This window comes from Hoeflea sp. YIM 152468 (assembly GCF_029210485.1).
GTDB lineage: Bacteria > Pseudomonadota > Alphaproteobacteria > Rhizobiales > Rhizobiaceae > Hoeflea.
The window spans coordinates 1-56536 of sequence record NZ_JARGET010000008.1 but is presented as its reverse complement, the minus strand read 5'-3'; the positions used below and the strand labels follow the sequence as shown (position 1 = coordinate 56536).

Here is a 56536-nt window from a genome sequence, read left to right as displayed (position 1 = left end):
GCTGCATCTGCCCGCGCCTCACGCGCCTTTGCAAGATTGCCGGCAATATCGCCAACGGTCGGATTGAGCTGGGCGACAGCAATGCGCAAAATGTCGGGCGGAGAAGCTTGGGTCTGGGTCATGAGATTGGTGTTACCCCAACTTGCAGCACTTGCAAATCATCGAAATCGGATCGGCGGATCAATCGGCCGATTGCCCCGCCTTCGTGTAGCCTGCTCCTACTCGTAGCCGCTCTCGTCAGCCCGGCCAAGGCCGGCAACCGCTTCTGCGGTCGCACCGACGGCCGTACCGGTCAGTCTGACCGCCCCAGCTGCACCGCCCACCGCAAGCGAACCGGCACCGGTGAGGGTTCTGGCCACCACATAGCTGCCGCACCCCGACAGGCTGAGAGCTAGCGCGAGCGCAAGACAGGATGGACCAGGGCGGTAGCACAAAATCATGCTGACGCTTTAGAGCAGTTGGCCTGAAGACGAGGTTAAGCCGCTTGAGTTACAGGGGCCGGATCAAACCGCCACATGCTCATCGACAGCACGCCGAATTCGGCGCTGTCATGCAGCAGTTGCGCCGTGCCTGTTTCGCCTGCCGCGCCCATGGCCACGTAGAGCGGCAGCAGATGCTCGTCGGTCGGGTGGTTTTCGACCGCAAACGGCGCCGTCGCGCGATAGGCGAGCAGGCCTGCAATATCGTTGGCCGCCAGCCGCTCGCCCATCCAGGTGGTGAACGCCTGCACCCAGCCCGGCACCGGGGCTGTCCGCTTGCCTGTGCGAAGCGCCTTGAAGGCCTCGCCGAGATTGTGGGTGAACGAGCCCGAGCCGATGACCAGCACGCCGTCGCGGCCAAGGCCTGCGAGCGCCTGGCCCAGCCGGTAATGATGCGCCGGGCCTTGCTGCGGATCGACCGAAACCGAGACCACCGGGATCTGCGCATCGGGATAGATCAGTGTCAGCGGCACCCAGACGCCATGGTCAAAGCCGCGGCTGTCAACCGCGCGGGCGGCAAAACCCGCTGTCTGAAGGCGGCCGGCGATCTGCCGTGCCAGTTCCGGCTCGCCCGGCGCAGGGTATTGAATGGCATAGAGCTCGGGCGCGAAGCCACCGAAATCATGAATGGTTTCGGGCTTCGGATCGGCGGAAACGGCGACATGACCGGTGACCTCGAAATGGGCGCTGACAACCACGATGGCGCGGGGCCGCGGCAGCTCTGCCGCCAGCCGCTTGAGCCAGCCGGCGGCCGCAGTGTCGGCAATCGCCGTATCGGGCGATCCGTGCGAGATGAACAAGGCCGGCAGCGGCGCGGCGGAAAAATCAAGGCGTGCGGTCATGGTCTGTCTCCTTGAGTGCAACCTAGCTGCGGATTGACGTTCACGGTAGATCCAAACTTGATCACTGAGCGTTCGCTTTTGATGAACAACGGTTTCGGCACGCCCGATCCGGCGTGCCAAGGCCGCCGGTCGACCACGTCGACAGGGTTGGGAAGGTCAAATCCGGAGGGCCGCACGCGGGCTTTGCCTTACGGAAAATGTAAAAAACGGTGGCGCAGCACGCGCGCGGCCCGAATCTCGCCGGATGATGTCCGCATCCGACAGGCGTCGGCCTCGCAGCGCACAGGAGCTGGCTTACTCACCTGCCCCTCTTCAGGGCCCTCCGCCCGGGTTGCCCCGGCCGCAGCCTGGACGGACCACGGGAGCTGCTTTGGGCGCAAGTTCCGGCACGGACCCTGACGCAAAACGCGCCATGTCCGCCACAGGCCCGGACTTGTGGGTTCCGCACGCCTCGCCCGCTTGCGCGAGCCAGGACGGGAACCCGGCCCGGTGGCTGGCTTTGCACGGCGCGCACGAAAGAGCGCCGCCCGCCAGCGGAACCGCGTTGGCCATCGCCTCCCCGGCAGCCGCACCCTACGTTAGGACACCTCCACCGGGGCATTCCCTCCCGCCTGCATCGAAACGTTCGCGATCCATCCGGAAGCGGGAGCACGCCGAGTCTGGCACGGCTTCGGGATGTGGGGAAAAGATTGGCGCGGAATTGCGGTAAGGGATTGGAATTGCTGGAGACGCGGGGGGGGGAATCGTCCACGTAAATAAGACGCATTTCGCGGAGTCCAATCTCCCCCCTTGCGGGGGAGATGTCGGTGAAACCGACAGAGGGGGGTGTGGGTCCATACGCACACCGATTCCACGGATCAAGCCGAAGCCTGCCCCCCTCTGTCACTGCGTGACATCTCCCCCGCAAGGGGGGAGATTGGCGCAAGCGGCTGGTTCCGAATATGCCTCACCCACAAAGGTAGAGAGCGGCCTCAGTCCGCCACCCGCAACCCCGCCGAGCCCTTGGCATATTGCGGCAAGCCGTCGGCGATCTGGTAGAAATCGCCCTTGTCGGCGCAGAAGATGTGCTTGGTGAGCGTGAGCCCGGTTGGCTGGTCGAAAGCGCCCGCCAGCACCGAAATGTGCGGGTCCGCCTGATGCTTCCAGAACAGCGCCGAGCCGCAGGTGGCGCAGAAGCCGCGTCTGGCAAATTCGGAGGCCTGGTACCAGGTGATGTTGGCCGCGCCTTCGATCTCGATCCGCTCGTCAGCCACATTGGTGGCGGCGAAATAGAGCCCCGATTGCCGCCGGCACTGCGAACAATGGCAGGCGACGACTTCGCGCAAGGGCCCCCGGGTGCGGAATGACACCGCGCCGCAGTTGCATTTGCCGGTGCGGATCTGAGCGTCTGACATGGGGGCCTCCAGAGGATGGGAATCAGGCTGCGCCATCAAACCACGGACTGGCGCTGCCATGCTACCGACATTTGCGACATCCCGCCGTCATCATCCTCCGCCTCCCAACCCAGGATGATGACGGGTGGAGGTTCGCTGCGTATTTCGAAGAAAATCATGGAGTCTGCACTCTCCGTCATGCCGGACTTGATCCGGCATCCAGCAGGCGAGCGTCCGCGAGCCGGGAGACCAGGTTACCAGGCAAGTGACAGAGTCATACACCGCGCCGACGCGCGGTGGCTGGATCCCGGATCAAGTCCGGGATGACGGGTGGAGAGATCGCGGCCAGAAACCTCACACCCAAAAACGCAAAACGCCGGGGTCTCCCCCGGCGTTTTTGTAATCGTGTCAGACAGGTGCGACCGGCCCCTTACCCGTTCACGACCGCCTTCTGTTCATCCCGTCCGCCCTTCATGCGTTCGGCGACGAGGAAGGCGAGTTCGAGGGCCTGGTCGGCATTAAGACGCGGGTCGCAATGGGTGTGGTAGCGGTCCTGCAGGTCTTCGCCGGTAAGCGCCCGGGCGCCGCCGGTGCATTCGGTGACGTTCTTGCCGGTCATCTCGATATGGATGCCGCCGGGATGGGTGCCCTCGGCGCGGTGGATCTGGAAGAACGAATCCACCTCCGACAGGATCCGCTCGAACGGCCGGGTCTTGTAGTTGTTCATGGTGATGGTGTTGCCATGCATCGGATCGCACGACCACACCACCTTGCGGCCCTCGCGCTCGACGGCGCGAATGAGCTTGGGCAGGTGATCGGCCACCTTGTCGTGACCGAAGCGGGCGATCAGCGTCATCCGGCCGGCTTCATTGGCCGGGTTGAGGATGTCGAGCAGGTTCATCAGATCGTCGGGCTCAAGCGACGGGCCGCATTTGAGACCGATCGGGTTCTTGATGCCGCGGGCAAATTCGACATGGGCGTGGTCGGCCTGCCTTGTGCGGTCGCCGATCCAGATCATGTGACCTGAGGTGGCGTAGAAATCGCCCGAGGTCGAATCGGTGCGGGTCATCGCCTGCTCATAGCCCAGAAGCAGCGCTTCATGGCTGGTGAAGAAATCGGTCTCGCGCAGATTGGAATGGTTGTCGGCGGTAATGCCGATCGCCTTCATGAAATCCATGGTCTCGGAAATCCGGTCAGCCAGCGCCCGGTAGCGCTCGGCCTGGGGGCTGTCCTTGACGAAGCCGAGCATCCACTGGTGCACATTGTCGAGATTGGCGTAGCCGCCCTGGGCAAAGGCGCGCAACAGGTTGAGCGTCGCCGCCGACTGCCGGTAGGCCATGATCTGACGTTCCGGATTGGGAATGCGGTCGGCTTCATTGAAGTCGATGCCATTGATGATGTCGCCACGGTAGCTCGGCAGCGTCGAATCGCCCCGGGTTTCCATCGGACCCGAACGCGGCTTGGCGAACTGACCGGCAATACGGCCGACCTTGACCACCGGCTGCTGGGCGCCAAAGGTCAGAACCACGGCCATCTGCAGGAAGACACGGAAGAAGTCGCGGATATTGTCGGCTTCGTGCTCGGCGAAGCTTTCGGCGCAGTCGCCCCCCTGAAGCAGAAAGCCCCTGCCATCGGCAACGTCGGCAAGCGCCGCGGTCAACCGGCGGGCCTCACCCGCAAACACCAGCGGCGGAAACTTGGCCAGCCGCGCTTCAGTCACTTTCAGCGCCTCTGCATCCGGATATTCCGGGACCTGCTGGATCGGTTTGTCGCGCCAGCTCGATGGGGTCCAGTTCTGTGCCATGTCGTTCACCATGTTGGCCGGGGCTGACCCGGCTGGTTTGCGGGCCACTTGCCCGCGGATCGTTAAATTCACCGGGCTTATAGCGATAGATGAGGCGCGTGCAAACCCGGGCAATGTGAATCAGTCGACCACAGGCTTTACCGCCGGCCCAGGGCGGCCTCAAACACCCCAATTTCCCGCGGCGACAGTTTGACCGCACGCGGATACAGCGGCGCATGCCGGTCCTCGTGGATCGGCGTGTCGAAGGCATGGGTCTCGGTCACGAAACGGTGCACGCCCTCTGGCCCGAATTCGCGGTAAAACCCCTGCATCACCGCATCGAGATAGGACCGCAGGATCGGCGAAGGACCATTGACAGGCGGCGGCTCGTGCCGCGCTTCGTAGACATGCAGCCTGATCTGGGCCGCCACCCCGGCGGCGGGCGCCGGCACGCCGGAGGCAAATGTGAGATCGGCAAGGCTGATGTCGCGGCGGTGATAGCGGAACTCGCGGGCGTCGACGGCGGCGAGATTTTCGGCAAAATCAATCACCAGCAGCCCGTCAATGCCCGCTTTCGGGGCCAAACCGGACGGCGGTTCGACCACCGGGTGCGCGCTCAGCAGCGACGGCCTCAGCCCACCTGCGAACCCAACGCCGGTGCCCTGCCCGGTGTCCGATCCGCTCTCCCGCTCCATCTCCGGTCGGGGGCGCCATGTCCGCCGCCAGCCGCCGAGCCGCGCTGGCCAGGCGGCAACGATACCGGTCCGCAGCGTGGCGCGGTTGACCAGCGAGCCATAGCCGAAATAGCCGACAAGATCATTCGACCGGGCCAGAAGCGCGATTTCGGCGATGGAAGGCACTTGCTGCATCGATGGGTCCCGGCTGAAAGCCAACGGGGCTGCAACAGCCCCCGGAAACCAGAATGGGCGGTTCGTCAGCCTAAGTCAAAGCGGCGCTGGCCGGCGCGCAATTTGCAGATCGGGATGGACAATCGCTGCAGGTGCGGCATCTTGGTGTGATGAACGGCTTGTGCACGAGGCCCCGGCTTCGCTACAGGCCAGAAGGTCGAACGGGGGGTTCCCCGAAGTACAGGCAGTTGCACATGACCCAGATCCCCGACATCATCGCCAAGCTCCGCGTCACCCATGATGCACGCAGGACCCGCCCGCTCGCCTGGCGGCGCGGGCAATTGCTGCGCCTGCGGGCCATGATCACGGAAAACGAGACCGATATCCTGGAGGCGCTTCACGCCGATCTAGGCAGGTCGGGTTTCGAGACCCAGCTTGTCGAGACCGGCACGGTGCTGAGCGAGATCCGCCATGTGCTGGCGCATCTGAAGAGCTGGATGCGGCCGCAGCGGGTGGCGACACCGCTGACCAACCAGCCCGGCCGCAGCGCGGTCATGCCCGAACCGCTTGGCGTGGTGCTGATCCTGGCGCCGTGGAACTATCCGTTCTATCTGATCGGCATGCCGCTGATCGGTGCGATATCCGCCGGCAATTGCGCTGTCCTCAAACCCTCCGAGATATCCGCCCACACCTCGAAGCTGCTGGCCCGGCTGATTCCGGCCTATCTCGACCCCGACGCGATCCGGGTTGTCGAAGGCGGTGTCGAGACATCGACCGAGCTGCTTGCGCAGCATTTTGATCATATCTTTTTCACCGGCAGCGCCAATGTCGGCAAGGTCGTCATGACCGCCGCCGCCAGCCACCTGACCCCGGTGACGCTGGAACTGGGCGGCAAGAGCCCCTGCATTGTCCATGATGACTGCGATCTCGAGATCGCCGCCCGACGAGTGGCCTGGGGCAAGTTCCTCAACGCCGGCCAGACCTGCGTCGCCCCCGATTACGTGCTGGTGCAGGAGAAAGCCGCGGCGCGCTTCGTCGAAGGTCTGAAGGCCACGGTGACGCGGTTTTTCGGAGATGATCCGCAAGCCAGCCCGGATTACGCCCGCATCATCAATGACAAGCATTTCGACCGCGTCAGCAAGCTAATCGGTGACGGCCAGATCGCATGCGGCGGCGAGACCGATGCCTCAACCCGCTACATCGCCCCCACCGTGCTCACCGGCGTCGATCCGGCTGCGCCGGTGATGAACCAGGAGATCTTCGGGCCGGTGCTGCCGGTGATCAGCTACGGTGCCATCGAAGAGGCGATCGATTTCGTCAACCGCCGCCCCAAGCCACTGGCGCTGTATCTGTTTTCCAATTCGCAACAGATCCGCGACCAGGTGCTCGGCCAGACCAGTTCAGGCGGGGCCTGCATCAACGAGGTGGTGACCCACCTTGCCGTTCCCGGATTGCCATTTGGCGGTGTCGGCGCCAGCGGCATGGGCGCCTGCCACGGCCGCGCCTCGTTTGATACATTCAGCCACGCCAAGGCGGTGCTGACCAAATCCGAGCGGTTTGACGTGCCGTTGCGTTATCCGCCGTTTTCCGCGTTGAAATCGCGGCTGATCAGGCTGGTAAGCTGATCGCCAACCCGGCAAGCCACCCGATGCGCTTGATCCGCATCAAGGCCGGTCCCGCCGCGGGCGGGCAGCTTGTCCCCGTTAACGCCTGACCCGAAAGCCAACCATGACTGATCCACTCCACATCGTCTGTCCCGCCTGCCAGGCCAAAAACCGCGTCCCGGCCACCAGGCTTGACGCCAGGCCCACCTGCGGCGCCTGCAAGGCGGCGCTGTTTCCGGGCGTCCCGTTCGAGCTTGATGAGGCGAAACTCGCCAAACATCTCGAGGGTGACGATGTGCCGCTGCTGGTGGATTTCTGGGCGCCCTGGTGCGCGCCGTGCAGGAGCATGGCGCCGATGTTTGCCCAAGCGGCGGCGCAAATGTCACCAAACGTGCGCTTTGCCAAGCTCGACACCGAGCAACACCAAAACGTCGGCGCAAGGTTCCAGATCCGCGGCATCCCGCTGATCATCCTGTTCGACAAGGGCCGCGAGGTGGCCCGCCAGGCCGGTGCCATGGATGCGGGTCAGATTGTCAATTGGGTCAGCCAGCATGTGAAGAGCTGAGGCGGCACCAAGGCAGCTGGGTGAACCCGACAAGCGCGGGTGCGGGGCAAGATCTCGCTTCAAATTCGGCAGCCTGCACCGCCTGACTCACCCTCTCAACACGCTGACTCAATTTATCCGAACAATCGGACAACAGCTTGAAAACGCGCGATTATCCACTCGCCCAAAACGGCCGACCTGGTCTCCGGCCACACCGGATCGCCCTCCGGCGGGCCGAAATCACGATCCGCGCCGGCCACGATCAGTGCGGCTTCGAAAATCTGGCAATTGCGGGCGATCTCGGCGCCGACCAGCCCGGCATCGCCATTGACGATGTCGCGGGCGGCGGCGTAATCGAGCCCGTCAGGTCGGCAGAAATCTTCCAGTTTGCAGGGCCGGAACCAGCCCTCGATCATGCCGGAAAACGCCACATGGGCTGAGATCACCGGGTCGAGGATCAGGTCATAATTCTCGGCCAGGCCGATGCTGACCCCAAACCGCGCCTTGAGCTTTTCTGCGGCAGCCAGGTAATTGCGCCGGTGGGTGAGCTGGATGTCGCCGCCGCCGACCGGATGCCGACCGGTCTCGTCAGCCAGCCAATAGGGTGTCTTGACCCATTTCAGCCGTCCCGCATCATAGGCCGCCTGCAACCGTTCGGCCGAAGTCTTCCGGTCCGGCGCAAATGCCTCCAGCACCGGCTCCATGCGTCCGCCGGTCTCGCGGTAGATCTGTCCGAGTGCCGCGGCCAGAAAGGTGACCGGATAGTCTGCGGCATACCACCGGGCCCAAACATCGAGCTTGAGCGACAGCCCGGCCCGCTGCGCCGCCGTCATGCCACCGGCAAACAGCCGCGCATCGGTGACAGTCAGATGCTCGAAGAAGGCTGTGCGGTCCATCGGCGCTCAGGCAGCGGAGATCAGACCCGCTCGCCCGCCTTCACCCGGTAACTGGGCGTGTACATCGTCACCAGCTCTTCCGATGCGGTCGGATGCACGGCCATGGTGCGGTCGAAATCATCCTTGCTGCAGCCGGCTTTCAGCGCGATGCCGAGAAGCTGCGCCATCTCGCCGGCCTCGTGACCGAGGATATGAACGCCAACCACCTTGCGGTCCTCGGCATTGACGATGATTTTCATGATGGTCTTTTCGGCCCGGCCCGACAAGGTCGCCTTCATCGGACGGAATTCGGCGCGGTAGATCTCAAGTTCATCATATTTTTTCGCCGCCGCCTCCTCCGACAGGCCGACCGTGCCGATCTCGGGTTGCGAGAACACGGCTGTGGCGATCATGTCGTGGTCGGGCGAGCTGGGGTTGTCGCGGTAAAGCGTCTCGACCAGGCACATGGCTTCGTGAATGGCCACCGGGGTCAGTTCGACCCGGCTGGTAACATCACCGACCGCATAGATGCTCTCGACATTGCTGCGCGAATATTCGTCGACAAGGATTTCGCCCCTGGAGCCGGTTTCGACACCCGCCGCCTCCAGACCGAGCCCTTCTGTGTAGGGGTCGCGGCCCAGCGCCAGCATCACCTGATCCGCAACCAGCGCCTTGCCGCCGGATGTGTGGGCAAGCAGACGGCCATCGGGGCCACGTTCGATCTTCGAGAACACTTCATGGCAAAGAATGCGAATGCCCTTCGCCTCCATCGCCGATTGCAGCCCTTGCCGCATGTCCTGGTCAAACCGGGAGAGGATCAGCTGGCCGCGGTAGATCAGCGTGGTCTCCACGCCCATGCCGTGGAAGATATTGGCAAACTCGACGGCGATGTAGCCGCCGCCGGCAATCACGATGGCCTTGGGCAAGTCATCGAGATGAAAGGCCTGGTTGGAATCGATGCACAATTCATGCCCGGGCAGCGCCACATGCGGATTGGGGCGCCCGCCAACCGCGATCAGGATGTGCCGGGCGGTGACCTCCTGCCCGGTCGCCATGATCCGGATCGAGTTGGGGCCGGTGAGTTCGGCGCGCGAGGCAATGATCTCGGCTCCGGCATTTTCCAGCCCGCGCTGGTAAAGCCCCTCCAGCCGTGCGATCTCGCGATCCTTGTTGGCGATCAGCGTCGGCCAGTCGAACGTGCTCTGGCCGACATTCCAGCCAAACCCGCGCGCATCTTCGAAATGCTCGGAGAACTGCGACGCATAGACGAAGAGTTTCTTGGGCACACACCCGCGGATAACGCAGGTGCCGCCAAACCGGTATTCCTCTGCAATCGCGACCTTCTTGCCGAGTCCCGCCGCCAATCGCGCAGTCCGCACACCACCAGACCCGCCGCCAATGACAAACAGGTCGTAATCGAATTCGGTCATGGCAAGATATCCTATTGAGCAATTGAACTTGAGCTAGTCCGGGCACCACCGCCCTCTGGGTCCTTTGGGCACCCGACAGGAGGCGCAGCGCTGTCTCCCGTTGAAACACGGCATATCGCCGACCTATGTAACCACATGAGGTCAAAATAAAAGCCCGAGACGGCTCCCGGGCTTCCAATCCTCCGTCCAATCACGGCAATGTGACGCCGATTGGCACCCTGCTGTCCGGGCTCAGAGCCGGTTAAGGCTGCTTGTCGTCTTCCACCTTCGGGCGGGCTCCGATTTTTTCCTGCAGTGCCTTGTTGACGTTCTGGGCCAGATCGCGGCTAACCCCTGCCGACCAGATTTCGGCGGATTTGATCAACTCACGGGTGACCAGAGGACCGTTGTCGATCAGCTTCTTGCCCGGACCGGAGTTGTAGAAATCCGCAATCGCGATCAGTTCTTCCTTGCTGAAGGCCTTGGCGTAGATCTGCGCGGCTTCCCGTTCCAGGTCGCCCCGGCGCGGCACGATCTTCAGCGCTTCCTCGTCGATGGTGGCGCTGATGACTTCCTGAAGGTCGGCATTGGCCCGAATCAGGTTGGTTTTCAACTGCTCGGCAGACGCGGGGATGATGCCGTCAAACTGATCGGTGGATTTAAGCGCGGTGATGGCTGCGCGGGCTGCGGTGAGGTGATCGGCGCTCAGCTCCTGTGCAACAGCCGGCTGGCCTGCAACTGCGATGCTCGAGGCCACGATCACGCCGGCGCCGAAACGCTTGAGACCGGTGAGGATAGTCATGTTCGGTTTCACTCCTGTTTAATCCTTCGCGAGCAAGGTCCGCGCGCCGCTTTGCGAAGCGATGATCACGGCATTTGCCATATTGAGAAACAATCCGTGTTCGACCACGCCGGGGATGGCGACAAGCCCGTTTGCGAGCGCTTCTGCATCGGGAATGCGGCCAAAAGATGCATCAAGGATAAAATGTCCGCCATCGGTGAGATAGGGGCCGTCCTTGTCCGGCCGCTGTACGATCTCGCCGCTCAGCCCCAGCCCGGCGGCCAGCCGCTCGACTGCAAGCCGTGTCGCAGTCAGGCCGAAGGGGGCCACCTCGATCGGCAAGGGAAACCGCCCGAGCGTGTCGACCAGCTTGGATTCATCGGCGATGACAATCATCCGCGCCGAGGCCGACGCAACGATCTTTTCGCGCAGCAGCGCGCCGCCGCCGCCCTTGATCAATCCCAAAGCGCCGTCGACCTCGTCGGCGCCGTCAATGGTCAAATCCAGTTCCGGCAGGTCATCGAGCGAAAACAGCGGCACGCCAAGTTCGACGCACAGCCTTGCTGTGCGCTCGGACGTCGGCACACCCTGAACATTGAAGCCGCCTGCAACCTTTTCCGCCAGGAGCCGGACGAATTCATCCGCGGTGGAACCGGTGCCGATCCCCAGCCGCATGCCGTCCTCGACATGTGCGAGAGCCGCCTGCGCTGCGGCGATCTTGAGTTGCCGGGCATCCATGCCAGCCTGCCATTGTTGTTGATACTGGCGAGCCTGTTAGCATGGAAGCCAGGCGAGGCAAAGCCCGAGATGACATCTCGGGCCCGGTGATTCCGCTCCGCCTACGTGCAAAGCCTGTTCCATCGCAGCAAGACCGCACAAACAGCCCGGCGCAATTGCCCGAACCCCGCTTCCCTGTTACATCAGCGCCGCCCGGCTGGCACCCGCCGGCAGACATTTCTCATCCGGAGCCCGCATGACACCCACCCTGATTGTTTTTGATCTCGACGGCACATTGATCGATACCGCGCCAGACCTCATGTCCAGCCTCAACCATGTGCTGGCTCTGAATTCTCTCGCCCCTGTCAGCTTCGGGGACATGACCTGGCTGGTTGGCCAGGGCGCCAAGGTGATGATTGAACGGGCCTGGTCGCTGCACAACCACCCCTCCTCGCCCGAACAGCTCGAAGCCGCCTTTGAGGCTTTCCTGGTTCATTATGCCGCCGAAATGCCAGGCAAATCTGCGCCCTACCCCGGATTGATCGCAGCGCTCGACCGGCTCGAAGCCGCCGGCATGACATTGGCTGTCTGCACCAACAAGTCCGAGCAACTGGCGCTGAGCCTGCTTGACTGCCTGGGCCTGACCCGGCGCTTTGCGGCAATCACCGGCGGCGACACCTTCAAGGTCAGGAAGCCGCATGGCGACCATATCCTCGGCACCATCGCCAAAGCCGGCGGCAGCCCGGACAACGCCGTCATGGTCGGAGACAGCGTCAACGACATCCTGGCGGCGCAAAACGCCAACGTCCCGGCCATTGCCGTGCCCTTCGGCTATTCCGACAAGCCGGTGGCGAGCTTCAACCCGGACATCATCATCGAGCATTTCGATGAACTCACGGCGGATCTGATAGGCCGGCTGACGGGGCAGCGCCAGACTGCGGGCTGAACCCGCGGGCGCTGTGAACCGGGCCAGGCCTTGAAAAACCGCAGCCTCCGCCGAACTGGCGCTTGACGCGAGCCCGGCGCTCCGCCTATACCGCCGCTAAATCCTTCGCACCGCCTGAGGCGGACCAGCGACGGGCGCGTAGCTCAGCGGGAGAGCACTGCCTTCACACGGCAGGGGTCACAGGTTCAATCCCTGTCGCGCCCACCATTTGTCCAAAAGTTCACGATCCGGTTTCCAGACGCCTGCCGTCCAGCCGGCCTCACCTGCCGGCAAAACCGCGCGGTTTGATCTGGCGCAGCGCAGGCGCGCCGCAACCAGTGCCATACTCACCCCGAAAGGCGCGCCAGCGGGCACGCCAAGCGGTTGCACAGCGGCGGAAATGCCTTACCTGTCAGTGGAACAATGTCCGTGGCGCAACCAACGGATTGGCGACAAAGGCTGGAGCGAACCGAATGAAAAATCCTTATGATAGCCTCGGCGTGAGCAAACAGGCCACGGATGCAGAGATCAAGCAGGCCTTCAAGCGGCTGGCCAAGAAACATCATCCGGACCTGCATCCCGACGACAAGCAGGCCGAGGCCCGTTTCAAGACTATCTCGGGCGCTTACGAGTTCCTCAAGGACAAGGACAGGCGCCGCCGCTTCGACGCCGGCGAGATCGATGCGTCGGGAGCCGAAACCCAGCAGCACTTTTATCGCGACTACGCAGGCCAGGCCGGTTCGGGGGCCCACGCCGCACAGGACGGGTTTGCCAGCAATGAAGATCTCGAGGACTTCCTCGCCCGCGCCTTTGGCGGCAGGGCCGGCGGCATGGGTGGAGGCATGGGTGGAGGCATGGGCGGCGGCAGGCAAGCGGGGATGAAGGCCCGGGGCCAGGATGTCAGCTACACGCTGCGGGTGCCCTTCAGGACAGCCGCCAAGGGTGGGGTGCAGACCCTGCAATTGCCGGACGGCAAGACCCTCAAGGTCACCATTCCCGAAGGCGCCGAGGATCGCCAGACCCTGCGGCTGAAGGGTCAGGGCATGCCCGGATTTGGCGGCGGTCCGGCCGGCGATGCCTATATCGAACTGCATATCCAGCCCGACGCGCATTTCGTCCGCAAGGCCGATGACGTCCATCTCGAAGTTCCGGTGTCGCTCAAGGAAGCGGTGCTCGGCGCCCGGATCGAGGTGCCGACACTTTCCGGCCCGGTCAGCCTGACGGTCCCGAAAGGCTCCAACACCGGCGCCCGGCTGCGGCTGAAGGATCGTGGCATCCGCAACGCCAAAACCGGTCAGAAAGGCCATCAATATGTCACGCTGAAAGTGGTGCTGCCGGTCCAGGAAGAGCCGGAGCTGGCGGAATTCCTCGACTCATGGACACCGCGCCATAGGCAAACCCCGCGCAAGGAGATTCTGTGATGAGAAAACTTGAAGAGGTCATCCTGCTGGCGCCGGAACTGACGCGGGACGATCTGGACCGATGGATCCGCGACGCGTTGATTGAGGCCGAGCCCGATCCGGTGGAGCCGATGTTCACCGAAATCCAGTATGCCCGCGTGCGGCTGATCTGCACCCTGCGCTTTGATATGGATGTCGAGGAGGAAACCCTTCCAGTGGTTCTGGGGCTGCTCGACCAGTTGCACGAAACCCGCCAGCGGCTGCACACGCTGAGCCAGGCGGTGCTGGCGCAGGACGAGGAGGTCAAGGCCGCTGTTCTTGAGGCACTGTCGCAGACCAAACCGTCGGACGGCGGCTGAGTCCGGCCAGCTTATACCGCCTGCCCGGGCGTGGCCTGCCCATCTGTTCCGCCGGCCGGGCGGGCTCGGGCGAAGACTGCGGCGCACGCGCATGGCGGCACTGGTACTGGCTTAAAACATTGACTGCGAAGACTTTAAGCAACGCTAATAAACACACGTGACGCAGCATGCATGAGGCAAGGCTATCGAAAGTCAATCTTGCGCCTTTGCTTCTGACACTTGCAGCCTTCCATGCACAACCAACATTGAGAATTGCGCCATACTTTTTTAAGGGGTATCGTCCGCCTGCCATGGCCGGAGTCGGGCATTTTAGAGCGAAATAATTTCAGGTTACCCAATGAGTGCGCAGGACATTTCGGTTTTCGAATACATTGAGCGGGTCGAAAGCCACGGCAGCATAGACGACCTGCTTGATGATTTGTTGCGCGTGGTCGGGGATTTCGGCTTTCACCACATGATCTATACCGGTCTGCCGGTCGGCAACAATCCGATTGATCCACTGGTCAAATCCAACCGTTTCCCGCAGGAATGGTGGGATCTGTATGTGGAACAGGATTACGCCAGGAACGATGCGGTCTGCCAGCAGGTCTATTCGACTGTCGCGCCGTTTGTCTGGTCGGAAGCCCAGCCGCAGTTCACCGCACGCGACGGTGCAGTCGCCATTGCCGGCAAGGCTGCCGAACATGGCCTGGTGGATGGTTATGTGGTGCCGGTGTTCTCACGCGATGAGTGGCTGTCGGCCATCTCCTTTGGCGGCCCGGAAAAACTCGATCTGAGCCCGAGGGATCGCGGCGCGCTCAACCTGTTGGCCATCTACACATCCTCGGCCATCGAACGCCGCCAGCAAAGGCAACCCGTCCGCGCCACGCTGAGCGATCGCGAGCGCGAAGTGCTGTTGTGGACATCGGCGGGAAAATCCTGCTGGGAAGTGTCGGTAATCCTGGGCGTAAGCGAACAGACGATCCGCTATCATACCGCCAGCATCCGCCATAAGCTCAATGCCAGCAACACCGTCCACGCGGTCGCCCGGGCTCTCCAGCGGGGCGAAATCAACCTCGGTCAACTGGCGGAATCGCTAGGCGACATGACCTAGCCCGCCTGCTTATCATTTCCCCTTTGTTTCAAGGGGAAATGAGATGATCGAAGCGCACATTGTCAACGCCCGGAACAAACATCTTTATCACCGGGAATTCGAAGAGTTTCTGCGCCGCCGCCATGAATATTACGCCGTGGCCAACCGCTGGGTGCCGATCAGCGACGACGGGCTGGAGCTCGATCCGTTCGACACGCCGCAGGCCACCTATATTCTGGGCATGCTCGGGGACCGGGTTGTCACCTCCGCCCGGCTGATGCCCACGACCGTACCGAACCTGGTTTCCGAAGAATTCCCACATATGTGCGAGAATATCGGACTGCCCTGCAGCCAGGATTGGGCCGACTGGACCCGAACCTACGTTCTGCCCGAATACCGCGGCGTCGGCGCCACCGGAATTCTCGGCCAGATGTTCTGCGCGGTGATGGAATACTGTCTTGACGAGGGCATTAGCCACACCGGCGGAGTGCTGCAGCAATTCCTGCTCAAACGCTGGCTGGATCTGGGCTGGAAGGTGATCCCGGCAGGATTGCCGCGCGTCCTGTCGGGCGACTGGTGCCTGGTGGCCTATGTCGAAGTCACCGAAAAGGCCCTGCAGTCGGGCCGTCTTCACGCCTCGGTCAGTCGGCCGTTGCTGGTACGCCAGGGTGCCCAATTGCCCTTCATCACCCCAGCCAAGCGTCCGGTTGCGGAGGCTGTCTCATGACAGGAAGGCGATTGAACACCGATCAGACCGTGACACTGCTGAAGATTCAGGCGCTTCTGGCGGGTGCTTATGAGCTGTCACAGAGCCTGGATGGGATGTCCCAGCGCGCAGACACCAGATTCATGTCCTATCTGATCAGAATGGCGCGCATGGAGGTTCGCTCCAGTTTCGAAAACACCGGCAAGCCTGCCAATGCCTCCGGCAAGGGTGACAATTTCGACCGCTGACAGCCCCCTGCCCTTGCGCCCCACCGGCGCGTGCGGCGCCGCTCGCCGGTGTTCGCGCGATCCGGTGCCAGCGCCGCAGCGGACAAGCATAAAAACATCCGCCAGCGCACGACCGCCCCCGTTTTCACCATTCCTTAAACCGTGCTGCTTAAGATCCGCGCACGAGGTTCCCTTTCGGGAAAGCATGATGCGCGCTCGCCCGCCTGTTGATCCCACTCGATCCGGGCATGTTCGAAAAACCGGACCCACCAGCGCAATTGCGGCAGCCGCCTATTCTGGGGGTCGCCAAATTGGCGCCGACAGCATCAAATTCAATTGTTAAATCGCGTAAGGAGTTCATTGTGGCAAGCCAGAAATCAGACACGGGTAAGCCTGAAAGCAGCACAGACGCCATGATGGGTCTGGTGTCGAAGATGCTTGCCGCCATCACCGTCATCCTCACAACATTGTTTTTTGCGGCAAGCTTCGGTGTCGGTCCCATCGGCCTGATGCAGACGCTGAAGGGGCTCGCTATTGTGCTGGTGCCGATGCTGGCGCTGTGTGCCCTGGCCGCGATCTTCCTCGCGCCGAAGGCCGGCGCCCAGGCAGAAGCGCACACCGCGAAAATCACCGCACTCAGCGAATTTCAGTCCAAGGTCGCCTCGCAGATCCTGGCGCTGCAAAATCAGCTCGACGCGCTCAGCGGCCAGGACATCAAGGCGCTCAAGGCCCGCAATGCCGAGCTGCAGGCCGAGCTTGACGCCATTCATCAGCTCGAGCGCGACAAGGTTGACGGCGAGATCGAAGCGCTGCGCAAGCGCAACGAGGAACTCGAGGAGCAGATCAAGAAATGGGCGTTTGAGGCTGTTGGCAAGAATGTCGCCGGCCAGCCGGTGCAGCCGATGAAGGCAGCCTGACCCGGCCCCCGGCCTGGAACCATGAAATCCAAGGTGTTTTCAGCGCCTTACGCCTCCGGCCCGCCAGACGGTGCCGGGGGCGTTTTATTGTCAAAGCAGCTAAAGCAGATCCACCGCAGCACCTGTTGCCAGCGACTGCGCCGCCGCGTCGGCGATCAGTTGCGCGGCCAGCCCGTCGCGGATGCCGGGTGACGGGGCCTGGCCCGATTGCAGGCAGGCGACGAAATGCGCCATCTCGGCCAGATAGGCGCCGGCATAGCGCTCGAGGAAGAAGTGCTGTGCCGGCGCCGTGCGAAAGCCGGTTTCCCCGGCAAATTCGACATTGTCCTTGCGCATATTGTCAGCCCTGAGCAGCCCGCGCGCGCCATGCACCTCGACCCGCTGGTCATAGCCATAACTGGCCCGGCGCGAATTCGAGATCTGGCAGATCTTGCCCGACGCGGTGGTCAGCACGGCGACAGCGGTGTCGACATCGCCGGCCTCGCCGATCGCCGGATCGACCAGCGCCGAACCGGTGGCATAGACACGGACAATGTCTTCGCCGAGCAGGAATCGCGCCATGTCAAAATCATGAATCATCATGTCGCGGAACAGACCGCCTGAACTCTGGATGTAGGAGACCGGCGGTGGCGACGGATCGCGCGACAGGATTGTGACCAGTTCGACATCACCAATCTCGCCGTCACAGATGCGGGCGCGAATGGCGGCAAAGCCGGCATCGAAGCGCCGGTTGAAGCCGGTGAGGAACGGCACCCCGGCCGTGTCCACGGTCGTGATGCAGTCGCGGATCCGCGCAGCCGACATGTCAACCGGCTTTTCGCAGAAAATCGCCTTGCCGGCTTTCGCACTGGCCTGGATCAGATCGAAATGCGTGTCCGTGGGCGTGCCGATGATCACCGCATCGATATCAGGGCTGGCAATCATCTGCTCGGCTGTCATCACCTTGGCGCCGGTTTTGACCGCCAGGGCATTTGCGGCGTCGGCAAAGGCATCGGCCACCGCCGCCACCCGGGCGCCCTCGACAAGCGCCACGCTGCGGGCATGAACCTGGCCGATGCGGCCGCAGCCGAGAATTCCAATATTGACCATGGCTTCAGTCTTTCCTGTGCGAAGCGCCAAGGGCGCGAATGACGGTGCGTGCGGCGGCCATCACCGGATCGTGGGTTTCCCTGAGGATGGTTACCCGGTCAAACCGCTCCGGATCGCGATCGACCGCCGCGCGCAATGCCGCGCCGAAGGCCATCCTCAGTTCGGTGCCGATGTTGAATTTGCAGATGCTGGAACCGGCGGCAAGGGCCGTGCGCTGCGCCACCGGAACGCCGGAGCCGCCATGGATGACCAGCGGCACGCTTGTCAGCGCCTCAATGGCGCGAATCCGCGGCTCGTCGAGGCCGCCCTGCTTGTCCTGTTGCAGATGCACATTGCCCACCGAGATCGCCATGGCGTCGACACCGGTCTCGCGGGCAAACCGTGCGGCTTCGTCGGGATCGGTTCCGGCCGAATTCTCGCCGCCGGAATAGCCGACAAAGCCGATCTCGCCCTCGCAGGAAATACCGGCTGCGTGCGCCATCTCGGCAATCGCAGCGGTCTCGTCGATGTTTTGGGAGAGTTCCTTGCGCGAGCCGTCAAACATCAGCGAGGTGAAGCCGCTGTCGAGTGCCTGCTTGCACTCCTCAAACGTATAGCCGTGATCGAGATGGGCAACGACGGGCACGCTGGCCGTCTCGGCCAGATAGCGAAACATCTGGCCCAGCACCGGCAACGGCGTGTGCGCCCGGCAGGAGGGCCCCGCCTGCAGGATCACCGGCGCGCCTTCGGCCTCCGCAGCCGCCACATAGGCGCGCATGTCCTCCCAGCCCAGTGTCACCAGACCTGCCACCGCATAGCCATGCCTGAGCGCCGGCTGCAGGACCTCGGCAAGGGTTGCGACACTCATTTGAACTTCGCCACCATGTCCTTGATGCCCGGAATGGTCTCGATCTGGGAGGCATGGGTGGGCTGAAAATACTGCACCAGCGAGCGCTGGCTCAGCCCGCCCAGAATGGTGAAATAATACATCTCGTAGCCCGGCAGCACGCAGCAGGGGTGATAGCCCTTGTCGAGGCAGATCGTCGAACCGTCGACGATGTGATAGGCGTCCCCGGGCTTGTTGTCCTCGCGCTGCAGCATCTGCACGCCGGAGCCGTAATTGGGCCGGAAGCGGAAATTGTAGGTCTCGTCGTGACGGGTCTCGTCCGGCAGCCGGTCGGTGTCGTGCTTGTGGCTGGGAAAGCCGGACCAGCCGCCCTGCCCGACCGTGAACAGCTCGCTGACCAGCAGCCGGCCCACCTTGCCGTGATGTTTCTGGCCCAGAATATGTTTGATCTTGCGGTGGGTCTTGGTGTCGTCGGACCCGTATTGCACCAGATCGAGCCCGTCGGCCCGGACATCGAACGGCTCCAGCACCGTGTCGTACTTGGCGCCGGCAACGAAAACCTCGGTTTCGTCCGATACGCAGACCATCGTCACCTTGGCGCCGACCGGCACATAGACGCCTTCGGGTTCGCCGTCCCAGACATCGATGCCGCGATTGCCGAGCCTGGCGTAGGCTACGCCCTCGACATCGACATCAACGGTGCCGGTGGCGGGCACGATGCAGGTCTCATAGCCCGGCACCTGGTAGGCGAAGGCCTCGCCCTTCTTCAGTTTGACGATGTTGAAGTAATTCAGCGGCACGCAGGAATCGTCGACATCGACAATCGGCTTGTTCTGGTTGTTGTAGGGCGCGATATGCATGGGTGTGATCCTTTCAGGATACCGGTGCCTCAGACCTGAGACGGACCCGGGTGGGATGTGAGGAAGGCATCAAGTTCCGCGCGGCCGGGCATCGCCGGGGCGCAACCGGGCCGCGACACGACGATTGCAGCGCAGGCCGAGCCGCGCAGCACCGCCTCGCGCATGTCCTTGCCTTCGGACAAGGCTGCCAGCAGGCCGGCCATGAAACTGTCGCCCGCCCCGGTCGGTTTGACCGCCTCGACCGGATAGATGCCGGTGCGCAACTCCGCGCCCTCGGTGAATGTGACAGCACCCTGGGGCCCCAGTTTGTAGACCACGATCGAAGCGCTGGTGGCTGCCAGGTCCCGTGCCTTGTCGAGACCCTTGTCGACACCGCCGGCCATGAAGCCGAATTCCTCGTCATTGCCGACGATAACATCGGCCATGGCGCCGGCGCGTGACAGCACATCGGCGGCAACCTCGGCCGAGGGCCAGGAATAGGGCCGGTAATCGACATCGAAGATGATCGGGATGCCGGCAGCACGGGCAAGATCAAACGCCCGGAATGTGGCCGAGCGCGAGGGTTCGGCGGCAAACACCGTGCCTGCGGTGATCAGCGCGCCGTAAGCCGTGTAATCGACCGCCTCGACATCGGCGATGTCCATCTGGAAATCGGCGGCATTGTTGCGGTAGATGACGCTCTGATGCTCTTCAATCCGGGTCTCGTAGACCGCAAGCGAGGTGCGGCATTCGCCGGTGATCAGCCCGACATGGGTCCGGTCGACGCCGTAATGGTCGAGCTGATTGAGACAGTACCAGCCGACCGCATCATCGGACACCTTGGTCAGCAGCGCCGCCTTGCAGCCGAATTTGACCAGACCGGCGGCGATATTGGCGCTCGAGCCACCCATCGCCACCATCATCGAGGTGGCGTCACGGGTCCGGGTGCCGGCGGGATCGGGCGACAGGTCCATGCCGACACGTCCGATGACGAGAAAATTGCGCGCCCTGATGCCGTCGAGCAGGCTCATGCCCTGCCCTCGGCATTTCCGGCACGCGCCGCATCCAGCACTTCGGGATAGGGATAATTCAGTCCCAGCAACTGCCGCATGTCGGGGCTTGCGGCATCGATGAAGGCTTGCGGCAAGGCGGCCGGCATGTCTTCCATCGGCTTGACCCATTTCGGCAGATACTGGATCAGGATGGCGCTGCGGTCGTGATCAGCCCTGTTCGGCATGGCGCAGTGCCAGGTCACCCCGTAAAACAGCGCCACATCGCCAGGCTCGCCGGTCATGCGCTCGCAGCGCTCGTAGAACCTGTCGTCAGCGGTCGGATAGCGCAGCTGTTTCTGGCTGCCCGGCACATAGGCGGTGGCGCCGCTCTCGGCGGTGAACGGGTCGAGAATCACCGAAACCTGGGCATTCATCGGAAACGAGCCGTTGAAGCCGGCCGGGTGGGTTTCGGGCTTGTGGAAATCCCAATAGGGATAGTCCACATGCGGCTCCTGCCCCGGCCCGCCCGGCAGGATCCGGTTGGCGGCAATCGAGCCCATGATGAATTCGGTTCCCAGAAACCTGCGCAAGACATCCATCAGCACCGGGTGCGCTGCCATGCGTGAGAACACGTCGCCCTTGGCCAGCAGGTTCCAGACCCGGCGCTGCAGGTTGATCTTGCCCGCTTCCGCCGCTGCCCCCTGAAAATGCGTGACCTTCTCACTCTCGTTTTCCGAATGCGCCATGACGATGGCGCGGGCCTCGGCAATGTCGCCGGGCGAAAACAGCCCCGAGATCGTCACCGCGCCACCACCATGCAGCAGTTCTTCGATGATCGTGTCCGGATCGGCTGTTTGAGCTGTAAACCGCTTCATCTCAAACCCCCTTGCGCTGCTTGACGCGTGTGGCTTCCTGGTCCGCGTGCGCAGCCCTGACCTTGGGGTTGTCGGTGACATGCGGCGTGCCGACCTCCCACCAGGTGTGCCCTTGTGTGGTCCAGCCCTCATAGGCGTCGACCTTCATCACGATCACGTGGGTCTTTGTTCCCGCCTTGGCGCGCTTGAAGGCTTCGCCCAGTTCTGCCGGATTGGAAACGGTCTCAGAAATCGCCCCCATCGAGGCGGCATGGGCTTCGAAATCCACGGCGAAGGGCTCGTCAATCGTCGGGCAATCGGCCAGCAGATTGTTGAAACTTTCATTGCCGGTGTTGGTCTGCAGCTTGTTGATGACGGCAAAGCCACCATTGTCGAGCACAAGGATGATCAGCTTCTTGTTGCTCAGAACCGAGGAATAGATGTCGGAATTCATCAGCAGATAGGCGCCGTCGCCGACAAAGACGATGGTATCCTTGTCCGGCTCGCGCTCGGATTGGGCGATGCGCGCGCCCCAGCCGCCGGCGATCTCGTAGCCCATGCAGGAGAATCCGAACTCGACATCGACCGTGCCGAGCGACAGGGTACGCCAGTTGGCGGTGACTTCCGCCGGCAATCCACCGGCGGCGGTGACCACCCGGTCGCGGCTGTCGCACAGCGCGTTGACCACGCCGATGGCCTGGGCATAGGAATTGGGGCGATTGCCATGGGCGACGTTGCCCGCAACATAGGCGTCCCAGATCTTGCGCTGGACTTGCGCGAACGTGGTCCACTCGGCCGGGGCGGAGTAGCCGTCAAGCGCTGCACCCAGCGCCTCAAGCCCGAGCTTGGCGTCACCGACAATCGGCATCGACAGATGCTTGGCGGCATCATGGCGGGCAGCATTGAGCGCGACGATGCGGGCGGATTTGTCGAACGCGGTCCACGACCCGGTGGTGAAATCCTGCATCCGGGTTCCGACCGCCAGGATCACGTCGGCCTTTTCGGCAATCGCATTGGCGCTGTCCGAGCCGGTAACGCCGACCGGGCCGATATTGAGCGGATGATCGTTGAGCAGATTGGCCCGCCCGGCAATGGTTTCGATCACCGGGATCTGATGCGCCTCGGCAAAGGCCGCAAGCTCCGTCGTGGCGCGCGAATACTGCACGCCGCCGCCGGCAATGATCACCGGCCGCCTCGCGTCCCTGAGAAGGGCCGCCGCATCGGCGATTTCGGCCCTGTCCGGCGTCTGACGGCGAATCCGGTGCACCTTTCTGGCAAACAGCGCCTCCGGGTAGTCATAGGCCCAGCCCTGCACATCCTGCGGCAGGCCCAGAAACGCCGGGCCGCAATCGGCCGGATCGAACAGGGTGGCGAGGGCTGCCGGCAACGACTGGATGATCTGCGCCGGATGGGTGATCCGGTCCCAGAACCGGCTCACCGGTTTGAAGGCGTCGTTCACACCGAGCGTCGGATCGCCGTAATGCTCAAGCTGCTGCAGCACCGGATCAGGCAGACGGGTGATGAAGATGTCACCGCACAGCATCAGCATCGGCAACCGGTTGGCGTGGGCAAGAGCTGCCGAGGTCAGCAGATTGGCGGTCCCCGGCCCGGCCGATGCGGTGCAGAACATGAACCGCTGCCGGAGCCATTGCTTGGCGTAGGCAGCCGCGGCAAAGCCCATGCTTTGCTCGTTCTGGCCACGGTAGAGCGGCAGTTCGGCCCGCGCATCATACAGCGCCTCACCCAGACAGGTGACATTGCCGTGGCCGAATATGCCGAAGCCGCCGCCGCACAGCCGCATCTCCTTGCCATCGATCTCGATGAACTGGTTGGCGAGATAGCGGATAATGGCTTGCGCCGTCGTCAGACGGATCGTGTCCTCAGTCATGCGCCCAGACCTCCCTCTTTGCCGGCATCAGCGCCCGGTTTTGACCGGCGCGGAAAATGCCGCTTGCGAAACTTCAATTCCGAAGATACAAAATTTGCAACCGGTTGCAAACTGAATTTCAAAATGGATCCGATTATGACCGAAATAGGTGTTGGCATTGTGGGTGGCGGCTATATGGGCAAGGCCCATGCGGTGGCGATGGCCAGCGTCGGCGCCGTCTTCGACACCGCGTTGAGGCCGCGGCTGGAAATGGTCTCGGCCGGATCGGCTGACTCCGCCGAACGCTACCGCGCCGCCTACGGGTTCTTGCGCGCCGCAACGGACTGGCAGCAGCTGGTGGCCGACCCGAAGGTCGAGGCCATCATCATCGCCTCGCCGCAATCCACCCACCGCGCCATTGCCGAGGCCGCCTTTGCACTGGGCAAGCCGGTGCTGTGCGAAAAGCCGATGGGCGCATCGCTCGACGACAGCCGCGCCATGGTCGCCGCAGCCGAGACAAGCGGGGTGGCCAACATGGTCGGCTTCAACTACATCCGCACGCCTGCCAGCCAGTTCGCGAGAAAACTGATTGCCGAGGGCGCGATCGGCGAGATCACCTGGTTTCGCGGCGAGCACACGGAGGATTTTCTCGCCGACCCGCAAACGCCTGCCAACTGGCGCACATCGGGCGAGGCCAACGGCACCATGGGCGATCTGGCCCCGCACATGATCAATGCGGCGCTGGCGCTGGTCGGCCCGATCCGGTCGCTGATTGCCGAGGTCGAGACCGTTCATGCCACCCGCCCCGGCGGCGCAGTCAGCAATGACGATCAGGCCCAGATGATGTGCCGGTTCGAAAATGGCGCCATGGGGCAGATGCATTTCAGCCGCATCGCCACCGGCCGCAAGATGGGCTACGCCTACGAGATCACCGGCACCAGGGGCGCGATCCGCTTTGACCAGGAAGATCAGAACGCGCTGTGGCTCTACCGGATGGACGAGCCGGAAGCCACGCGTGGCTTTACCAAGATCCTCACCGGCCCGGCCCATCCCGACTATCTGCCGTTCTGTCAGGGCCCCGGCCACGGCACCGGCTATCAGGACCAGATCACAATCGAGGCGCGGGATTTCCTCCGCGCCATCGAAACCGGCAAGCCGGTGTGGCCGACATTCCGCGACGGCTTGGCGGTCAATGAAATCGTGGCGGCGGCGCAGGCCTCGTCGCAAACCAAATCATGGCAGACACCCGGCGGGACCGGGTCAGCAGAGGGGAAACACCCATGACCATCCAGATCGGCAACGCCCCCTGCTCGTGGGGTGTCGAATTTCCACACGATCCGCGCAATCCGGCCTGGCAGACGGTGCTGACACAATGCGCCGCGGCCGGTTACACCGGCATTGAACTCGGGCCGGTCGGCTTCATGCCGGAAGACCCGGCGGTCCTCGGCGCGGCGCTGAGCGACAACGGTCTGGAACTGATCGGCGGCGTGGTGTTCCGCGCCTTTCACGACGCCAGTCAGTGGAACGACGTGATGGACGGCGCCGTCAGAACCTGCAAGGCGCTCACAGCCCATGGGGCACAGCATCTGGTGCTGATCGATTCGATCTCGCCGCGCCGCGCGCCCACCGCCGGCCGCGCCGATGAGGCCGAGCAGATGGACAAGGCTGAATGGAGCGCCTTCCGCGACCGCATCGCCACGGTGGCGAAAATGGGCGCGGAAGATTACGGCCTCACGGTCGGCATTCACGCCCATGCCGCAGGTTTCATCGATTTCGAGCCCGAACTGGAGCGGCTGCTCGACGAGGTGGATGAGAAAATTCTCAAGATCTGCTTCGACACCGGCCATCACTCCTATGCCGGTTTTGACCCGGTGGCTTTCATGAGACGTCACATCGACCGCATTTCCTACATGCATTTCAAGGACATCAACCCGGATGTGAAAGCGGCTGCAATCGCCAGCCGCACCGGTTTCTACGATGCCTGCGGCCAGGGCATTTTCTGCAATCTCGGCGACGGCGACGTCGATTTCCCGGCCGTGCGGCAGATCCTGCTCGAGGCCGGGTTCGAGGGCTGGTGCACGGTCGAACAGGATTGCGATCCGCTGCTCGACCCCGATCCGGTGGGCGACGCCAGAGCCAACCGCGCCTATCTCCAATCCATCGGATTCTGAGCGGAGGGTCAGTCACCAGAGGCCGTCATGCCGGACTTGATCCGGCATCCAGCCAGCCCAGGTCCCTGGGTTGAAAGAGTCTCTTGACCCGGCAGACGCCGGGTCACTGGATACCGGATCAGGTCCGGTATGACGGACACTGAAATCCGGAACTGGAATTTTCGGCACGACGCTGTTTCACATCGATTTGGAGGCATTTCAGCATGACAAAGCTCACATGGGGCATGATCGGCGGCGGGGAAGGCAGCCAGATCGGACCGGCCCACCGGCTTGGCGCCGGACTTGACGGCGCGTTCGAATTTTCAGCCGGCGCGCTCGACCACCGGCCCGATGCGGGCCGCGAGTATGGCCAGCGGCTGGGGCTCGCCCCTGACCGCGCCTATGGCGACTGGCGCAAGATGCTGGATGGCGAGAAAAACCGCCCCGACCGCGTCGATCTGGTTACCGTGGCGACCCCGAACGCCACCCATTACGAGATCACCAAAGCCTATCTCGAGGCAGGTTTTCACGTGCTGTGTGAAAAGCCGATGACGATGACCGTCGAACAGGGCGAGGACATTGTCCGCACCGCCCGGGCGACCGGAAAGATCTGTGCGGTCAATTACGGCTATTCCGGCTATTCGCTGGTGCGCCACATGAAGGCGATGGTGGCGCGCGGCGATCTGGGCAAGATCCGGCTGGTCAAGGCCGAATTCGCCCATGGCCACCATGCAGACGCCGCCGATGCCGACAATCCGCGGGTGCGCTGGCGCTATGACCCGGCCCAGGCCGGGGTTTCAGCGCAATTTGCCGATTGCGGCATTCACGCGCTGCACATGGCGAGCTTCGTCACCGGCCAGGAGGTGACCCGGCTCTCCGCCGACACGGTGTCGTGTATCGCCAGCCGCGAGCTCGAAGACGACGCCATGGTCAATTTCCGCATGGATGGCGGCACGGTGGGGCGGCTCTGGACCTCGTCGATCGCCATCGGCCGCCAGCACGGGCTGACCTTGCAGGTGTTTGGCGAGAAAGGCGGACTCAGATGGGCCCAGGAACAGCCCAACCAGCTCTCCTGGATGCCGCTGGGCGAACGGCTGCAGACCATCGAGCGCGGCGAGGCAAACCTCTCGCCGGAAGCTGACCGCACCTCCCGCGTCACCATCGGTCACGCCGAAGGCATGCCGCTGGCGTTCGCCAATCTCTACCAGGATCTGGCCGAGGCCATCCGCGCTGAGAAACAAGGCAGTCCGATGGACCCCGCCGCCAACCTCTATCCCCGCGCCGAGGACGGCCTGCGCTCGATGGCAGCCGTGTTCGCCGTGGCCCAATCGGGCAAGGCCGACGGCGCATGGGTGGACGCGCGCCCGCCGATGTTCAGGTAGGGCGTGGCGTGCGCCAGACAGGCTTGGCTGCAATCGGGTCGACTGCGGAGGGAAAACACAGGATCGCCGCAGTTGCCCATGCTGCGCCGCAACGGCAGGCCGGGCATTCGAACCGGGTCAGGAGAGCTTGAGGAAACCGCGTATCCGCTCAAAGACCGCTGGCTCCGCCACGCCGATCACCAATCCCAACAGAACAGCCGAGGGCGCCGAGGTCAGTTGCCGCGACAGCGCTTCATCGACATTTTCGAAGCCGCCAAAGAAGAACATGACAATCACCACAACCAGGCACAAGGAAGCGTTATAACCGACATGCGCCATGCGCTGCCGCAGCGAAATCGCCTGTTTCACGGCCGCCTCCCGGTCCAGCACTCGGATCATGCCCGTCTTCAAGAAGTACCAGCCGATGCTGAAGCCGATCAGGGTAAAGCCTGTCCAGCCGATGAACAGCAAGATGTAGTTGACAGCATTGGTTAGTTCGTTTGGCAGAAAATTCCACAGTCTGTACGGCTCCATCCAGATCCACAGGATACCCGCGGTAAATCCGGAACCGAAACAGATCAAAAAGATGGCCACAATGTCGTTTATGATAGCACTGCGTATCGCCTCGTCCGCAGCGCGCAAGCCAGTCTCCACTTTCCGGAAACTGGCAATCACCGCATCGTCGCGGCCGGCGCTCAACGCGTGCGTTGCCGTTTCCGCCAATTGCCTGCAGCAATCGTCAGCCTGATTGGCCGGCAGGACGTCCAGGCAGGTCCTGCTGAGATCGCTAGCCTCTCGCCAGGTGTCAAGCGCTTCCGAGTGCAGCCCGTCTCCCGGATCGACCTGCAGGCGAAGGCAGCCGCGGTCAAAGACGATCCGCATGATCAGTTCTCAAACAATTCTGCCTGCAAGGCCGACAGGGGCACACCGTCAAAGGCCAGTCCAATGGTCCACGGCACCAATTGAACGGTGTTGCTGCCGCCGACGTCAGCATTGCCAACGTCGCGACCCAGAAACGCCTCGGCCTCAGCCAGACCATAGGTGGACTCGCCTTTAAAATCTGCCAACCCCGGAAACGGTCCGGCGGTTGTCACGAGGGAGAGCCGGCCGCGAATTTCGCTGCCCACAGCGAGGGCAAACGCCTCATCGTTTACATTGAAATGGCCAAACCAGAACTGCACCGATGAGGTTGCCACTCTCTTGTCGATATCGATGGTCGATCGAAGACCATAGGATACCGGAACGTAAGAGCCATCATAGTCTTCGATCTCTTCGCCCGCTGCCAGCTGCGCCAGCACTCCGCCATCGGCCGGAATCCAGTTGCTGGCATAGGACCAGATTGCCAGCTCGTTGCCGCCTTGCGGCGAACTGCGATAGCTCTCGAGGTAGCGGTCCAGGGTATCGGCGTCGGCCAGCGCTTCCGCCATTGACACGCCAACCAGATCAAGCGGAGTAGCCTGGACCAAGGTGGGTTTCGGAGCATCCAGCAGAGCTTCAAATGTCAAGGTTTTGCCTGTTGTTTGCTTTCCGTAACGTCTCGACAGCCCATACTCGATCATCCGATCATCGGGCTGTGTGGTCTCGTAGCGCTTGTTGTGCCTTTTCGCCCGTCTTCCGCCGCCCGGGACAAGACTCTCGAGCAACAGACCCGGCTTGGGACCATGCCACTTCACCCAAACCGGGATCGATCCATCGTTTCGTATGCAGTAGACAGTTTCGTGCGCACCGTCAGCATGAATGGCAACGCCGGATTCGTATGTAAAGTCGATACGGGCTTCCTGTACCGGATCTCCCGCCTCGAATTTGTTCAATGGATAAGCCGTACGGTCACACACTTCAGCCAGTGCGGGCGAAAGCAATACAATGTAAATAAAAGAAAAGCGCAACATGACGCAATCCTGATCTATTTTTGCAGAGGTATTACAATAACAGAGAGTACGCGTTATTTCAACGTTACGATGTTTCCGGCCCTATTTAGCCTGGAACGTCAAAGCAGGATTATCGGCATAGCCATGTCATTTCAGCGCCGGCGGCCGCGCAACGCGATTGGCGTCACGGGGCGCTCACCCGTCCGGGACCACCTTGCCGCCCCCTCACCCCTCATACCCGGCCTTGCGCAGGCCTTCGATCAGGTGGGCGTGGTCCTCGTCCGTCACGTTCCATTTGGTCATGGCCGCAGCCGGAGTAACGCCGGGTTTGATCCTGCTCATCATCGCCAGCGAGTCCGCCGCCTCCTTGCGGCCAAGCTGGCCCAAGGCTGCGGCCTTCATGAGATGCGTCCAGAAGAAATCCGGCATGGAGATGCGTTGCACATCGACCAGGGTTTCTTCATAGCAGCGCTCACGGTAATGCAGCCGGGCATAGCTGAAATGATACCAGCCCGGATGCAGCGGATTGAGCTCCTGCGCCCGGCGCGAGAGCTCGATGCCGCGCTCGAACGCGCCCATGAACGAGAGGTAATGACCGACCTCGGCCAGGATTTCCGGGTCGGTGGGGTTGAGATCCAGCGCCCGGGCGGCCTCGGCCTCGAACTTGCCGATATCCTTGCGAAAGTAATGCACGATCGCCAGCCAGCAATGGGCATAGGCGCTTTGCGGATCGAGTTGGACCGCCTTGAGCGCCATCTCAAGCGCCCGTCCGATCGGATCGGGCCGTGGATTGGCGTCAAACCGGTGCTCGGCGAGATAGACATTGGCCAGCAGCGCGTGCGCTTCGGCATAGGTCGGATCGAGCCCGATGGCCTTTTCCAACAGATCCCGCGCCTCGGCATGCATCTCCTCATTGAGCGTTGCGGTGTAGCGTCGCGCATGCAGCAGACAGTCATAGGCGTCGAGTTCGGCCGGGCTCTTGCGCAACGCCCGTGTCAGCGCCGTGTCCTGCATCTTGACCCCGAGTGACGCGGCGATCATCTGTGTCACCGCATCCTGGACGGCAAAGATATCCCCCATCGGCCGGTCGTACCGGTCAGCCCACAGCGACACCCCGGTAGCGGCTTCGCTGAGCTGCACCGCAACCCTGAGCCGGTTGCCCTCGCGCCGGACACTGCCATCGACGATGTAATCGGCGCCCAGCCTGGCGGCAATGTCTGCCAGTGGCACATCCCGGGTCTTGAAGTGAAACGACGAGCCGCTGGCAATCACCCTGAGTTCGCGGAAATGGGTCAGGTTGGAAATGATGTCTTCGGTCAGACCGTCGCAGAAATACTCGTCCAGTCCGGCACTTGCCATCTTGAACGGCAGCACCGCCAGCACCGGCATCACCGCGATATGACGGCTGGCCGGGGGCAAGGCCGGCACCATGACGTCAACGCCCGGTTGAAGCGAAGACGGCAGGACGGCATCGGGCGCGGTTGCGGGTGGTTCGCCCGGCCCCGCAGCCTCGGCCGCAGCCTCTGCGGCTTCGCAGCTCACCTCGGCGACGAACCGGAAACCGCGCCGCGAGATGGTGCGGATCACCTCCTGCGCCTCGCCGGTGTCGCCGACGGCGCGGCGGGCGGCAAAGATCCGGCTTGAGAGCGTGGTGTCGGACACCGCGCGGCCATCCCACACGGCGTCGATGAGCTCGTCGCGGGAAATGATGCGGTCGCGATTGCGCAGCAGATGCCACAGGACATTGAACACCTGCGGCTCGATGGACACCGGTGCACCATGTTGGCTGAGCTCATAGATCGCAGGATCGATGGCAAATGCGCCAAACCGGTAAATCATTGAAGATCAATCTTTTCCTGACAGAAAACCACACAAAACCCACTGTAATCTCAATCCCCTCGTCAAGCAACGACGGCAGTCTGCCCCTAGATTGCTGCCAACAGTCCAACCAGAGGGAGAATGCAATGACCTGGTCACTCAAGGGAACCTATTTCGAAAGCTGCAATTGCGAGAGTGCCTGCCCCTGCCTGTTCCTCAGCCCGCCGACAGAAGGCGAGTGCACCGCGCTGGTTGGCTGGCATATCGAGGACGGCGATGACGAGGGGGTTTCGCTGTCGGGCCTCAACGTGGCGCTTGCAGTGCATTCGCCCGGCCACATGGCGACAACCCAATGGACGGTTGCCGTCTATGTCGACGAGCGGGCCAGCGAGGCGCAGAATGCCAGCCTGATGAAGATCTTCGGCGGCCAGGGCGGCGGCCACCCGGCGCGGCTTGCCACCCATATCGGCCAGATCGTCGGTGTCCGGTCGGTGCCGATCAACTTTACAGCCAGCAATGGCAAATACGGACTTACCATCCCAACTATCGCCGATGTCGAGATCGAGGCCATCACCGGTCAGGGCGACGGCCCGATCACCATCACCGGCCATCCGCTGGCCATCGCACCGGGCTTCGCGGCGACTGTGGCCAGGACAAGCCGGAACCAGTTCTCCGACCACGGCATGGCCTGGACCCTGACAGACAAGACCGGCGTCTTCTCGCCCTTTGCCTACCAGAGCGAGCAGTAATGGCGCGCGGAATTTCCATCGGCCGCGGCGGCGCAAACCTTTCCCCGGCGCGGCTGGCGCTGGGGCTTGGCGGCCCGGTGACGCTGGCGCTTGCAAGCTGGGTCTATCTGGCTCTGATGATCGGCGACATGTCGTTGGTTCCCGGCATGGCGGCAATGATGATGCCAGGGCAGATGTTCATGCCGGTGCCGCTGCTGGGGCTGTGCCTGATGTGGGCGGTGATGATGGCGGCGATGATGCTGCCGACGGCCATGCCGATGATCATGGCCTATGCACGGATGCAGGCACTGGACCGCAGCCGCGGTGCCGGCTGGATGCCGATATGGATGTTTTCCGGCGGCTATGTTCTGGCCTGGGCAGCTTTCAGCGTCGCAGCGGCAGTCTTTCAGGCCGGATTGACGCATCTGGCGCTGATGTCGCCGATGATGATGAAGGCCGGATCAGGCCCGTTGGCCGGTGGAATTCTCATCGTCGCCGGTGTCTATCAGTTCACGCCGCTGAAGCAGGCCTGCCTCAAGCTGTGCCGCACACCGCTGAGCTTTCTGATGACCGAATGGCGACAGGGAAATTCCGGCGCGCTCGCCATGGGCTGGCGTCACGGGCTGTTCTGTATCGGCTGTTGCTGGGCACTGATGGGCGTGCTGTTTGTCGCCGGCGTGATGAACACGGCGTGGATCATCGCCATTGCACTGTATGTGCTGATCGAGAAGACCGTTCCGGGCAGCGAAGGCCTGACCAAGCTCACCGGCCTTGCAATGATCGCTGCCGGGGCATGGTTGATCGCTGTGTGAGCCATCCGGGCTTCAGGCCGGAACCTCCCCTGCAAATCGTCGTCATCGAAAAGGCCCGCATGCCTGTGGCCGCGAGCCTTTTGCTTTGCAAATCCAGGCTGTCAGCCCGATTTCTTCATCCGCTTGGGCGCGCCGGACGCCATGTCGGTGCCGGTGTAGTCGAACCCGGCTTCCTTCCAGCCGCCAAAGCCGCCTTCCAGATGGGCGACGCGATCATGGCCGGCGGCAAGGTATGTCTCGGCCACTTTCTTCGACCGGACCCCCGAGCCGCAATGAAACACGATCCGCTTGTCGCTTTGTCCCGGCATATGGGCCGGCTGAAACGCCTGCATCGGCGCCAGCAGCGCACCCTCGATGCGTTCGAAACTGTATTCCTGCGGGGTCCGCACGTCGATAAGCACGATCTCGTCGCGGGAAAACGCGTCAGCGACTTCCTGCGCTGTCCAGGTTTCAAGCGTGCCGTTGGCCAGTTTTTCGGTCTTCATGAGGTTTCCTTCTCAAAGCGGTTGAGGGGGATTTTGAGGTAGTGCTTGCCGTCGCTCTCCGCCTCCGGCGCCCGTCCGGCCCTGAGATTCATCTGCAGCACATGCAGCATCCTATCCGGCAGCGCCAAGGTCCGGTCGCGCGCGTCGCGCAGCTTTATATAGGCATCCCTGGATATATTGCCAGCAAGATGCGTGTTGGTCCGGCGCTGCTCGTCGACGGTCGATTCCCAGGCCGGCTCTTCCCGCTCGTCGGTGCCGTAATCATGGCCGACGAACAGCCGCGTATCGCCCTTAAGCGACAGCAGTGACTGCAGGCTGTCATACAGTTCGCCCGCCGACCCGCCCGGAAAATCGGCCCGCGCTGTCCCCGCATCAGGCTGCATGAAGGTATCGTGGACGAAAGCGGCATCGGAGCCGACGATATAGCTGATCGACCCCAGCGTATGGCCCGGCGTCAGCATCACCCGCACCGGAAGCGAACCGATCTTGAAGGTGTCGCCATCGGCAAACAGCCGATCGAAATCCCGCTGCAGGTTGAAGGCATCGGGAGTATGATAGAATTCGCGCCACAGCTCGGCGATCTCGGTCACTTTCTCGCCGATGCCGTTCTGGGCGCCCAGCCGCTGCTTGAGAAACCAGGACGCCATCAGATGATCGGCATGGGGATGGGTGTCGAGTATCCAGGCGATGGTGATGTTTGCCGACTTGGCGAAATCGAGGATTTGCTCGATTGTCTCCGAATCTGTCGAGGCATGGGCTGGATCAAACCCCAGGACGGGATCTATCAGTGCGCCCTTGCCGGTATCGGGATCGGAAACCAGGTACTGGATGCTCCCGGTGTCCTTGTCATAAAACCCTGTCACATCGGCAGACCCCGGTCCGCGCGATGGGCTCGTCTTGTGCAATGTCATCCACTCTCCCTTCAGATATAGTAGTTGTTGAATGTATGGGCAGGCAAAAAGTTCCAACTGTGAGGCGAGCGGCGAAGGCAGCGGCCATCCCGGTCACGGTCTGTGATGCCGATGCTCAGGCCGATCATCGACCTCGCCGTCTCCGATTGCGTCGGCCCCGACACAGGCATGGGCGGAGCATTCGGTCTCCAGTGTCGAATGGACGACACCAAAGCCCGCCTTGAGCCTGGCCTTGACCGACTGTTTGATTGCATCGGCATCGCTCCAGCGGCCGGCGTCGATGACCAGATGGGCGTCCAGCGCCGGCTTGTGCTCCTGCATCTGCCACAGGTGCAGGTGATGCACGCCCGAAACGCCATCGACAGCGGCCATTGCGGACAGAACCTCGTCCGCCTCGATGCCGGGCGGACTGCCGAGCATCAGCAGCCGGATCACCGCGCCGATTTCGGTCAACGCCATCCACAGGATGTAGCCGGCAATCAGCAGCGTCACCAACGGGTCGATGAGGCGCCAGTCGAACAGGATGATCAGTGTGCCCGCGGCAATCACCGCCACCGACCCCAGCGCATCGGCGACATTGTGCAGGAACGCGGCACGGATGTTCATGGAAGTCCTGGACAGCGAATAGGTCAGCAGCGCAGTGACCAGATCCACCAGCAGCGCGACCCCGGCGATGATCACCACCAGCCAGCCATCGACGTCCGACGGTTCGATGAACCGCATCACCGCTTCATAGATCAGATAGAGCCCGATCACGATCAGCGTGGTGTAATTGATCAGCGCGGCAACAACCTCGGCGCGGCCATAGCCGAAGGTCATCTGGGCATCAGCCGGGCGGCGGGCGATCTTGCGGGCAAAGAATGCGATGATCAGCGACAGCGCATCGGACAGGTTGTGAACCGCGTCGGCAATCATCGCCAGACTGCCCGACACAATGCCACCGATGATCTGGGCAACCGTCAGTCCGAGATTGATGACGACCGCCCAGAACACACGCGCATCGCCCGCATCCGGATCGACGTGGTGATGGTGGTGATGGCCTGCCATGCGTGCTGTCCTTGCGTCCTGGTTGCCCCTGCTGCCTTCAACCCCTTCAAGCGGCTGCAGGCTCAAGCATTGTCTGGTGGCGCCCAAACCACGGACCATCGGATTTCCGGGTGGGGTTTGTAACACACGGGCCCACCGCCTAGATATGCCGCACCGAAAAAAAACAGCCACCCTGCCCGGCAAAGGACGCACCGCATGCGCAAGTTCAGCTATCCGACCTATGCGACGCAACACGGATACATGTCCGAAAGCATTCAGCGAGCCTACATCCTGGAGGCAATCGCGCAGAAGCAGCTTCCCGACGATGCCCACCGGATTGAGCAGATCGTGAGCCTTGTCGCCTCCAATGACGCAACCAAGCCTATTCAGTTCTGGCAGCTTTATTCGGTGCTGGGACCGGATCGAATCATCAGCATTGTCGGTAATTTCTATGAGCGGGTGTTTGCCGACGAGGACTGGTTCACGTCGGTGTTCGCCCGTGTCGGCTCCCTCGAGCATCATGTCGCAACACAGGCAGCCATGTGGATTGACGTCATGGGCGGCGGTCCCGCCTATCATGGCGGCGACTTCAGGCTGCACTTTCACCACACCCACAACGCCATGGAGCTGATGACCGGCAAGGGGGCTCAGCGCTGGAGCGAACTCATGCTCAAGACGCTGGATGCGTCTGCACGCCACATGACCGATGACCCAAGGGTCAGACCCAGCCTGAACACGTTTCTCAGCCATTTCATGGGCAAATACGCAGCCGAATTCGGGTTTGAAAACAAAGCCGTGTTCGGCGCCATCAACCCGGCAGTCAAGCGCCGGATCAATTTCATGAAAATGACCACCGAGGCAATCGAGGCGCTGAGCGAAGACGAACTCCGGGACGCCCTCGCACACCTCGGCGTCGATGCATCGCAATACCCGAACAAGCAGGATCTGGTGAACAAGGCGCTGATGGTGTGATCTTCAGCCGGTCTGGCCGGGTCAATGCGGGGTCCTTGCCGGGCGCTGTGTCAAACGACCGGTTTGAGCGTCCCGCGTTCGATCACCCGGCAGGGAAACAGCCGCGCTTCGGGATAGCGGTCGGGATTTGCCAGCATCGAGACTATCAATTCGATCGAGGAATCGATGATCTGGCTGATCGGCTGGCGGATGGTGGTGAGATTGATGTTCTCCCAGCCGGCCATTTCCATATCGTTGAGCCCGATCAGGCCGATGTCGCCGGGCACGCTCAGGCCCGAACCGGTGATTGCGCTCAGCGCACCGATGGAGAGCACATCATCTCCGCAGAAATAGGCCTCGGCTGGCGTGTCGTCGAGCCGCCGGAGCATCTCGGCGCGCCCGGCATTGAAGGAATAGGCGTCCGCGAAAGTGTACCGCACCGAGATATCCGGACTTAACCCGGTCTCTTCGAGAAAGCCTCGCAGCCGATCCTGCGTCGAGGTTGCTGTTTCCGGTCCGCCCAGGAACGCCACATTGTGATAGCCGCGGCGGACAAGTTCGCGCGCCGCCATGCGTCCGCATTCGACATTGTCGATGCCGACCACATGGACTTCCGGCGAGCTGGCGTAGCGGCCGAAGCTGTTGACCACAGGCACACCGGCGTCGCGGAAGGCCTTGGCAAAGCCCGGCGGCAGGGTGGACGAGGCGACCACGACGCCATCGACCGAGTATTGCCTGAGCATGCGGATCGAATGGGCGGGATCGGTTTCATCCGACAGATTGACCAGCAGCGGCCGCAGACCGCGGTCCTGCAGGCCACGGGTGAACAGATCAAAGACTTCGAGAAAGATCGGATTGTGAAAGTTGTTCGACACCAGCCCGATCAGCTTGGTGCGCCCGGTGGTCAGGCTCGAAGCCAAGGCGTTGGGGCTGTAACCGAGTTCAGTGGCCGCCTTCTCCACCTTCCTGCGCATTTTCAAAGACACCGACGCCCCATCGGTGAACGTGCGTGACACCGCGGCACGCGATACCCCTGCCCTTTCGGCAACATCCTTCAGCGTTGGCGGCATCTATCAGCGTCTCCAGTCGATCCGGTTCGGACCGGTCACATTAGTGCCCAGAAATCTGCCTGAAAGCAAGAATTTGGGATTCAGTTTTGCAACCGGTTGCAAAATATCTTGAAACATGGTTTCTTAACATTCGAGAGACACGGCCGGAGGAAGTCCGCTGTCTTTGCGACAACACCACTTTGGGAGGAGACCATGATGTCATTGACCACGAAACTTGCCCTGGCGGCGGCTGTATTCGCAGCGCCTGTTCTGGGCGCCACGACCGCATCCGCAGACGGCGAACGTTACGTCCTCGTCAGCCATGCGCCAGACAGCGACAGCTGGTGGAACACCGTCAAGAACGGCATTGCGCTCGCCGGCACGCAGATGAATGTCGAAGTCGAGTACCGCAATCCGCCCACCGGCGATCTGGCCGATATGGCCCGCATCATCGAACAGGCCGCAGCTTCTGGCCCGAACGGCATCATCACCACCCTGGCCGATTTTGATGTGCTGTCCGGTCCGATCAGGGCGGCTGTCGATTCCGGCGTGGATGTCATCATCATGAATTCCGGCACGCCCGACCAGGCCCGTGAACTGGGGGCCCTGATGTATGTCGGCCAGCCTGAATATGACGCCGGTCATGCCGCCGGTCTGCGCGCCAAGGGCGATGGCGTCAGCTCGTTCCTTTGCGTCAACCACTACATCTCCTCGCCGGCCTCGAGCGAACGGTGCCAGGGCTTTGCCGATGGTCTGGGAATCGATCTGGGCAACCAGATGATCGACGCTGGACAGGACCCGGCCGAAATCAAGAACCGGGTGATGGCCTATCTCAACGCCAACCCGGATACCGATGCGGTGCTGACGCTCGGACCGACCAGCGCCGACCCGACGCTGCAGGCTCTCGATGAAAACGGCATGGCCGGCGACATCTATTTCGGCACCTTCGATCTGGGCCCCAACATCGTTGAGGGCATCAAGGCCGGCACCATCAACTGGGGCATCGACCAGCAACCGTTCCTGCAGGCCTATCTGCCGGTGGTGGTGATGACCAATTACCATCGTTACGGCGTTCTGCCGGGCAACAACATCAACTCCGGCCCCGGTTTTGTCACCGCTGATGGACTTGAGATGGTTGAGAAATACGCCGGCGAATACCGGTAGATTTTCCTCCCAACTGGCAGTGGCGTTTGGCGTCACTGCCTTTTTTTTCAAATTGCCAATCTGTGTGAGGTCTGATGTCCAATACGGCTGAAATTCCCGCCAGTGACGAACGGATCAAACAAACGCCAGCCTGGCGCAAGGCCCTGATCCGGCCGGAACTGGGCGGCATCTGCGGCACGATCATCGTCTTCGTGCTGTTTGCGATTTTCGCTGGCGACAGCGGCATGTTCAACTCGCAAGGCATTCTCAACTGGTCGGTGGTCTCCGCCCAGTTCATGATCATCGCCGTGGGCGCCTGTCTGCTGATGATCGCCGGCGAGTTCGATCTCTCGGTCGGATCGATGATCGGCTTTGCCGGCATGATGATTGCGATTTTCTCCATCACCCTGGGCTGGCCGGTCTGGCAGGCCATCCTGATCACCTTCGCGCTCTGCACCGCGATTGGCGCGCTCAATGGCTTCATTGTTGTCCGCACCGGATTGCCGAGCTTTATCGTCACGCTGGCATTCCTGTTTATCCTGCGCGGGTTCACCATTTACCTGCCGCAACTGATCGAGCGCAAAACCATCATCGGCGGCATCGACAAGGCGGCCGAGGGCGACTGGCTGGCCGCCCTGTTCGGCGGCAAGATTCTGTCCGGCCTGTTCATCTGGCTCGGTGATGCGGGCCTCATATCGGTGTTCGAACGCGGCAACCGTGCCGGCGAGCCTGTGGTAGACGGCATACCGATGCTGATCGTCTGGGCACTGGCGCTGGTCGCGTTCGGCCATTTCGTCCTGACCCGCACCAAATTCGGCAACTGGATATTTGCCGCCGGCGGTGACGCGCAGGCCGCCCGCTATGTCGGCGTACCGGTCAACCGGGTCAAGATCCTGATGTTCATGTTCACCGCCTTCTGCGCCTGCGTGTTTGCCACCTGCCAGGTGATGGAATTCGGCTCCGCCGGCGCCGACCGCGGTCTGCTGAAAGAATTCGAGGCGATCATCGCCGTGGTCATCGGCGGCGCATTGCTGACCGGCGGCTATGGCTCGGTGATCGGTGCGGCTCTGGGTGCCCTGATCTTCGGCGTGGTCCAGCAGGGGCTGTTCTTCGCCAATGTCGAAAGTTCGCTGTTCCGGGTTTTTCTCGGCGTCATTTTACTGTTTGCCGTGGTGCTCAACACCTATATCCGCCGCATGATCACAGGGGAGAGATGACATGACCACCGATCACGCCCCCCTTATTCAAATGAAGAACATCGAAAAGCATTTCGGCTCGGTCATAGCCCTTGCCGGTGTGTCGCTGGAGATCTACCCCGGCGAATGCCATTGCCTGCTGGGCGACAACGGCGCCGGCAAATCCACCTTCATCAAGACCATGTCCGGTGTTCACAAGCCGACCCGCGGCGAAATCCTGTTTGAAGGCAAGCCGATGCATTTCGAAGATCCGCGCGACGCGATCTCGGCCGGCATTGCCACTGTCTATCAGGATCTGGCGATGATTCCGCTGATGTCGGTGAGCCGCAACTTCTTCATGGGCAACGAACCCGAGAAGAGGTTCGGACCGTTCAAGCTGTTCGACCATGACTATGCCAACCGGGTGACCATGGAAGAGATGCGCTCGATGGGCATTGCCCTGCGCGGACCCGATCAGGCCGTGGGCACGCTGTCGGGCGGCGAGCGCCAGACCGTGGCGATTGCCCGGGCGGTGCATTTCGGCGCCAAGGTTCTCATCCTCGACGAGCCGACCTCGGCGCTCGGCGTGCGCCAGACCGCCAACGTGCTGGCCACCATCGACAAGGTGCGCAAGCAAGGCATTGCGGTGGTGTTCATCACCCACAATGTCCGCCACGCCATGGCGGTGGGGGACCGCTTCACCGTGCTCAACCGCGGCAAGACGCTTGGCACTGCGCAGCGCGGCCAGATCACACCGGACGAATTGCAGGACCTGATGGCGGGCGGGCAGGAAATGGTGGCGCTCGAAGGCTCGCTTGGCGGCACCGTCTGATTGCAGCGTACCGGTTTCCCGCTGAGGCAGAGGCGCGCCGTCCAGGTGCGCCTTTTTTGATGTTTTTGTACCCAGATCTTCTGCACTCCGGGGCATAGGCCAGCGATTTCCATGTGCAGTGCGCCACACGACGGTTTTTTCCACCGAAACTCGCTTTCATGTGTCACACAGGTGTCATGAGGACTTGCCAATTGAGGCTTCACACAGAATAGTCTGCGTGGGAACGAAACATAACGAAACTTGAAATGAAACCGGAGGACGTCCATGACCCTGAAATCCATTCTGCTGAGCACCATCGCCGGTGTCGCCTTCACCCTTGCCGCTCCGCTTTCCGCATCCGCACAGGAATGCGAACGCGGCACGCTGGATGTGCGCTATTGTGACGTCGATGGCGATCTGGTCGCCGATACCCCGACCGATCCAGCCGAGCTGATTGACCCCGACACGCTGATTTTCGCCTATACGCCGGTCGAAGACCCCGCCGTCTACAAGGAAGCATGGTCAGACTTCCTGACCCATATGGAAGCGACCACCGGCAAGAAGACAGTGTTTTTTCCGGTACAGTCCAATGCTGCCCAGATTGAAGCCATGCGCTCCGGCCGTCTGCACATTGCCGGATTCAACACCGGCTCCAATCCGCTGGCGGTCAATTGCGCCGGGTTCAACCCTTTCACCATCATGGCTTCGCTTGACGGCGGTTTCGGCTACGAGATGGAAATCATCACCTATCCCGGATCAGGCATCGAAAAGGTCGAAGACATCAAGGGCAAGACCATGGCCTTTACCGCCGAGACGTCCAATTCCGGCTTCAAGGCTCCTTCAGCGCTGCTGAAGGCAGAGTACGGCATGGAATCCGGTCGCGATTTCGAGCCGGCCTTTTCCGGCAAGCATGACAATTCGATTCTCGGCGTCGCCAACAAGGATTATCCGGCGGCCGCAATCGCAAACTCGGTGATGAGCCGGATGATCGAGCGTGACGTGATCAAGGCCGAGCAGGTCAAGTCGATCTACAAGTCGCAGACCTTCCCGACCACCGGTTTCGGTGTGGTCTACAACCTCAAGCCAGAGCTTCAGGAGAAGATCAAGCAAGCCTTTTTCACCTTCCCCTGGGAAGGCTCGTCGCTGCAGAAGGAATTCGAAAAATCCAATGAAGGCCAGTTCCTGGAAATGAACTACAAGGATTTCTGGGATGTTGTCCGCAAGATCGACACCGCGAACGGTGTGCAATACACCTGCGGCTGATCAGATCAGGCTCCGCCGTGTCCCTGGGCTGCGGCGGAGCATCTTTCATGCGATTGCGCAGCATCTGACCGCTGCAATTCCCCTGCCGATTACGGATCCCCATGCTCCAGCTCAAGAAACTGACCAAGACCTATCGCACCGGCGACAAGGCGCTTCAGGATGTGACCCTGTCCATTCCAAAGGGACAGGTCCTGGCGCTGATCGGACCGTCCGGCGCAGGCAAGTCGACGCTGATCCGCTGCATCAACCGTCTGGTCGAGCCGACCTCGGGTTCGGTGATCCTCGATGACACCGATGTGACCGCGCTTGGGTCCGGCGCCCTGCGCAAGATGCGCCGCAAGATGGGCATGATCTTTCAGGAATATGCCTTGGTCGAGCGGCTGACGGTGATGGAGAACGTGCTCTCCGGCAGGCTCGGCTATGTCGGCTTCTGGCGCTCGTTCCTGCGCAAATATCCGCAATCCGATGTCGACGAAGCCTTCCGGCTGCTCGATCGGGTCGGTCTGCTGGCCATGGCCGACAAGCGCGCCGACGAACTCTCCGGCGGCCAGCGCCAGCGCGTCGGCATTGCCCGCGCCCTGATCCAGAATCCGCGGTTGCTGCTGGTCGATGAACCGACCGCCTCGCTCGACCCCAAGACATCGCGCCAGATCATGCGCCTGATCTGCGAATTGTGCGCCGAGCGCGATCTCGCCGCGGTCATCAACATTCATGACGTCGCCCTGGCACAGATGTTTGTCGAACGCATCGTCGGCCTGAAGGCCGGTGAACTGGCGTTTGACGGCAAACCGACCGAGATGAGCGATGACGTGCTGACCACGATTTACGGCGAAGAGGACTGGCACGCCACCATCCGCAATGTCGACGACGAGGACACCGATGCGGAGGAGCTGGTGCAATGACCGCGGTCACGCTTGACGACCGACTTGGCCGCTCCTGGCAGAAACCGCATCTGATCGCCAATCCGGCCTTGCGCTGGGGCCTGTTCATCGGCGCTCTGGTCTATGTGGTGCTGGCGGTCGGCTCGATCGACATCAACTGGTCGCGCGTCGCCGAAGGCCTGAGCCGCGGCTGGGCCTTCGTGACGGCGTTCTTCAATCCCGACTTTGTGTCCCGCGGTGGCGACATCTTTGACGGCATTGTCGAAAGCGTCATCATCACCATCACCTCGACCGTGGTCGGCATCGCCATTTCGGTCCCGATCGGCCTCGGCGCTGCGCGCAACATTGCCCCTTTGCCTGTCTATCTCGTCTGCCGTGGCATCGTCGCGCTGTCGCGCGCGCTCAACGAGATCATTGTCGCCATTTTGCTGGTGGCGATCTTCGGTTTCGGCCCGCTGGCTGGTTTTCTCACCCTGTCCTTTGCCACCATCGGCTTCATGTCGAAGCTGCTTGCCGAAGACATCGAGGAAATGAGCAAGGTGCAGGCGGAAGCCATCCGCGCCACCGGCTCCTCCTGGCTGCAATGGATCAATTACGGGGTCCAGCCGCAAGTCATGCCGCGGCTGATCGGACTGTCGATGTACCGCCTCGACATCAACTTCCGGGAATCCGCGGTGCTCGGTCTGGTTGGCGCCGGTGGTATCGGCGCGACGCTGAACACCGCGTTCGACCGCTATGAATTCGACACCGCGGCAGCGATCCTGCTGATCATCATCGTCACCGTCATGGCGCTGGAATATCTTTCCGGCATCATCAGGGCAAAGGTACAATAATGCCGGTATCAACGCACGTGAACGGCGCCAAGATCTGGCAGTTGCGCAATCGCAACCAGACGCTTTCCCGCTGGGCCGGCTATCTCGCCGCCGTCGCCATCTTCATGTGGTGCTGGCAGCGGATCTCCGAGGCCACCACCTGGTTCTTCGTCTGGGATGCGCCACGCATCGCCGCCGACATCGGGTCCCGCGCCTGGCCGCCGCGCTGGTCCTATATGGACAAATTGTGGGGGCCGCTGTGGGACACGCTCAACATGGCGACACTGAGCACCGTGCTGGCCCTGTTCATGGCCGTGCCGGTGGCGTTTCTGGCCGCGCGCAACACCACTCCGAGCGCGCTGTTCGTCCGGCCCGTGGCGCTGTTCATCATCGTCGCCACCCGATCGATCAATTCGCTGATCTGGGCACTTCTGCTGGTTGCCATCATCGGCCCCGGCGTGTTTGCCGGCTTGATGGCGATTGCCTTCCGCTCGATCGGTTTCTGCGCCAAGCTTCTTTATGAGGCGATCGAGGAAATCGACGAGAAACAGGTTGAGGCGATCACCGCGACCGGCGCCAGCCGCTGGCAGGTGGTGGCTTACGGCATCGTGCCGCAGATCATGCCCGCCTTCGCCGGAATCAGCGTCTTCCGCTGGGACATCAACATACGGGAATCCACGGTTCTGGGCCTGGTCGGCGCTGGCGGCATCGGACTGCAATTGCAGTCCTCGCTCAACACGCTGGCCTGGCCACAGGTGACCCTGATCCTGATCGTCATCCTGCTGGCCGTGATAGTCGGCGAGTGGGTTTCGGCAAAAGTGCGTGGAGCAATAATGTGAGTACAGGTTCAGCAATCCTGAAAGGCGCGGACACCGATGTTGCCTTCGCCGAGTACGAATCCGTGCGCCACCGGTTGCCAGCCGGTCGCGGTCGGGCAGATTTCGTCCGTGCCACCGATCTGGACGCCATTGCTGACGAGTTCGATGTGTTTCTGCTTGATGCGTTCGGCGTGCTCAACATCGGCGAGACCGCCATTCCCGGCGTCGTCGACCGCGTCGACGGGCTGCGCCGGCGCGGCAAGCAGGTGATCGTCGTCACCAATGCGGCGGGGTATCCCTCCTCCGTGCTTCATGCCCGTTACACCCGGCTCGGCTACAGCTTCGGCACCAACGACGTGGTGTCGAGCCGCATGGCGCTGCTCGAGGGCCTCGGCAGCCATCCGCCCCGCAAATGGGGCATGGTGGCGGCTCCCAAGTTCGGCCGCGACGAACTGCCAGAAGGGGCAATCTTTCTCGAAGACGACGCCGGCGCCTATGCCGAAGCCGAAGGCTTCCTGATGTTTGGCGCATCGGCCTGGAACGAGACCCGGCAGGCGCTGCTCACGCAGGCGCTGAAGGCCAAGCCGCGCCAGGTTCTGGTCGGCAATCCCGACCTGGTTGCACCCGTCGAGGCCGGTCTGTCGCGCGAACCGGGCCATTACGCCCATCGGCTGGCCGCGGCCACCGGGGTAGAGCCGGTGTTTTACGGCAAGCCGTTCCCGGCAATCTTTGACATGGCCCGCCAGCGCATCCGGCCCGGCACTCCCGACCATCGCGTGGTCATGGTTGGCGACACGCTGCACACCGACATTCTGGGTGGCGCAGCCGCCGGTTTCCGCACCGCCCTGATCCAGGGCTATGGGTTTTTCGATGGGGCCGATCCGGAAGCACCGATCAGGGCCTGCGGCATCGTGCCGGATTTCATCCTCGACCGTCCCTGAGGCGGACGGCACAGACCCATGCGGGCCGGCGCCGAACTTGTCCTGTGCGGCAAAGCCTGTTGAACACTCCGCCCTTGCCAAACGGCTAGTACGGGTCGGTATCGATCCGATCCCGGTGACGCCGAACAGGTTCGTCGCGATGACGTAAAATGCGGCAGCGGCAGAACATTATCGTTCATAATCGGCATATCCCATCATATCCTGTGATTGAAACCACCCTGCCCCCTGTGTGATGGTCTGCCACCATGACCGACATTCTGACCATCACGCTCAACCCCGCCTATGACGTGTCCTCCTCGGTCGACACGGTCGTTGCCGGCCCGAAATTGCGCTGCGACGAGCCCCGCTTTGATCCCGGCGGCGGCGGCGTCAATGTCTCGCGCGCCATCCTGCGGCTCGGCGGCCAGTCCGAGGCTTTTGTCGCACTCGGTGGCCATATTGGCACGGCGTTCAAGACCATGCTGGACGCCGAAGGCATCACGGTTGCGCATTTCGCCATAGCCGGCAACACCCGCCAGTCCTTCGCCATTGTCGAGACCTCGAGCAAACGCCAGTACCGGTTTCAATTGCCCGGCCCAGCCTGGTCGCCCGAGCAGACCGGCTGGATGCTCGATCAACTCAATCCGCTTCTGACGAAAGGCCGGATCGTGGTGCTGTCAGGCAGCGTGCCGACCGGTGTGCCTGCCGATATTGCCGCCACCATCAACCGGATGGCCGTGGACAACGGCGCCCGCATCATCCTCGACACTTCGGGCGAAGCCCTGACCAGAGCGGCTGCCAATCGCGACCTGCCCTACGCCATGCTGCGGATGGACGGCGCGGAGGCGAGCGAAGTCTCGGGCCTGGAATTTGCTTCGCCCACCGCCCTGGCCGATTACGGCCAACAGCTGATCAACGATGGCGCCGCCAACCGGCTGGTGATGTCGATGGGCGCCCGCGGCACGGTCGCCGTGTCGGCGGACGACCGCTTCTTCTGCCAGCCGCCAAAGCTCGAACCGCTCAGCGCCGTCGGCGCCGGCGACAGCATGGTGGCAGCCATCGCACTTGAGCTGGCAGGCGGCGGAAGCCTTCGCGACGCCGTCCGCCACGGCGTCGCCGCCGCCGGCTCAGCCGTGCTGACACCGGCGACGGAACTGTGCTCGAAAGCAAGTGCCGACGAGATTTTGCAGCAAGTGGTGACCAACGATATCTGACCGGCGGCATCCGAATCCGAGCCTTGACGAAACCTCCGCAATTACCTCGGCGTTACGCTACAGCGCCGCAGGTTCGATCTCGTCAAAATCCGGCATCAGCGTTGCACGTTCCCCGGGCGATGATGCGCGGCAACGACAGCGCGATATCCGTGACAGCCTCGATGTCGGTAATGATCTGCGAGACACCGGGCGGCATCAGCCGATCGGCTCTTATCGCCTGATCCCGTTTGCCCGTTCGGCGCCAGCCCGAAACCTGTTACCCCAATTCACGACGCGCGGGCGGCTTCGGTGGCGTCGATGGCCTTGCGCAGATAGCTGTCGCGGCCATAGACATCGGCGAAATATTCGACCGTGCCATCGTCGTCCGGCCAGGCGGTGAAATAGGCCACGTGGACAGGGATCTTGTGCGGCACTGAAACCGGCTTGTTCTGGCCACCGGCGATCTGGCTGCCGATGTCGTCGACCGTAGTCCCGAGCACCTTGGCGGCCATGGCGCGCGGGTCCTGCAAACGGATGCAGCCATGACTGTAGGCGCGCGTGTCGCGCTCAAACAGCGACTTGGATGGCGTATCGTGCATGTAGATGGCATGCCTGTTGGGAAACAGAATCTTCAATTCACCCAGAGCATTGCCGTTGCTCGGTGGCTGCCGTACGCCGACATTGCTGCCGCGGCCCACCGTCGACCAGTTGATGTTGCTCGACGACACCCTCTTGCCACCGAGCGTCACCTCGTAACCCAGCCGGTCGAGATAGGACGGATCAGAGCGCAGTTTCGGCATCATCTCGTTGAAGATGATCGACTGCGGCACGCCCCAATAGGGGTTGAATTCGACAATCTCGATCTCGTCGTCGAAGAAATTGGTCTGGTTTGCCCTGGTGCCGACCACGACCCGCATCGACAGATCGGATTTGCCGGCCTCGTAGTAGGTCGCGGTATAGGCCGGCTGATTGATGAACACGCGTTTTGCGGCCAGCACACCGGGCAGCCAGCGCGCCCGCTCCATCGACAGCAGCAGCTTTTCGATCTTGTCGGCATTGGTGATGCCCACCAGTGCCCGCCGCGTCGCCGGACCGACGACGCCGTCGGGCGTGAGCCCCGCCTCCTTCTGGAAGCCCTTGACCAGCGAGACCAGCTCGGAATCATATTCCGGCTTGCCGGCATAGCTGGCAAACAGCAGGGCGTTGTCGGCTTTCAGGGCATCGCTGCCTTTGATTGCGATCGCCGCCATCACATTGCTCAGTTCCGGATTGGATTGTCCCGGCTTGAGCATCAGGTCCTGCGCAATGGCGATGCGGGCGCCATCGTCAAGATCCTTGAGCCGCTTGAGTTCCGCTTTCATCGCCTCGAAATGTCCGCCCTGCGGATTCTGAGCGAGCAGCGCCTCGGCCGGATCGGCGGCCTTGGCGAGCGCTTCGAGCTGCTTGGCAAGGTCGGGGCTTTTGCGCTTGAAATCATGATAACCGGAGATCCGGTTGGGATCGATCCGGCCGCGCGTGGCGTCGAGCATGTAGTTGGCGACGGCAACAGACAGCTTCATCTCGAAGACCATCAGTTCCTTTTGACGTTCGGTGCCGCGGGTGATGTCAAACCCGTCGGCGGGGACCTCGACCATATAATCGGCAGGCGAAAGCCCGACCCGATCAGCCGTCTCCAGCACCTCGATGACCGCACGGGCGTGGCCGGTGACCGAGGTACCGGCAACCCAGATATAATCGGGATTGGCAGAATAATGTTCGATGACGGCGTCGGCGGCTTCCGGCAGCGCCTTGAGCGACAGATCCGCCAGAGCCGGACGGCCTTCAAGGAACGGATCGATACCCAGCGGCGGCAGATCGAGACCATCAATCGATCCCGTGACGACCGGATCTGCAATCTTGGAGAAGTCAACCTTGACCAGCGCGTCGGGCTTGTAGGTGCGGTAGCTCGGACCACTGATTCGCGGAATCGGCTTTGTCACCACCGGCGGAGCCGCAGCTTCCTCACGGGCTCGCTGCCGGGCCAATCGTTCGCGATTGCGCTGGGCAGGATTCTTGAACAAGGCATCCAGCAGCCCCTGCGCCTGGACCGGAGGTGGGACGGACACCACGCCAGTAAATGTGACCGCAATGGCGATCATCGCCACACCTGCACGCATCTTGATGCTCATACCCAACCCAAAATATTGTGCGAAGCCCTGAAGCTCGCGCGGTGCCGTCAAATCAAACAATGAGCGGCGACACTAACAAATTAGACCGGCGATGGAAAGAATGCGCGGGCACAACGATCGGTGTTTCTGCCCTGGTGCGCGCAGCAGACTGCAGCGGTGCCCGGCGGTGCCGCCCACACCATGGCCACGCTCAAATCCTGCCACGGCCGGCGCAGCGAATGACCGGCAACAGCGCGATGATCATGCGTTGGCCAATTGCAATTGCGCGGCCGGCATCCTAAGACCGGCACACACTTCAGCGGCAAACAAATGACGGCAAAGGTACCCCGTGGCAAACGATCTCTTCCCCCTTGGACCCGATACGACACCCTGGAAAAAGCTGACCGCCGATCATGTCAGTGTCGAAGAATTCCGTGGCCAGGAAATCCTCACTGTCGACACCGCGGGCTTGCGGCTTCTGTCCGAAGCGGCATTTGGCGACATCAACCACCTGCTGCGCCCGGCTCACCTCAAGCAGCTGGCGACCATCCTTGAGGATCCCGAAGCGACTGAAAACGACAGGTTTGTCGCCTTTGACCTGCTCAAGAACGCCAACATCGCCGCGGGCGGTGTGCTGCCGATGTGTCAGGACACCGGCACCGCCATCATCATGGCCAAGAAGGGCCGCAGGGTCTGGACCGAGGGCGGCGATTACGAAGCTCTGGCCGGCGGCGTGCTGGACGCCTATGAGCGCCGCAACCTGCGCTATTCACAACTCGCACCGCTTGCCATGTTCGAGGAGAAAAACACCAAGACCAACCTGCCGGCCCAGATCGACATCTATCAGGAAGGTGAAGACAGTTATGACTTCCTGTTCGTCGCCAAGGGCGGCGGATCGGCCAACAAGACGTTCCTGTTTCAAGGCACGCCTTCGTTGCTGACGCAAGACCGGATGATCGAATTCCTGCGCGAGAAGATCCTCACGCTCGGCACGGCCGCCTGCCCGCCCTACCATCTGGCGATTGTCATCGGCGGCACGTCGGCGGAAATGAACCTCAAGACGGTCAAGCTCGCCTCGACCAAATACCTCGATGACCTGCCGACACAGGGCTCGGAAACAGGCCACGCCTTCCGTGACCTTGAAATGGAAGCGCAAATTCACGAGCTGACCCAGCAGATGGGTGTCGGCGCTCAGTTCGGCGGCAAGTATTTCTGCCACGATGTCCGCGTCATCCGTCTTCCCCGCCACGGCGCCTCGCTGCCGATCGGGCTTGGGGTCTCCTGCTCCGCCGACCGGCAGGCCAAGGGCAAGATCACCAGGGATGGCATTTTCCTCGAACGGCTGGAGGCCGATCCATCGCAATACCTGCCGGAAATCGATGAGGACAAGCTTTCCCAACACGTTGTCCCGATCGACCTCAACCGCCCCATGAGCGAAATCCTGGCGGAGCTGTCAAAGCACCCGATCAAGACGCAACTGTCTCTGACCGGCCCCATCATCGTGGCCCGGGATCTGGCCCATTCCCAGATCCGCGCCAGGCTGGAAGCCGGCGAACCGATGCCCGACTATCTCAAGAACCACCCGGTCTATTATGCCGGCCCGGCCAAGACCCCGGAGGGCTATGCATCGGGTTCCTTCGGCCCGACGACGGCAGGCCGGATGGATTCCTATGTCGATCAGTTCCAGTCCTTCGGCGGTTCCATGGTGATGCTGGCCAAGGGCAATCGCTCCCGCAGCGTGCGGGAAGCCTGTTCCCGGCATGGCGGCTTCTATCTGGGCTCGATCGGCGGACCGGCAGCACGGTTGGCGCAGGATTGCATCAAGAAGGTCGAGGTGGTGGAATACGAGGAACTGGGCATGGAAGCCATCTGGCGAATTGAAGTCGAGAATTTTCCGGCTTTCATCGTGATCGACGACAAGGGCAACGATTTCTTCAAGGAACTCAATCTCGACTAGGGTCAAGACAGGGCGCCAGCAGGATAAGCCGTTTGACTGCAGGAACCGAATTTTGGTGCCGAGCAGTTCACATTAACGTCTAGAATGGCTGGCCAATTCTCAGGATATTTTGGTGTTTCGACAAATACGCAATCTAAGAACGCTCGGACGGATACGGACCTCGCCAAAATCAGTCAGGCTCCGCAAACCGCAGTTTCTCAAAGCCCATCCCGAATTCGAGATATCAAATCTTCTCGAAGTCGTTGCCCGCTTCGCAAAGCGGCAACCAGATGGATTTTACTTTGTTCAACTTGGAGCATTTGACGGGTTGAGCGGAGACCCGCTGCGTGACATCATCCTTGCCGACGATTGGCGCGGCATCCTTGTCGAGCCGCAGAAAGCGGCTTTTGAGCGCCTCGAAGATTTGTATCGAGATCGCCCGCAATTGTCCCTGTTCAATGCGGCAGTCGGACCGGAAGATGGTGAGATCACGATCTATTCGCGCAAGGGCGGCCCGGTGTCGACGGCCAGCGCAAATCCAAATTTCCTGTTGACGCCCGGGCATCGCCGTTCCGACCTGGTGGCCGAAGTGGTTCCCTGCTATCGGCTGGAGACCCTTCTGCGCAAGGCGGGCAACCCGGAGCGTATCGATCTGCTTCAGATCGACACCGAGGGGTTTGATTTCCAGATCATCAAATCCATCGATCTGAACACGATCAAGCCGGAAATCATCCGCTACGAGCACATCCTGCTCAGTGAAAGCGACAAGGAGGCCTGCCTGGCGCATCTGGCCTCTTACGGATATCGGTTCGTGCTTGAGGACATGGATACGGTGGCCATCAGGTCCGCCACCCTGACCTAGTGCAGGTCGCGCAAAACTGTGCAGCGGCTGTGCGGCAACGACATGCCTAAACAAGGAGCCCAAAGTGGGTCGCCCGGAACCGGTTTGATGCGACGCGCTTTGGTCTCAATGCCGTCCTTCCCTTGCCCTCCACCCCTTGCCGGCCGTTTCCCGGCCTGACGCGCCACCACCGCATTGCCGCGAAGACAACCCCGGTGGACCGTTCGCTGGAACATGGTTGTCACGCCGGAGGCGGGACAGACGCCGGTTTGGATTGCGACCGGGCTGATGTGGCTTTTCGGCACATTGCCAAACCGTACTCTGGACAATTCGCAAGCTTAGGGCGAAAGTTTCCGCAGCACACGCCAAGGCTAAGCGGGACAAATTGAAGAAATCGTCCAGTTTCGAGAGATTAAGTTCTAACGCCAACACTTTTGCGATTAACAATTCCCAAAGATTTACCCCGTAATAATAGCCAGGATAAATGCTATTAAGGCATGTTTGGGGACGACAGATGACTGCTGGAGCAGATAACAAGGTCCAAACGATGGACACCGCGACCCTGGTGCTGGCAACCATGCGCCGGCGCGGAATTGCCGGCTTGCCGCGCAATTACGAACTGGTTTACGAAGCGCTCAACGCCTCCAACCCTGCTCTGACCCGCCATTTCGAGGCCATGGGCCCGAACCCCAGTCAGGACGAACTGGATGCCTTGGGCAAGAAGGTTTTTCCCCACCATCATCGCACAGGCATTGTCGAAGGCGCCCACGACAAGATTTCCGGCGAACTCGAGGGGATGCTGCGGCTGCTCAAGCAGGAGCAGTCTTCGATGGAAAGCTACTCCAAACTGCTCGGCGAGGCCTACAACCGGATTTCGAGCAAAAGCACAGCAAGCGCCGAGATCCTCAACAGCGTCATCGGCGTCTTGAGCAATGCCACCGGCGACACCATGGAAAAGGGCAAGGTCGTGGTCGAGCACATGGTCGAACGCGCCCGCGAGATGGAGCTGGTCAAACTTGAACTCGACCAGTACAAGCGCATAGCCAACACCGACCCGCTCACGCGCCTGTCCAACCGCCGCGCCTTCGACGAGATGCTCTCCAACATCTACAATGATCATCGTAGCGCCATGTATTATTCGCTGATCGTGGCCGATATCGATCATTTCAAGAAATTCAACGACACCTATGGCCATCCCGTCGGCGACCGGGTGCTGGGCGTCGTCGCAGCAGTGATGAAAAGCGTCTTGCGCAAGGATGTGTTCGTCTCCCGCACCGGAGGCGAGGAATTCGCCGTGGTGCTTCAGGGGACCAGCCTCGAAACCACGCTTGAAATCGCCGAGCGTCTCCGCAATTCGGTTGAAGCAACGCCGTTGAAAAACCAGAAAACCGGCGTAAATTACGGCCCGATAACGCTGTCTCTCGGCGTTTGCATGGCCAGTGACGCCGAGAGCGCTGAAGAGCTCTACAACAATGCAGACGTGGCCCTCTATACAGCCAAGCACAGTGGCCGCAACAGATCTCAGCTCTACAAACCTGAACTGAACCGGGGCTTCGAAAAGGACTGGGCCATTTACAGACCGTAAAGTCGGTTTTTTCACTATTGATGACCACCGATCTGTTGCGGGTGCAGCAATATTTCTTCGCCACGATCTTGCCATGAAGCTGGACACATTCCGGCGAAGCAGTTACCGATTGTGGTCTCAAGGTCTAAAGCCGGTCCGCGGACATGGCGGCCGACCCGATTGGGTAGCAACGACAACTTCTGGACCGTGACATGAAAAGCCTGATTACATCCGCTTTCCTCGCCCTTTGCCTGATGGCTCCTGCAGCCGTGCACGCTCAGCCGGCCGGCCAGACCTCGTCAGAGTCGAAATCGCTGCTGCAAATCCTGTTTCCGCCCTCGGAAAATTACAACAAGTACCGCCGTTCGGACAAATCGCCGATCAAGCGCAAGACGGTTTCGTTCAAGGAAAACCACCCCGAAGGCACCATCATCATCGACACATCCGATCGGCGACTTTACCACGTCACCGGCAAGGGCAAGGCGACCGCCTATGGCATCGGCGTCGGCCGTGACGGCTTCACCTGGCAGGGCAAGAACCGTGTCACCCGCAAGGCCGAGTGGCCGGGCTGGACCCCGCCGCAGGTCATGCGTGACCGCGTCAAGCGACAGGAAGGCCGGGTGCTGCCAGCCTACATGAAAGGCGGCCCGGACAACCCGCTTGGCGCCCGCGCCATGTATATCGGCTCGACCATCTACCGCATTCACGGCACCAACCAGCCCTGGACCATCGGTCAGGCCATGTCATCAGGCTGCATCCGCATGGCCAATGAGGATGTGATTCACCTCTATGATCAGGTCAAGGTCGGCACCCGGGTGATTGTGCGCAAATAGACGCTCCGCCGCTTTCGCCCGCTTACCAGAAACCGGCCATTTGGCCGGTTTTTTTGTCGCCACATTGTTATCTTTGCTGGGTTATCTTTGCTGGATCGGGCTGATGTAAGCTTCGATTGTGTCAGCTCCGCCGCCCGGTGCAACGATGGTCATGCAAGCCTGCGGACCCTCCCGCTCTGTGCGGCTGTCAATGTCCCGGCCGGCAGCGAACTCGGCTGAGGCGGCAAATCGACATTGTCTGCATTCCTGCCGGGCTTGGCCAGAAATGCGGCGATGGCGCTTGTTACCGGAGCGGCGGCGACAATGCGGCGATGGCCAAAGCCATTGGCCTTCATCAGCTCGACATGAGGCCCGGCGCGCGCGATCGCCTCGGCATTGGAAAAGGCCACTTCCTTGTCGTCCTCTGCATGGATCACCAGCAGCGGGATGGGGAGATCGTGCAGCATCCGCTCAACCCTGAAATCCGACAGCGGCCGGCCCGCGAATCTCAACACCTGCCCCTCGAACGCCTGTTGAGCGGCAGCACCAAGCCCAAACATCTTTCCCACCCAACGGAACACATCGGCCATGTCCGACGGCGCCGCGATCGTGACAATCCGGGCCGGCGTGCGGCGCGGCACATCTGCTATCGCCCCTGCCGCTGCTGCCACCACCGACGGTCCGCCGAAGGAGTGGCCGATGAAGCCGTCAAACGGACCATGCTGGCGCCAGGCTGCATCGATGGCCTCCACCGCCTTGCCCAGATGCAACACCTTTCCCGTCGACGCCCCGTGTCCGGGCAGATCGAGGCAGACAACCGTGTGCCCGGCCGCCACCAGCGCATCGGCGAGCGGCACCATGTGATCGCTGCGCGACCGGTAGCCATGCACCACCAGAACCTTTTGACCGCGCGCGCGGCCCGGATCTGGACGAAACACATGCGTGGCGACAACACTGCCGGCGATCAGCAGGCGCATGGTTTCCGCTTCTGCCATGCGGGTTCGCGCACGCGCCAGTGCCACGCGCTCCTTCTCGCTCTGCGGCCTGGTCGAGCGGGTGCGCGTGAACAACAGGAATGCCAGCTCACCTGCCTTCTCGGGCGAATGGGCGGCGACCAGCCGAAACAGCGCACGGGTGACCTTTTCAACAAGAGATGCCATAGTGGTTTTCCATGTTGGTTCAACTATGAACAGAATTGTACAACTATGAACAAAATGCAAGCCCTCCCCTGGGACAACCCGCGTTTTCACAACTGGATCGCCGTCGCCCGCGCCTGCCAGGTGATGGGATTGACCCTCGCCCGCGCGCTTCAGCCGCTCGACATCAAGCCGCCGCATCTCGACATTCTGGTCAACCTGTTCCGCACGCCGGGCATCTCCCAGCAGGACCTCGCCGACAAATTGCTGGTGGGCCGTTCCAACCTGTCGATGCTGTTGCCGCAACTGGAAAAACGCGGCTTGCTTGTCCGGCGCAGTGACCCGCAGGACCGGCGGGTTTTGCGACTGGAACTGACACCGGACGGCTCCAGCCTGACCAAGGAGGCAATCGATATCCAGTCCGCGCTGATTGAACGCACCATGAAAACCGCCACGGCCGAGGAGTGCAATCTGGTTGGTGAGGTCATGACCCGCATCATCAGCGAATTGACGGCAGCGGCAGGCACGGCCGAGGCGGATGTGGCAAAAGCTGTCAGGCAGGAAGATGCCTGACAACCTGCCGGGTTCTGACGCTAATGCGTTCGCGACATGTTTTTGTCTGCCAGTTCAGCCAGATATTCGGCCCAGCGCTCGTCCTTTGCAGCCCCCAGCTCCGACAGGAACTTCCAGCTGAAAATGCCGGTGTCGTGGCCGTCGTCAAACGCCAGCCGCACGGCGTAATTGCCGACCGGCAGCACCTTGGTGATGGTAACGTCCACCTTGCCGCCCACCGTGACGCGTTGCCCCGGAGAATGACCCTGGACTTCCGCAGAGGGCGACCTCACCCGCAGCAACTCGGCTTCGATCCGATAGGACCGCCCGTCTGTAAAGCTGACTGTGAGGGACTTGCGATCAGGCGCGACCCGTATGTCCACCGGCCATGCTGCTTCATGGTCACTCATCCGTCGCACTCCTCAATCCTGTAACTGCTGACGTTGATCTAGAGCCGATCGATCGGCTTCACAAGCCATTCGCCTCAAAACCGTCCGGTTCCGCACGGTTGGGCCGGCCACCCCTTGACGTGTCCTGCACAGACGGCGACATTGGCTGCAACGCAACAAGGATCATGCTTGATGGAACACATCGCAACCCCGACCATGATCGACCCTTTCGGCCGGGCGGTAAACTACCTCCGGGTCTCGGTCACCGACCGCTGTGATTTCCGCTGCACCTATTGCATGGCGGAAAACATGTCCTTTTTGCCGAAGAAGGATCTTCTCAGCCTCGAGGAGCTGGATCGTCTCTGCACGGTCTTCGTCGAAAAGGGCGTGCGCAGGATCAGGCTCACCGGCGGCGAACCGCTGGTGCGCAAGAACATCATGCAACTGGTCAGGCAAGTCGGACGCCACATCGATGCTGGCCGCATGGACGAATTGACGCTGACAACCAATGGCTCGCAGCTGGCGCGGTTCGCTTCGGAGCTCTATGAGTGTGGCGTTCGGCGGATCAACGTCTCGATGGACACCCTGGACCCGGACAAGTTCCGCAAGATCACCCGGTGGGGCGATCTTGGCAAGGTGCTCGAAGGAATCCGCGCCGCGCAAGCCGCCGGCCTCAAGATCAAGATCAATGCCGTGGCGTTGAAGGGCTTCAACGACACCGAGATCCCCGACATGCTGCGCTGGGCACATGGCCAGGGCATGGACATGACGGTGATCGAGACCATGCCGATGGGCGAGATCGACGAGGACCGCACCGATCAGTACATGCCGCTGTCCCTGTTGCGCAGCAATCTGGCGCAGCAGTTCACGCTGGAGGACATTCCGTTTCGCACCGGCGGCCCTGCCCGCTATGTGACCGTTGCCGAGACCGGCGGGAAGCTCGGCTTCATCACGCCGATGACGCATAATTTCTGCGAAAGCTGCAACCGGGTTCGCCTGACCTGTACCGGCACGCTCTATATGTGCCTGGGTCAGGACGACGCAGCCGATCTGCGTGCGCCGTTGCGCGCGTCGGAAGGCAATGCGGCATTGGCGGCAGCCATCGATGAAGCCATCACCCGCAAGCCAAAGGGGCATGACTTCATCATTGACCGGACGACCAAGCAGCCAGCCGTTGCCCGCCACATGAGCGTCACCGGCGGCTGATTTCTCCGGCCTTACGTATCAAAGGCAACAAGCCCACCGATACCGAAATGAGGCGGTGATGTAGGGGCGTGGGCCGTGGTAGTGGTGGTGGTGGCGTTAGGTGGCTGTATTGCCAGTCTCCATGGGGAAGATTCTTTGAACCGCACCTTGCCCGAAATTACTGACTATCAACCTGAAGTTCGTGACTTGTTCGGTCCCAAAAATGTCTTGGTAACGTACGTCTCCAATAATCACTATGGAGGCATCGTTATTAACAATGGAGTCCTTTTCCTCCTTACCAAGGATATTGTCGATTGTTTTTCTGATGACAGCGTTAGGCCCAAGTACGCTAGGCGCTGTGGCCTCAGCTTTAGACAACGAGCCGTCAAAGCTATCCATCATAAATGTTGACCTGAGACCCTAGTTCCCTCCAGTTTTCGGGAGAGTCTTGGGTTTCTAATCTGGCCTCAT

56 protein-coding genes and 1 tRNA gene (1 of these 57 cut by a window edge) are annotated in these 56536 nt (G+C 61.8%); 31 read left to right on the top strand and 26 right to left on the bottom strand.

All coding sequences use genetic code 11. From position 1 onward, the window contains the following. The 6 genes from PZ897_RS04435 to PZ897_RS04410 all read right to left on the bottom strand — a co-directional run. Positions 1-122 carry the 5' portion of an NAD+ synthase gene (locus PZ897_RS04435; RefSeq protein WP_275750287.1) on the bottom strand. It extends 1564 nt beyond the left edge of the window, so only the first 122 of its 1686 coding nucleotides appear in the window; the start codon lies at positions 120-122; its stop codon lies off the left edge, out of view. 96 nt (positions 123-218) lie between these two features. Beyond that, positions 219-440 carry a hypothetical protein gene (locus tag PZ897_RS04430; RefSeq protein WP_275750286.1) on the bottom strand — a complete coding sequence of 74 codons (222 nt, stop codon included), beginning with the start codon at positions 438-440 and terminating at the stop codon, positions 219-221. A 35-nt stretch (positions 441-475) separates the two neighbouring features. Continuing rightward, entirely contained in the window at positions 476-1321 is an 846-nt protein-coding gene (locus PZ897_RS04425) for a class III extradiol ring-cleavage dioxygenase (RefSeq protein ID WP_275750284.1), read from the bottom strand. A 971-nt stretch (positions 1322-2292) separates the two neighbouring features. Continuing rightward, entirely contained in the window at positions 2293-2715 is a 423-nt protein-coding gene (locus tag PZ897_RS04420; RefSeq protein ID WP_275750283.1) for a GFA family protein, read from the bottom strand. A 409-nt stretch (positions 2716-3124) separates the two neighbouring features. Next, positions 3125-4498, bottom strand: coding sequence for a 3-deoxy-7-phosphoheptulonate synthase class II (locus tag PZ897_RS04415; protein ID WP_275750281.1), 1374 nt, complete (start codon positions 4496-4498; stop codon positions 3125-3127). Between the two features lie 137 nt (positions 4499-4635). Beyond that, entirely contained in the window at positions 4636-5346 is a 711-nt protein-coding gene (locus PZ897_RS04410) for a gamma-glutamylcyclotransferase (RefSeq protein ID WP_275750280.1), read from the bottom strand. Positions 5347-5579: 233 nt separating this feature from the next. Here PZ897_RS04410 and PZ897_RS04405 point away from each other — a divergent pair, with 233 nt between their 5' ends. Together PZ897_RS04405 and trxC are read left to right on the top strand one after the other, a co-directional pair. Further along, on the top strand, positions 5580-6950 hold the full coding sequence (locus PZ897_RS04405; RefSeq protein ID WP_275750279.1) for an aldehyde dehydrogenase family protein: 1371 nt from the start codon (positions 5580-5582) through the stop codon (positions 6948-6950). 103 nt (positions 6951-7053) lie between these two features. Continuing rightward, positions 7054-7494, top strand: coding sequence for a thioredoxin TrxC (trxC, locus tag PZ897_RS04400; RefSeq protein WP_275750278.1), 441 nt, complete (start codon positions 7054-7056; stop codon positions 7492-7494). Between the two features lie 113 nt (positions 7495-7607). Here trxC and PZ897_RS04395 read toward each other — a convergent pair whose 3' ends face one another. The 4 genes from PZ897_RS04395 to rpiA form a co-directional block, all read right to left on the bottom strand. After that, a complete protein-coding gene (locus tag PZ897_RS04395) occupies positions 7608-8369 on the bottom strand; it encodes a hypothetical protein (RefSeq protein ID WP_275750276.1) in 762 nt (253 codons plus the stop codon). A gap of 20 nt (positions 8370-8389) precedes the next feature. Then, positions 8390-9778, bottom strand: a complete 1389-nt coding sequence (gene gor / locus PZ897_RS04390) for a glutathione-disulfide reductase (protein ID WP_275750274.1) — start codon at positions 9776-9778, stop codon at positions 8390-8392. 241 nt (positions 9779-10019) lie between these two features. Continuing rightward, positions 10020-10559, bottom strand: a complete 540-nt coding sequence (locus tag PZ897_RS04385) for a DUF2059 domain-containing protein (RefSeq protein ID WP_275750273.1) — start codon at positions 10557-10559, stop codon at positions 10020-10022. A gap of 18 nt (positions 10560-10577) precedes the next feature. After that, positions 10578-11276 carry a ribose-5-phosphate isomerase RpiA gene (rpiA, locus tag PZ897_RS04380; RefSeq protein WP_275750271.1) on the bottom strand — a complete coding sequence of 233 codons (699 nt, stop codon included), beginning with the start codon at positions 11274-11276 and terminating at the stop codon, positions 10578-10580. A gap of 235 nt (positions 11277-11511) precedes the next feature. On the opposite strand from rpiA, the gene PZ897_RS04375 reads away from it, so the two are divergent. From PZ897_RS04375 to PZ897_RS04340, 8 genes are all read left to right on the top strand, one after another. Then, a complete protein-coding gene (locus PZ897_RS04375) occupies positions 11512-12201 on the top strand; it encodes an HAD family hydrolase (RefSeq protein WP_275750269.1) in 690 nt (229 codons plus the stop codon). A 132-nt stretch (positions 12202-12333) separates the two neighbouring features. Next, a tRNA-Val gene (locus PZ897_RS04370) sits at positions 12334-12408 on the top strand. Positions 12409-12653: 245 nt separating this feature from the next. Beyond that, the gene (locus tag PZ897_RS04365; RefSeq protein WP_275750267.1) at positions 12654-13601 is read left to right on the top strand and encodes a DnaJ C-terminal domain-containing protein; all 948 of its coding nucleotides are present in this window, start codon (positions 12654-12656) and stop codon (positions 13599-13601) included. Continuing rightward, complete coding sequence (locus tag PZ897_RS04360) at positions 13601-13939, top strand: hypothetical protein (RefSeq protein ID WP_275750266.1); 339 nt, start codon at positions 13601-13603, stop codon at positions 13937-13939. The genes PZ897_RS04365 and PZ897_RS04360 overlap by 1 nt, the downstream gene beginning before the upstream one ends. A 337-nt stretch (positions 13940-14276) precedes the next feature. After that, entirely contained in the window at positions 14277-15032 is a 756-nt protein-coding gene (locus tag PZ897_RS04355; RefSeq protein ID WP_275750265.1) for an autoinducer binding domain-containing protein, read from the top strand. A gap of 43 nt (positions 15033-15075) precedes the next feature. After that, positions 15076-15738 carry an acyl-homoserine-lactone synthase gene (locus PZ897_RS04350; protein WP_275750264.1) on the top strand — a complete coding sequence of 221 codons (663 nt, stop codon included), beginning with the start codon at positions 15076-15078 and terminating at the stop codon, positions 15736-15738. 11 nt (positions 15739-15749) lie between these two features. Next, positions 15750-15965, top strand: a complete 216-nt coding sequence (locus PZ897_RS04345; RefSeq protein WP_275750263.1) for a hypothetical protein — start codon at positions 15750-15752, stop codon at positions 15963-15965. 341 nt (positions 15966-16306) lie between these two features. Further along, positions 16307-16861, top strand: a complete 555-nt coding sequence (locus PZ897_RS04340; protein WP_275750261.1) for a hypothetical protein — start codon at positions 16307-16309, stop codon at positions 16859-16861. 99 nt (positions 16862-16960) lie between these two features. On the opposite strand, the gene iolG is transcribed toward PZ897_RS04340, so the two are convergent. Genes iolG through iolD form a run of 6 tightly spaced genes read right to left on the bottom strand, consistent with a single transcriptional unit; the run spans position 16961 to position 23349 of the window. Further along, positions 16961-17950, bottom strand: a complete 990-nt coding sequence (iolG, locus tag PZ897_RS04335; protein ID WP_275750259.1) for an inositol 2-dehydrogenase — start codon at positions 17948-17950, stop codon at positions 16961-16963. 4 nt (positions 17951-17954) lie between these two features. Further along, positions 17955-18797 carry a class II fructose-bisphosphate aldolase gene (locus PZ897_RS04330; protein WP_275750257.1) on the bottom strand — a complete coding sequence of 281 codons (843 nt, stop codon included), beginning with the start codon at positions 18795-18797 and terminating at the stop codon, positions 17955-17957. After that, on the bottom strand, positions 18794-19636 hold the full coding sequence (locus PZ897_RS04325; protein ID WP_275750256.1) for a 5-deoxy-glucuronate isomerase: 843 nt from the start codon (positions 19634-19636) through the stop codon (positions 18794-18796). The genes PZ897_RS04330 and PZ897_RS04325 overlap by 4 nt, the downstream gene beginning before the upstream one ends. 29 nt (positions 19637-19665) lie before the next feature. Next, on the bottom strand, positions 19666-20646 hold the full coding sequence (gene iolC, locus PZ897_RS04320; protein WP_275750255.1) for a 5-dehydro-2-deoxygluconokinase: 981 nt from the start codon (positions 20644-20646) through the stop codon (positions 19666-19668). Then, positions 20643-21482, bottom strand: a complete 840-nt coding sequence (locus PZ897_RS04315) for a phytanoyl-CoA dioxygenase family protein (RefSeq protein ID WP_275750253.1) — start codon at positions 21480-21482, stop codon at positions 20643-20645. Before PZ897_RS04315 ends, iolC begins: the two co-directional genes overlap by 4 nt. A gap of 1 nt (position 21483) precedes the next feature. Further along, positions 21484-23349: a 3D-(3,5/4)-trihydroxycyclohexane-1,2-dione acylhydrolase (decyclizing) gene (gene iolD, locus PZ897_RS04310; protein WP_275750251.1), complete on the bottom strand. Its 1866-nt coding sequence runs from the start codon at positions 23347-23349 to the stop codon at positions 21484-21486. A gap of 135 nt (positions 23350-23484) precedes the next feature. On the opposite strand from iolD, the gene PZ897_RS04305 reads away from it, so the two are divergent. From PZ897_RS04305 to PZ897_RS04295, 3 genes are all read left to right on the top strand, one after another. Further along, entirely contained in the window at positions 23485-24612 is a 1128-nt protein-coding gene (locus PZ897_RS04305; RefSeq protein ID WP_275750249.1) for a Gfo/Idh/MocA family oxidoreductase, read from the top strand. Further along, positions 24609-25499, top strand: a complete 891-nt coding sequence (locus PZ897_RS04300) for a TIM barrel protein (protein ID WP_275750248.1) — start codon at positions 24609-24611, stop codon at positions 25497-25499. The genes PZ897_RS04305 and PZ897_RS04300 overlap by 4 nt, the downstream gene beginning before the upstream one ends. Positions 25500-25702: 203 nt before the next feature. Then, positions 25703-26860 (top strand): Gfo/Idh/MocA family oxidoreductase, encoded by a 1158-nt coding sequence (locus PZ897_RS04295; protein ID WP_275750247.1) that lies wholly within the window; start codon positions 25703-25705, stop codon positions 26858-26860. 117 nt (positions 26861-26977) lie between these two features. On the opposite strand, the gene PZ897_RS04290 is transcribed toward PZ897_RS04295, so the two are convergent. From PZ897_RS04290 to PZ897_RS04280, 3 genes are all read right to left on the bottom strand, one after another. Continuing rightward, positions 26978-27721 (bottom strand): hypothetical protein, encoded by a 744-nt coding sequence (locus tag PZ897_RS04290; RefSeq protein ID WP_275750245.1) that lies wholly within the window; start codon positions 27719-27721, stop codon positions 26978-26980. A gap of 2 nt (positions 27722-27723) precedes the next feature. Continuing rightward, on the bottom strand, positions 27724-28650 hold the full coding sequence (locus PZ897_RS04285) for a hypothetical protein (protein ID WP_275750244.1): 927 nt from the start codon (positions 28648-28650) through the stop codon (positions 27724-27726). 282 nt (positions 28651-28932) lie between these two features. Further along, positions 28933-30546, bottom strand: coding sequence for a winged helix-turn-helix domain-containing protein (locus PZ897_RS04280; RefSeq protein ID WP_275750243.1), 1614 nt, complete (start codon positions 30544-30546; stop codon positions 28933-28935). A gap of 125 nt (positions 30547-30671) precedes the next feature. On the opposite strand from PZ897_RS04280, the gene PZ897_RS04275 reads away from it, so the two are divergent. After that, positions 30672-31274, top strand: a complete 603-nt coding sequence (locus PZ897_RS04275; RefSeq protein WP_275750242.1) for a DUF1326 domain-containing protein — start codon at positions 30672-30674, stop codon at positions 31272-31274. Continuing rightward, positions 31274-32065 carry a DUF2182 domain-containing protein gene (locus PZ897_RS04270; protein WP_275750241.1) on the top strand — a complete coding sequence of 264 codons (792 nt, stop codon included), beginning with the start codon at positions 31274-31276 and terminating at the stop codon, positions 32063-32065. The genes PZ897_RS04275 and PZ897_RS04270 overlap by 1 nt, the downstream gene beginning before the upstream one ends. Before the next feature lie 101 nt (positions 32066-32166). On the opposite strand, the gene PZ897_RS04265 is transcribed toward PZ897_RS04270, so the two are convergent. The 3 genes from PZ897_RS04265 to PZ897_RS04255 form a co-directional block, all read right to left on the bottom strand. After that, the gene (locus PZ897_RS04265) at positions 32167-32550 is read right to left on the bottom strand and encodes a rhodanese-like domain-containing protein (protein ID WP_275750240.1); all 384 of its coding nucleotides are present in this window, start codon (positions 32548-32550) and stop codon (positions 32167-32169) included. Continuing rightward, on the bottom strand, positions 32547-33461 hold the full coding sequence (locus PZ897_RS04260) for an MBL fold metallo-hydrolase (RefSeq protein WP_275750238.1): 915 nt from the start codon (positions 33459-33461) through the stop codon (positions 32547-32549). Before PZ897_RS04260 ends, PZ897_RS04265 begins: the two co-directional genes overlap by 4 nt. 93 nt (positions 33462-33554) lie before the next feature. Next, a complete protein-coding gene (locus PZ897_RS04255; protein WP_275750236.1) occupies positions 33555-34508 on the bottom strand; it encodes a cation diffusion facilitator family transporter in 954 nt (317 codons plus the stop codon). A 195-nt stretch (positions 34509-34703) separates the two neighbouring features. On the opposite strand from PZ897_RS04255, the gene PZ897_RS04250 reads away from it, so the two are divergent. Then, entirely contained in the window at positions 34704-35459 is a 756-nt protein-coding gene (locus tag PZ897_RS04250) for a hypothetical protein (protein ID WP_275750235.1), read from the top strand. A gap of 50 nt (positions 35460-35509) precedes the next feature. Here PZ897_RS04250 and PZ897_RS04245 read toward each other — a convergent pair whose 3' ends face one another. Next, positions 35510-36508 (bottom strand): LacI family DNA-binding transcriptional regulator, encoded by a 999-nt coding sequence (locus PZ897_RS04245; RefSeq protein ID WP_275750233.1) that lies wholly within the window; start codon positions 36506-36508, stop codon positions 35510-35512. Between the two features lie 195 nt (positions 36509-36703). Here PZ897_RS04245 and PZ897_RS04240 point away from each other — a divergent pair, with 195 nt between their 5' ends. From PZ897_RS04240 to PZ897_RS04200, 9 genes are all read left to right on the top strand, one after another. Then, on the top strand, positions 36704-37651 hold the full coding sequence (locus PZ897_RS04240; RefSeq protein WP_275750472.1) for a sugar ABC transporter substrate-binding protein: 948 nt from the start codon (positions 36704-36706) through the stop codon (positions 37649-37651). Positions 37652-37725: 74 nt separating this feature from the next. Continuing rightward, a complete protein-coding gene (locus PZ897_RS04235; protein WP_275750231.1) occupies positions 37726-38847 on the top strand; it encodes an ABC transporter permease in 1122 nt (373 codons plus the stop codon). Between the two features lies 1 nt (position 38848). Next, the gene (locus tag PZ897_RS04230; RefSeq protein WP_275750230.1) at positions 38849-39637 is read left to right on the top strand and encodes an ATP-binding cassette domain-containing protein; all 789 of its coding nucleotides are present in this window, start codon (positions 38849-38851) and stop codon (positions 39635-39637) included. A gap of 264 nt (positions 39638-39901) precedes the next feature. After that, positions 39902-40879: a phosphate/phosphite/phosphonate ABC transporter substrate-binding protein gene (gene phnD / locus PZ897_RS04225; protein WP_275750229.1), complete on the top strand. Its 978-nt coding sequence runs from the start codon at positions 39902-39904 to the stop codon at positions 40877-40879. Between the two features lie 101 nt (positions 40880-40980). Continuing rightward, positions 40981-41781 carry a phosphonate ABC transporter ATP-binding protein gene (phnC, locus tag PZ897_RS04220; RefSeq protein WP_275750227.1) on the top strand — a complete coding sequence of 267 codons (801 nt, stop codon included), beginning with the start codon at positions 40981-40983 and terminating at the stop codon, positions 41779-41781. Beyond that, on the top strand, positions 41778-42593 hold the full coding sequence (phnE, locus tag PZ897_RS04215; RefSeq protein WP_275750225.1) for a phosphonate ABC transporter, permease protein PhnE: 816 nt from the start codon (positions 41778-41780) through the stop codon (positions 42591-42593). Before phnC ends, phnE (PZ897_RS04215) begins: the two co-directional genes overlap by 4 nt. Next, complete coding sequence (gene phnE, locus PZ897_RS04210; RefSeq protein ID WP_275750223.1) at positions 42593-43411, top strand: phosphonate ABC transporter, permease protein PhnE; 819 nt, start codon at positions 42593-42595, stop codon at positions 43409-43411. The genes phnE (PZ897_RS04215) and phnE (PZ897_RS04210) overlap by 1 nt, the downstream gene beginning before the upstream one ends. Further along, the gene (locus tag PZ897_RS04205; RefSeq protein WP_275750221.1) at positions 43408-44331 is read left to right on the top strand and encodes an HAD family hydrolase; all 924 of its coding nucleotides are present in this window, start codon (positions 43408-43410) and stop codon (positions 44329-44331) included. The genes phnE (PZ897_RS04210) and PZ897_RS04205 overlap by 4 nt, the downstream gene beginning before the upstream one ends. Before the next feature lie 245 nt (positions 44332-44576). After that, positions 44577-45524, top strand: coding sequence for a 1-phosphofructokinase family hexose kinase (locus PZ897_RS04200; RefSeq protein WP_275750220.1), 948 nt, complete (start codon positions 44577-44579; stop codon positions 45522-45524). A 266-nt stretch (positions 45525-45790) separates the two neighbouring features. Here the strand turns inward: PZ897_RS04200 and PZ897_RS04195 are convergent, their stop codons facing one another. Continuing rightward, a complete protein-coding gene (locus PZ897_RS04195) occupies positions 45791-47671 on the bottom strand; it encodes a L,D-transpeptidase family protein (protein ID WP_275750218.1) in 1881 nt (626 codons plus the stop codon). Positions 47672-47999: 328 nt separating this feature from the next. On the opposite strand from PZ897_RS04195, the gene PZ897_RS04190 reads away from it, so the two are divergent. The 4 genes from PZ897_RS04190 (at position 48000) to PZ897_RS04175 (ending at position 52824) form a co-directional block, all read left to right on the top strand. Further along, entirely contained in the window at positions 48000-49607 is a 1608-nt protein-coding gene (locus tag PZ897_RS04190; RefSeq protein ID WP_275750217.1) for a fumarate hydratase, read from the top strand. A 112-nt stretch (positions 49608-49719) separates the two neighbouring features. Next, the gene (locus PZ897_RS04185) at positions 49720-50448 is read left to right on the top strand and encodes an FkbM family methyltransferase (protein ID WP_275750216.1); all 729 of its coding nucleotides are present in this window, start codon (positions 49720-49722) and stop codon (positions 50446-50448) included. A 526-nt stretch (positions 50449-50974) separates the two neighbouring features. Beyond that, positions 50975-52012: a GGDEF domain-containing protein gene (locus PZ897_RS04180; RefSeq protein ID WP_275750215.1), complete on the top strand. Its 1038-nt coding sequence runs from the start codon at positions 50975-50977 to the stop codon at positions 52010-52012. A gap of 191 nt (positions 52013-52203) precedes the next feature. Beyond that, entirely contained in the window at positions 52204-52824 is a 621-nt protein-coding gene (locus PZ897_RS04175; protein WP_275750214.1) for a L,D-transpeptidase, read from the top strand. Positions 52825-52973: 149 nt separating this feature from the next. On the opposite strand, the gene PZ897_RS04170 is transcribed toward PZ897_RS04175, so the two are convergent. Then, complete coding sequence (locus PZ897_RS04170) at positions 52974-53963, bottom strand: alpha/beta fold hydrolase (RefSeq protein ID WP_275750213.1); 990 nt, start codon at positions 53961-53963, stop codon at positions 52974-52976. Between the two features lie 45 nt (positions 53964-54008). Here PZ897_RS04170 and PZ897_RS04165 point away from each other — a divergent pair, with 45 nt between their 5' ends. Further along, positions 54009-54512 carry a MarR family transcriptional regulator gene (locus PZ897_RS04165; RefSeq protein ID WP_275750211.1) on the top strand — a complete coding sequence of 168 codons (504 nt, stop codon included), beginning with the start codon at positions 54009-54011 and terminating at the stop codon, positions 54510-54512. 20 nt (positions 54513-54532) lie between these two features. On the opposite strand, the gene PZ897_RS04160 is transcribed toward PZ897_RS04165, so the two are convergent. Next, positions 54533-54901 (bottom strand): DUF971 domain-containing protein, encoded by a 369-nt coding sequence (locus PZ897_RS04160; RefSeq protein ID WP_275750210.1) that lies wholly within the window; start codon positions 54899-54901, stop codon positions 54533-54535. Between the two features lie 171 nt (positions 54902-55072). On the opposite strand from PZ897_RS04160, the gene moaA reads away from it, so the two are divergent. Next, positions 55073-56086, top strand: a complete 1014-nt coding sequence (gene moaA / locus PZ897_RS04155) for a GTP 3',8-cyclase MoaA (protein WP_275750209.1) — start codon at positions 55073-55075, stop codon at positions 56084-56086. Positions 56087-56536: the final 450 nt, after the last annotated feature.

Bases quoted from the DNA above. Each gene is read 5' to 3' on its own strand.
- PZ897_RS04375 (WP_275750269.1), top strand. From the start codon at position 11,512: ATGACACCCACCCTGATTGTTTTTGATCTCGACGGCACATTGATCGAT.
- PZ897_RS04330 (WP_275750257.1), bottom strand. From the start codon at position 18,797: ATGAGTGTCGCAACCCTTGCCGAGGTCCTGCAGCCGGCGCTCAGGCAT.
- PZ897_RS04360 (WP_275750266.1), top strand. From the start codon at position 13,601: ATGAGAAAACTTGAAGAGGTCATCCTGCTGGCGCCGGAACTGACGCGG.
- PZ897_RS04350 (WP_275750264.1), top strand. From the start codon at position 15,076: ATGATCGAAGCGCACATTGTCAACGCCCGGAACAAACATCTTTATCAC.
- PZ897_RS04175 (WP_275750214.1), top strand. From the start codon at position 52,204: ATGAAAAGCCTGATTACATCCGCTTTCCTCGCCCTTTGCCTGATGGCT.
- PZ897_RS04195 (WP_275750218.1), bottom strand. From the start codon at position 47,671: ATGAGCATCAAGATGCGTGCAGGTGTGGCGATGATCGCCATTGCGGTC.
- PZ897_RS04270 (WP_275750241.1), top strand. From the start codon at position 31,274: ATGGCGCGCGGAATTTCCATCGGCCGCGGCGGCGCAAACCTTTCCCCG.
- PZ897_RS04415 (WP_275750281.1), bottom strand. From the start codon at position 4,498: ATGGCACAGAACTGGACCCCATCGAGCTGGCGCGACAAACCGATCCAG.
- rpiA (WP_275750271.1), bottom strand. From the start codon at position 11,276: ATGGATGCCCGGCAACTCAAGATCGCCGCAGCGCAGGCGGCTCTCGCA.
- PZ897_RS04325 (WP_275750256.1), bottom strand. From the start codon at position 19,636: ATGCATATCGCGCCCTACAACAACCAGAACAAGCCGATTGTCGATGTC.
- PZ897_RS04235 (WP_275750231.1), top strand. From the start codon at position 37,726: ATGTCCAATACGGCTGAAATTCCCGCCAGTGACGAACGGATCAAACAA.
- PZ897_RS04430 (WP_275750286.1), bottom strand. From the start codon at position 440: ATGATTTTGTGCTACCGCCCTGGTCCATCCTGTCTTGCGCTCGCGCTA.
- PZ897_RS04300 (WP_275750248.1), top strand. From the start codon at position 24,609: ATGACCATCCAGATCGGCAACGCCCCCTGCTCGTGGGGTGTCGAATTT.
- phnE (WP_275750223.1), top strand. From the start codon at position 42,593: ATGCCGGTATCAACGCACGTGAACGGCGCCAAGATCTGGCAGTTGCGC.
- iolG (WP_275750259.1), bottom strand. From the start codon at position 17,950: ATGGTCAATATTGGAATTCTCGGCTGCGGCCGCATCGGCCAGGTTCAT.
- PZ897_RS04275 (WP_275750242.1), top strand. From the start codon at position 30,672: ATGACCTGGTCACTCAAGGGAACCTATTTCGAAAGCTGCAATTGCGAG.
- PZ897_RS04165 (WP_275750211.1), top strand. From the start codon at position 54,009: ATGAACAAAATGCAAGCCCTCCCCTGGGACAACCCGCGTTTTCACAAC.
- PZ897_RS04405 (WP_275750279.1), top strand. From the start codon at position 5,580: ATGACCCAGATCCCCGACATCATCGCCAAGCTCCGCGTCACCCATGAT.
- PZ897_RS04385 (WP_275750273.1), bottom strand. From the start codon at position 10,559: ATGACTATCCTCACCGGTCTCAAGCGTTTCGGCGCCGGCGTGATCGTG.
- PZ897_RS04365 (WP_275750267.1), top strand. From the start codon at position 12,654: ATGAAAAATCCTTATGATAGCCTCGGCGTGAGCAAACAGGCCACGGAT.
- PZ897_RS04240 (WP_275750472.1), top strand. From the start codon at position 36,704: ATGTCATTGACCACGAAACTTGCCCTGGCGGCGGCTGTATTCGCAGCG.
- iolD (WP_275750251.1), bottom strand. From the start codon at position 23,349: ATGACTGAGGACACGATCCGTCTGACGACGGCGCAAGCCATTATCCGC.
- PZ897_RS04395 (WP_275750276.1), bottom strand. From the start codon at position 8,369: ATGGACCGCACAGCCTTCTTCGAGCATCTGACTGTCACCGATGCGCGG.
- trxC (WP_275750278.1), top strand. From the start codon at position 7,054: ATGACTGATCCACTCCACATCGTCTGTCCCGCCTGCCAGGCCAAAAAC.
- PZ897_RS04305 (WP_275750249.1), top strand. From the start codon at position 23,485: ATGACCGAAATAGGTGTTGGCATTGTGGGTGGCGGCTATATGGGCAAG.
- PZ897_RS04245 (WP_275750233.1), bottom strand. From the start codon at position 36,508: ATGCCGCCAACGCTGAAGGATGTTGCCGAAAGGGCAGGGGTATCGCGT.
- iolC (WP_275750255.1), bottom strand. From the start codon at position 20,646: ATGAGCCTGCTCGACGGCATCAGGGCGCGCAATTTTCTCGTCATCGGA.
- PZ897_RS04355 (WP_275750265.1), top strand. From the start codon at position 14,277: ATGAGTGCGCAGGACATTTCGGTTTTCGAATACATTGAGCGGGTCGAA.
- PZ897_RS04280 (WP_275750243.1), bottom strand. From the start codon at position 30,546: ATGATTTACCGGTTTGGCGCATTTGCCATCGATCCTGCGATCTATGAG.
- PZ897_RS04315 (WP_275750253.1), bottom strand. From the start codon at position 21,482: ATGAAGCGGTTTACAGCTCAAACAGCCGATCCGGACACGATCATCGAA.
- PZ897_RS04170 (WP_275750213.1), bottom strand. From the start codon at position 53,963: ATGGCATCTCTTGTTGAAAAGGTCACCCGTGCGCTGTTTCGGCTGGTC.
- phnE (WP_275750225.1), top strand. From the start codon at position 41,778: ATGACCGCGGTCACGCTTGACGACCGACTTGGCCGCTCCTGGCAGAAA.
- PZ897_RS04425 (WP_275750284.1), bottom strand. From the start codon at position 1,321: ATGACCGCACGCCTTGATTTTTCCGCCGCGCCGCTGCCGGCCTTGTTC.
- PZ897_RS04410 (WP_275750280.1), bottom strand. From the start codon at position 5,346: ATGCAGCAAGTGCCTTCCATCGCCGAAATCGCGCTTCTGGCCCGGTCG.
- PZ897_RS04295 (WP_275750247.1), top strand. From the start codon at position 25,703: ATGACAAAGCTCACATGGGGCATGATCGGCGGCGGGGAAGGCAGCCAG.
- PZ897_RS04160 (WP_275750210.1), bottom strand. From the start codon at position 54,901: ATGAGTGACCATGAAGCAGCATGGCCGGTGGACATACGGGTCGCGCCT.
- PZ897_RS04250 (WP_275750235.1), top strand. From the start codon at position 34,704: ATGCGCAAGTTCAGCTATCCGACCTATGCGACGCAACACGGATACATG.
- gor (WP_275750274.1), bottom strand. From the start codon at position 9,778: ATGACCGAATTCGATTACGACCTGTTTGTCATTGGCGGCGGGTCTGGT.
- PZ897_RS04260 (WP_275750238.1), bottom strand. From the start codon at position 33,461: ATGACATTGCACAAGACGAGCCCATCGCGCGGACCGGGGTCTGCCGAT.
- PZ897_RS04200 (WP_275750220.1), top strand. From the start codon at position 44,577: ATGACCGACATTCTGACCATCACGCTCAACCCCGCCTATGACGTGTCC.
- PZ897_RS04230 (WP_275750230.1), top strand. From the start codon at position 38,849: ATGACCACCGATCACGCCCCCCTTATTCAAATGAAGAACATCGAAAAG.
- phnD (WP_275750229.1), top strand. From the start codon at position 39,902: ATGACCCTGAAATCCATTCTGCTGAGCACCATCGCCGGTGTCGCCTTC.
- PZ897_RS04180 (WP_275750215.1), top strand. From the start codon at position 50,975: ATGGACACCGCGACCCTGGTGCTGGCAACCATGCGCCGGCGCGGAATT.
- PZ897_RS04255 (WP_275750236.1), bottom strand. From the start codon at position 34,508: ATGGCAGGCCATCACCACCATCACCACGTCGATCCGGATGCGGGCGAT.
- PZ897_RS04420 (WP_275750283.1), bottom strand. From the start codon at position 2,715: ATGTCAGACGCTCAGATCCGCACCGGCAAATGCAACTGCGGCGCGGTG.
- PZ897_RS04265 (WP_275750240.1), bottom strand. From the start codon at position 32,550: ATGAAGACCGAAAAACTGGCCAACGGCACGCTTGAAACCTGGACAGCG.
- moaA (WP_275750209.1), top strand. From the start codon at position 55,073: ATGGAACACATCGCAACCCCGACCATGATCGACCCTTTCGGCCGGGCG.
- phnC (WP_275750227.1), top strand. From the start codon at position 40,981: ATGCTCCAGCTCAAGAAACTGACCAAGACCTATCGCACCGGCGACAAG.
- PZ897_RS04290 (WP_275750245.1), bottom strand. From the start codon at position 27,721: ATGCGGATCGTCTTTGACCGCGGCTGCCTTCGCCTGCAGGTCGATCCG.